48 protein-coding genes and 1 pseudogene (1 of these 49 running past the window's edge) are annotated in these 57671 nt (G+C 63.2%); 21 read left to right on the top strand and 28 right to left on the bottom strand.

Translation table 11 applies throughout. The features are described 5' to 3' along the window. Both mdcA and AC0L20_RS26625 read right to left on the bottom strand, forming a co-directional pair. Positions 1-1614 carry the 5' portion of a malonate decarboxylase subunit alpha gene (gene mdcA / locus AC0L20_RS26630; protein ID WP_473293696.1) on the bottom strand. Its footprint begins 33 nt before the window's first position, so 1614 of the gene's 1647 nt are visible here — the first part of the coding sequence; its start codon is at positions 1612-1614; its stop codon lies beyond the left edge, outside the window. Between the two features lie 162 nt (positions 1615-1776). Next, a complete protein-coding gene (locus AC0L20_RS26625; protein ID WP_456768680.1) occupies positions 1777-2562 on the bottom strand; it encodes an alpha/beta hydrolase in 786 nt (261 codons plus the stop codon). Between the two features lie 303 nt (positions 2563-2865). Here AC0L20_RS26625 and AC0L20_RS26620 point away from each other — a divergent pair, with 303 nt between their 5' ends. The 5 genes from AC0L20_RS26620 to AC0L20_RS26600 all read left to right on the top strand — a co-directional run bounded on the left by AC0L20_RS26620 (position 2866) and on the right by AC0L20_RS26600 (position 9820). Continuing rightward, on the top strand, positions 2866-3207 hold the full coding sequence (locus AC0L20_RS26620; protein ID WP_473293695.1) for a hypothetical protein: 342 nt from the start codon (positions 2866-2868) through the stop codon (positions 3205-3207). 219 nt (positions 3208-3426) lie between these two features. Next, positions 3427-3885: a hypothetical protein gene (locus AC0L20_RS26615; RefSeq protein WP_456768678.1), complete on the top strand. Its 459-nt coding sequence runs from the start codon at positions 3427-3429 to the stop codon at positions 3883-3885. A gap of 20 nt (positions 3886-3905) precedes the next feature. Beyond that, on the top strand, positions 3906-5078 hold the full coding sequence (locus tag AC0L20_RS26610; protein WP_473293694.1) for an efflux RND transporter periplasmic adaptor subunit: 1173 nt from the start codon (positions 3906-3908) through the stop codon (positions 5076-5078). Continuing rightward, positions 5075-8218, top strand: coding sequence for an efflux RND transporter permease subunit (locus AC0L20_RS26605; protein ID WP_473293693.1), 3144 nt, complete (start codon positions 5075-5077; stop codon positions 8216-8218). The genes AC0L20_RS26610 and AC0L20_RS26605 overlap by 4 nt, the downstream gene beginning before the upstream one ends. A 105-nt stretch (positions 8219-8323) precedes the next feature. Continuing rightward, positions 8324-9820, top strand: coding sequence for a sensor histidine kinase (locus tag AC0L20_RS26600; protein ID WP_473293692.1), 1497 nt, complete (start codon positions 8324-8326; stop codon positions 9818-9820). Between the two features lie 22 nt (positions 9821-9842). Here AC0L20_RS26600 and AC0L20_RS26595 read toward each other — a convergent pair whose 3' ends face one another. Beyond that, positions 9843-12134, bottom strand: coding sequence for an FdhF/YdeP family oxidoreductase (locus AC0L20_RS26595; protein ID WP_473293691.1), 2292 nt, complete (start codon positions 12132-12134; stop codon positions 9843-9845). 249 nt (positions 12135-12383) lie between these two features. Between AC0L20_RS26595 and AC0L20_RS26590 the strand changes: the two genes are divergently transcribed. Then, complete coding sequence (locus tag AC0L20_RS26590; RefSeq protein ID WP_473293690.1) at positions 12384-13631, top strand: oxalate decarboxylase family bicupin; 1248 nt, start codon at positions 12384-12386, stop codon at positions 13629-13631. Positions 13632-13714: 83 nt separating this feature from the next. Here the strand turns inward: AC0L20_RS26590 and cydB are convergent, their stop codons facing one another. The 9 genes and pseudogenes from cydB to AC0L20_RS26545 all read right to left on the bottom strand — a co-directional run bounded on the left by cydB (position 13715) and on the right by AC0L20_RS26545 (position 20898). Then, positions 13715-14701 carry a cytochrome d ubiquinol oxidase subunit II gene (gene cydB / locus AC0L20_RS26585; RefSeq protein WP_473293786.1) on the bottom strand — a complete coding sequence of 329 codons (987 nt, stop codon included), beginning with the start codon at positions 14699-14701 and terminating at the stop codon, positions 13715-13717. Between the two features lie 165 nt (positions 14702-14866). Continuing rightward, positions 14867-16111: pseudogene (locus AC0L20_RS26580) on the bottom strand (cytochrome ubiquinol oxidase subunit I); the annotation flags it as partial. A gap of 198 nt (positions 16112-16309) precedes the next feature. Then, the gene (locus tag AC0L20_RS26575) at positions 16310-17074 is read right to left on the bottom strand and encodes a YoaK family protein (protein ID WP_473293689.1); all 765 of its coding nucleotides are present in this window, start codon (positions 17072-17074) and stop codon (positions 16310-16312) included. Then, positions 16998-17834 carry a formate dehydrogenase accessory sulfurtransferase FdhD gene (gene fdhD / locus AC0L20_RS26570; RefSeq protein WP_473293688.1) on the bottom strand — a complete coding sequence of 279 codons (837 nt, stop codon included), beginning with the start codon at positions 17832-17834 and terminating at the stop codon, positions 16998-17000. Before fdhD ends, AC0L20_RS26575 begins: the two co-directional genes overlap by 77 nt. A gap of 3 nt (positions 17835-17837) precedes the next feature. Further along, complete coding sequence (locus AC0L20_RS26565) at positions 17838-18437, bottom strand: HdeD family acid-resistance protein (RefSeq protein WP_473293687.1); 600 nt, start codon at positions 18435-18437, stop codon at positions 17838-17840. A 72-nt stretch (positions 18438-18509) separates the two neighbouring features. Then, positions 18510-18704, bottom strand: a complete 195-nt coding sequence (locus AC0L20_RS26560; RefSeq protein ID WP_473293686.1) for a hypothetical protein — start codon at positions 18702-18704, stop codon at positions 18510-18512. 14 nt (positions 18705-18718) lie between these two features. Next, entirely contained in the window at positions 18719-19219 is a 501-nt protein-coding gene (locus AC0L20_RS26555) for a Dps family protein (RefSeq protein ID WP_473293685.1), read from the bottom strand. A gap of 63 nt (positions 19220-19282) precedes the next feature. Then, positions 19283-19846, bottom strand: coding sequence for a cytochrome b (locus AC0L20_RS26550; protein ID WP_473293684.1), 564 nt, complete (start codon positions 19844-19846; stop codon positions 19283-19285). Continuing rightward, on the bottom strand, positions 19843-20898 hold the full coding sequence (locus AC0L20_RS26545) for a catalase family peroxidase (protein ID WP_473293683.1): 1056 nt from the start codon (positions 20896-20898) through the stop codon (positions 19843-19845). Before AC0L20_RS26545 ends, AC0L20_RS26550 begins: the two co-directional genes overlap by 4 nt. A gap of 341 nt (positions 20899-21239) precedes the next feature. Between AC0L20_RS26545 and AC0L20_RS26540 the strand changes: the two genes are divergently transcribed. Beyond that, entirely contained in the window at positions 21240-22133 is an 894-nt protein-coding gene (locus AC0L20_RS26540) for an SDR family NAD(P)-dependent oxidoreductase (RefSeq protein WP_473293682.1), read from the top strand. A 172-nt stretch (positions 22134-22305) separates the two neighbouring features. Further along, positions 22306-25206 (top strand): ATP-binding protein, encoded by a 2901-nt coding sequence (locus AC0L20_RS26535; protein ID WP_473293681.1) that lies wholly within the window; start codon positions 22306-22308, stop codon positions 25204-25206. A gap of 4 nt (positions 25207-25210) precedes the next feature. Here AC0L20_RS26535 and AC0L20_RS26530 read toward each other — a convergent pair whose 3' ends face one another. Together AC0L20_RS26530 and AC0L20_RS26525 are read right to left on the bottom strand one after the other, a co-directional pair. Then, a complete protein-coding gene (locus AC0L20_RS26530) occupies positions 25211-27931 on the bottom strand; it encodes an ATP-binding protein (protein WP_473293680.1) in 2721 nt (906 codons plus the stop codon). A 245-nt stretch (positions 27932-28176) separates the two neighbouring features. Next, positions 28177-28458 carry a hypothetical protein gene (locus AC0L20_RS26525; protein ID WP_473293679.1) on the bottom strand — a complete coding sequence of 94 codons (282 nt, stop codon included), beginning with the start codon at positions 28456-28458 and terminating at the stop codon, positions 28177-28179. A gap of 254 nt (positions 28459-28712) precedes the next feature. Here AC0L20_RS26525 and AC0L20_RS26520 point away from each other — a divergent pair, with 254 nt between their 5' ends. From AC0L20_RS26520 to AC0L20_RS26505, 4 genes are all read left to right on the top strand, one after another. Next, positions 28713-28955 carry a hypothetical protein gene (locus AC0L20_RS26520; protein WP_473293678.1) on the top strand — a complete coding sequence of 81 codons (243 nt, stop codon included), beginning with the start codon at positions 28713-28715 and terminating at the stop codon, positions 28953-28955. A 307-nt stretch (positions 28956-29262) separates the two neighbouring features. Beyond that, positions 29263-29490 (top strand): hypothetical protein, encoded by a 228-nt coding sequence (locus AC0L20_RS26515; protein ID WP_473293677.1) that lies wholly within the window; start codon positions 29263-29265, stop codon positions 29488-29490. Positions 29491-29971: 481 nt separating this feature from the next. Next, a complete protein-coding gene (locus AC0L20_RS26510) occupies positions 29972-32869 on the top strand; it encodes an ATP-binding protein (RefSeq protein ID WP_473293676.1) in 2898 nt (965 codons plus the stop codon). Positions 32870-32925: 56 nt separating this feature from the next. Continuing rightward, entirely contained in the window at positions 32926-34134 is a 1209-nt protein-coding gene (locus tag AC0L20_RS26505) for an ABC transporter substrate-binding protein (protein ID WP_473293675.1), read from the top strand. Between the two features lie 48 nt (positions 34135-34182). On the opposite strand, the gene AC0L20_RS26500 is transcribed toward AC0L20_RS26505, so the two are convergent. The 6 genes from AC0L20_RS26500 to AC0L20_RS26475 form a co-directional block, all read right to left on the bottom strand. Further along, entirely contained in the window at positions 34183-34884 is a 702-nt protein-coding gene (locus tag AC0L20_RS26500; protein WP_473293674.1) for a hypothetical protein, read from the bottom strand. An 11-nt stretch (positions 34885-34895) separates the two neighbouring features. Then, positions 34896-36167 carry an efflux RND transporter periplasmic adaptor subunit gene (locus tag AC0L20_RS26495; RefSeq protein WP_473293673.1) on the bottom strand — a complete coding sequence of 424 codons (1272 nt, stop codon included), beginning with the start codon at positions 36165-36167 and terminating at the stop codon, positions 34896-34898. Further along, the gene (locus tag AC0L20_RS26490) at positions 36164-39346 is read right to left on the bottom strand and encodes an efflux RND transporter permease subunit (protein WP_473293672.1); all 3183 of its coding nucleotides are present in this window, start codon (positions 39344-39346) and stop codon (positions 36164-36166) included. Before AC0L20_RS26490 ends, AC0L20_RS26495 begins: the two co-directional genes overlap by 4 nt. A 79-nt stretch (positions 39347-39425) precedes the next feature. Next, positions 39426-40343, bottom strand: a complete 918-nt coding sequence (gene rpoH, locus AC0L20_RS26485; protein WP_473293671.1) for an RNA polymerase sigma factor RpoH — start codon at positions 40341-40343, stop codon at positions 39426-39428. A gap of 60 nt (positions 40344-40403) precedes the next feature. Next, the gene (locus AC0L20_RS26480) at positions 40404-41828 is read right to left on the bottom strand and encodes a sensor histidine kinase (protein WP_473293670.1); all 1425 of its coding nucleotides are present in this window, start codon (positions 41826-41828) and stop codon (positions 40404-40406) included. A 9-nt stretch (positions 41829-41837) separates the two neighbouring features. Further along, a complete protein-coding gene (locus AC0L20_RS26475; protein WP_473293669.1) occupies positions 41838-42518 on the bottom strand; it encodes a response regulator transcription factor in 681 nt (226 codons plus the stop codon). Between the two features lie 489 nt (positions 42519-43007). Between AC0L20_RS26475 and AC0L20_RS26470 the strand changes: the two genes are divergently transcribed. From AC0L20_RS26470 to AC0L20_RS26460, 3 genes are all read left to right on the top strand, one after another. Next, positions 43008-43256 (top strand): hypothetical protein, encoded by a 249-nt coding sequence (locus tag AC0L20_RS26470; RefSeq protein ID WP_354056949.1) that lies wholly within the window; start codon positions 43008-43010, stop codon positions 43254-43256. 303 nt (positions 43257-43559) lie between these two features. After that, positions 43560-43934, top strand: a complete 375-nt coding sequence (locus AC0L20_RS26465) for a hypothetical protein (protein WP_473293668.1) — start codon at positions 43560-43562, stop codon at positions 43932-43934. A gap of 601 nt (positions 43935-44535) precedes the next feature. Further along, positions 44536-44967 (top strand): carboxymuconolactone decarboxylase family protein, encoded by a 432-nt coding sequence (locus AC0L20_RS26460; protein WP_473293667.1) that lies wholly within the window; start codon positions 44536-44538, stop codon positions 44965-44967. Here the strand turns inward: AC0L20_RS26460 and AC0L20_RS26455 are convergent. Both AC0L20_RS26455 and AC0L20_RS26450 read right to left on the bottom strand, forming a co-directional pair. Further along, on the bottom strand, positions 44904-45812 hold the full coding sequence (locus AC0L20_RS26455) for a sigma-70 family RNA polymerase sigma factor (protein WP_473293666.1): 909 nt from the start codon (positions 45810-45812) through the stop codon (positions 44904-44906). The two genes, AC0L20_RS26460 and AC0L20_RS26455, sit on opposite strands and share 64 nt — an antisense overlap. Before the next feature lie 20 nt (positions 45813-45832). Continuing rightward, positions 45833-46141: a hypothetical protein gene (locus AC0L20_RS26450; RefSeq protein WP_456768647.1), complete on the bottom strand. Its 309-nt coding sequence runs from the start codon at positions 46139-46141 to the stop codon at positions 45833-45835. A gap of 196 nt (positions 46142-46337) precedes the next feature. Between AC0L20_RS26450 and AC0L20_RS26445 the strand changes: the two genes are divergently transcribed. Continuing rightward, entirely contained in the window at positions 46338-47744 is a 1407-nt protein-coding gene (locus AC0L20_RS26445) for a DHA2 family efflux MFS transporter permease subunit (RefSeq protein WP_473293665.1), read from the top strand. Positions 47745-48170: 426 nt separating this feature from the next. Here the strand turns inward: AC0L20_RS26445 and AC0L20_RS26440 are convergent, their stop codons facing one another. The 6 genes from AC0L20_RS26440 to AC0L20_RS26415 all read right to left on the bottom strand — a co-directional run bounded on the left by AC0L20_RS26440 (position 48171) and on the right by AC0L20_RS26415 (position 52994). Further along, positions 48171-48557 carry a RidA family protein gene (locus AC0L20_RS26440; protein ID WP_473293664.1) on the bottom strand — a complete coding sequence of 129 codons (387 nt, stop codon included), beginning with the start codon at positions 48555-48557 and terminating at the stop codon, positions 48171-48173. A gap of 1 nt (position 48558) precedes the next feature. Further along, the gene (locus AC0L20_RS26435) at positions 48559-49611 is read right to left on the bottom strand and encodes a helix-turn-helix domain-containing protein (protein ID WP_473293663.1); all 1053 of its coding nucleotides are present in this window, start codon (positions 49609-49611) and stop codon (positions 48559-48561) included. 4 nt (positions 49612-49615) lie between these two features. Continuing rightward, positions 49616-50227, bottom strand: a complete 612-nt coding sequence (nbaC, locus tag AC0L20_RS26430) for a 3-hydroxyanthranilate 3,4-dioxygenase (RefSeq protein WP_473293662.1) — start codon at positions 50225-50227, stop codon at positions 49616-49618. Further along, a complete protein-coding gene (locus tag AC0L20_RS26425; RefSeq protein WP_473293661.1) occupies positions 50190-50735 on the bottom strand; it encodes a flavin reductase in 546 nt (181 codons plus the stop codon). The genes nbaC and AC0L20_RS26425 overlap by 38 nt, the downstream gene beginning before the upstream one ends. A 4-nt stretch (positions 50736-50739) precedes the next feature. Beyond that, a complete protein-coding gene (locus tag AC0L20_RS26420; protein WP_473293785.1) occupies positions 50740-52305 on the bottom strand; it encodes a 4-hydroxyphenylacetate 3-hydroxylase N-terminal domain-containing protein in 1566 nt (521 codons plus the stop codon). Positions 52306-52850: 545 nt separating this feature from the next. Continuing rightward, the gene (locus AC0L20_RS26415; RefSeq protein WP_473293660.1) at positions 52851-52994 is read right to left on the bottom strand and encodes a hypothetical protein; all 144 of its coding nucleotides are present in this window, start codon (positions 52992-52994) and stop codon (positions 52851-52853) included. Here AC0L20_RS26415 and AC0L20_RS26410 point away from each other — a divergent pair. The 5 genes from AC0L20_RS26410 to AC0L20_RS26390 all read left to right on the top strand — a co-directional run. Then, positions 52977-53276: an FCD domain-containing protein gene (locus AC0L20_RS26410; protein WP_473293659.1), complete on the top strand. Its 300-nt coding sequence runs from the start codon at positions 52977-52979 to the stop codon at positions 53274-53276. The genes AC0L20_RS26415 and AC0L20_RS26410 overlap by 18 nt on opposite strands. A 90-nt stretch (positions 53277-53366) precedes the next feature. Then, positions 53367-53699, top strand: coding sequence for a LysR family transcriptional regulator (locus tag AC0L20_RS26405; RefSeq protein WP_473293658.1), 333 nt, complete (start codon positions 53367-53369; stop codon positions 53697-53699). Between the two features lie 1104 nt (positions 53700-54803). Continuing rightward, a complete protein-coding gene (locus AC0L20_RS26400; RefSeq protein WP_473293657.1) occupies positions 54804-55022 on the top strand; it encodes a hypothetical protein in 219 nt (72 codons plus the stop codon). An 864-nt stretch (positions 55023-55886) separates the two neighbouring features. Further along, on the top strand, positions 55887-57038 hold the full coding sequence (locus tag AC0L20_RS26395; protein WP_473293656.1) for a helix-turn-helix transcriptional regulator: 1152 nt from the start codon (positions 55887-55889) through the stop codon (positions 57036-57038). Positions 57039-57441: 403 nt separating this feature from the next. Beyond that, on the top strand, positions 57442-57671 hold a 230-nt coding region (locus tag AC0L20_RS26390; protein WP_473293655.1), incomplete at its 3' end, for an NYN domain-containing protein.

Genomic DNA, 57671 nt, shown 5'->3' with positions numbered 1-57671 from the left:
GAGTCCGCCCGACCAGCGCACGAGGTCCTTGATCGAGCGCGCCGCCAGCAGGCTGCGGTCCGCGTCGAGCGGATTGACGCCGAGATCTTCCGGCCTGCGGATCACGCCGCGCTCGCGCAGGCGCGAGACCATGTTGCGATCGCGCCTGCGACCGACATCAGTGTAGCCGGCGACGCCGCGGATAGCCTGCTCGCGCTCCTGCGCGGTCCGGCACAGTAGGAGATTCGCCACGCCTTCCTCGGTGACAATGTGCGTGACGTCATCGCCATAGATCATGACCGGCGCGAGTTCGAGATTGAGCTTCTCCGCGAGCTCGATCGCATCGAGCTTCTCGACGAACAGCGGCACGTTCTTGTCGCCGAAAGTCTCGCCGATCTGCACGACCAGCTTGCGGCCGCGCCGTAGCGGCGCCGGACTGTCGGGATCGGCCTCCGCTCCGGCCTTCAGCCAGGGCTCGCTCGGATGACGCCGCCCGCGGGCGTCCGCTCCCATGTTCGGGGCGCCGCCGAAGCCCGCGATGCGCGAGGCGGTGACGGTCGACGAGTTCCCTTGCAGATCGATTTGCAGCGTAGAGCCGATGAACATGTCGCAGGCATAGAGCCCGGCGGTCTGACAGAAGGCGCGGTTGGAGCGCAACGAGCCGTCGGGACCGGTGAAGTAGATGTCGGATCTGGCGCGGATGTAGTCGTCCATGCCGACCTCCGATCCGAACGAGTGAATCTGCCGCACCCAGCCGGACTCGATCGCGGGAATGAGCGCGGGATGGGGATTCAACGCGAAGTGGGTCGCGATCGTCCCCTTCAGCCCCAGCCTCTCGCCGAATGTCGGCAGCAGGAGCTCGATCGCGGCCGTGCTGAAGCCGATGCCGTGATTGAGCCGCTGTACGCCATAGGGCGCATAGATGCCCTTGATCGCGAGCATCGCTGTCAGGATCTGGCCTTCCGTGATCGCGGCCGGATCGCGCGTGAACAGCGGCTCGACGAAGAACGGCTTGTCGGCCTTGACGATGAAATGGACACGGTCCGCCGGGATGTCCACGCGCGGAACGGTGTCGACGATTTCGTTGACCTGTGCGATCACGACGCCGTCCTTGAACGCGGTCGCCTCGACCACGGTCGGGGTGTCCTCGGTATTCGGGCCGGTGTAGAGATTTCCCTCGCGGTCGGCGCTGACGGCGGCGATCAGCGCGACGTGCGGCGTGAGGTCGATGAAATAGCGGGCGAACAGTTCGAGATAGGTATGGACCGCGCCGAGCTCGATCTTGCCGCCGAACAGCATGCGCGCGATCCGCGCCGATTGCGGTCCGGAATAGGCATAGTCGAGCCGCTTCGCGACGCCGCGGTCGAACAGGTCCAGATGTTCGGGCAGAACGACACCCGACTGCACCATGTGCAGATCGTTGACCCTGGACAGATCGACAGCCAGCAGCGCGCGGCTCAGCAGATCCGCCTGCTTCTGGTTATCGCCCTCCAGGCAAACCCGGTCGCCCGGCCGGATCACGGCCTCCAGCAGGCGCGTGACGTCGTGTGCTTCGACGACCTTGCCGCGGGCAAAGCCGGCTCCCGCGGCAATGCGCGCGTCGCGCGCGGCTCGATTGTTCTGCCAGCTTGTCATGACCGTCATTCCCTCAGACAAGTGCCGCACAGAAGCATCAGCGCTTCTTCGCTTCTTCGATTGCATTCGTGAAATTGCGGGACATTCGGGGCGGCGGGAGTGCTGTCACCCCCGCCGTCCTTCCTTCTGCCGGCCGTGCGTCAGGACCGGCAAAAACGGGCGTCAGCGGGTAGCGGGCTGCGGGATGCTGCGCGCGGCGCGGGCGATCACGGCCGCCACTTCCTTCGGATGAGACTCGTAGACCGAGTGGCTGGCGCCTGGGATTACCGTTGTCTGGCTTTTCGCGCGCTCGTAGTACCAGCGCTCGAGATCCGGATTGATGATCTGATCGCTGCCGGCGACGATGCCCCAGCTCGGCTTGGTCTTCCACGCGGCCGCCGTCAGCGGCGTACTGAACACCTGCGTCGCTGCCAGCACCTGGGATCGCGCGACGAACTCGGCGCGCTCACGCGGCAGATCGGGCGCGAACAGCTTCGGGAATTGCACGGGATCGAGATAGGTGAATTTGTCGGGCGTGACCTTGATGACGCCTTCGGTCTTGCCGAGGACGCTCGGTGTCTTCTTGCCGAGCGCCGATTCGTCCTCGCCGACGTCGGGCGCGTGCGCGGCGACGTAGACCAGGCCGACGACATTGGGATGCACACCCGCCTCTGTGATGATCGAGCCGCCATAGCTGTGGCCGACGAGGAGCGTCGGGCCGTCCTGGAGATCGAGGATGCGCTTTGCTGCCGTGACGTCGTCTGCAAATGTCGTCTCGGGCTCCTGCACCATGGTGACGCGGAAACCTTCCTTGGTCAGGATCTCGTAGACCGGCTTCCAGCCGGACGCATCCACCCAGGCGCCGTGCACCAGGACGATATTTTTCAGGGGTTCGGCGCGCGCGGGGGCAACGGTCGCCATCAAGGAGAGCGCAGCGGCAAAGGCGAGACCAGCGTTGAGGTATTTCATGTCAGGATCACTCCGGGTTGGAATGACGTGACACTAATTTCGAGGCTTGCCTGCGTATTTCGGCAAACAACTGTCCTTGCCACTTCGCACGCCGCAGCACGCAAGCTGCGACAATCAGCGCCCGAACATCATCCCGAGATGCAACTCTAACCGAAGGCCCATGTCATGCACACTGACATTCATGACATGATTTCTCGCGAGCGTGAACGGCCGGCGTTCGGACATGAAAGACGATCGATGCGCACTCTGTCATTCACCACAACGTTCATGACGTCACTCCAAATCCGAACATAGGATCGACCAATGACCTCCACCGCAACGTGCCGGGCCGCCCTCTTCGTCCTGCTCAGCGCAACAATGCCGGCTCATGCCGGCACCTGCACGGATGACATCGCGCAAACCCAGGCCCAGCTGGATCTGGCCATCGAGAAGGACGCGGGCTCCCACGGCTGGAAGCCGGAGAGCCTCAACGCGCTGCGCAGCCATCAACCGACGCCCCGCTCGCTCGCCGAAGCCGAAGGGAGCAACGGCGTCGATTTCACTGATGCGCTCGATTCGCTCGAGCGCGCGCGCGCCGCCAATCGCACCGGCGATATCGCCGCGTGCAGCCAGGAGATCGCGCACGCGCGCGCCATCCTGAGATAGCGAAAGCCGTTTTAGGGCCGACGACGCGGCGACGCGCCAAAATGGTCGCGCGAAAGAGAATGAGACGCGCGAAGCACGTGTTACGCCTCGCCGTCGTGCAGCCGGGGAGCAGGACGTGCGTTCTCGAAATACCCGCGCTCCCGCGGCTTCCTATTGTTCGATCGCAGTCAGCCGGAGTTTTCAGCCATGCGACAACGGCATTCAACATATAAGTGTGTGATGCTTGCGATCGCCATGCTGTGGCTGGTCCCGGCTGCGGCCAACGCTCAAACAACGATGCCGGGCATGCAGCCGCCTGCCGGAATGCTTGCGACGTCGCCGCTCAACCCGCAATCCACGCGACCTGTAGGCATCCCGCTGGGATCGACCGAGATCGCAACGCCTGGCATCTCGCCGATCAATCCCGTGCAAAGCACGATGGGCTGTGCCGGGTCCGGCAACGCCGGATCCAGCGGAGCATTGTTCGACGGCGGCGGGCTGTCCGGCACCTCGTCGACCAATTGCGCCGGCAGCAGCGTGGCACCGTCGTCCCTGCCCTCGACATCGACGGTCGGGCGCGTCGGAATTCCGCTGGGCTCCACCGAAATTGGCGGCGCCGGAATTAGTCCGTCCGTGCCGGTGCCCGGCCCCACATCCATGGGCAGCACGACGTCGATCGACGGCTCCGGCAATCCCTGAGATCAAGAAGGACCATCGCCGTGAAACGGACCCTCACCATTGTGATCGTTACTCTCGCCGTGATCCTGGCCGGCGCGGGCTTCTGGTTCTTCGGCACCGACCAGAAGCCGGCCGTAGCCGCCGCACCCGTGCCCACCGCCGTGCCGGTGGTCGCCGCCACCATCACGGGCAAGGACGTGCCGATCTATCTGCGCGGCATCGGCACGGTGATCGCCTACAACACCGACGTCGTGCGCAGCCAGATCCAGGGGCAGATCGTCAAGATCGCCTTCACGGAAGGACAGACCGTCAAGGCCGGCGACCTCCTGGCCCAGATCGATCCGCGTCCTTACGAAGCGCAGATCGAGCAGCTGACGGCCAATCGCGACAGGGACCAGGCGCAACTGACGAATGCCGAGGCCAATCTCTCCCGCTACAATCAGCTCGGCGACAAGGGCTACGCGACGCCGCAACTGATCGAGACGCAGACCGCGCAGGTGGCCCAGCTAAAGGCCGCCGTCAAAGCGGACCAGGCCCAGATCGACGAGGCCAACGTCCAGCTCAGCTACACGCGCCTGACGTCGGCCATTCCCGGCATCACCGGCGTTCGCCAGATCGATGTCGGCAACGTGATTCACCCGACCGACCCCAACGGTCTCGTCGTCGTCACCCAGATCGAGCCGATCTCGCTGCTCTTCACGCTGCCGCAGACCGACCTGCCCGTGATCCAGGAGCACGTCGCAAAGGGTGAGCTGAAGGTCATCGCCTACAGCCAGGACAACAAGACGAAGCTCGACGAAGGCACGCTGCTGCTGGTCAACAACGAGATCGCGGGGACCACCGGCACCGTGCAGCTCAAGGCGGTGTTCCCGAACCATGAGCACCGGCTGTGGCCGGGCCAGCTGGTGAACGCGCGCCTGCTGCTCGAGATCCGGAAGGGCGCGCTCACCGTCGCCGGTTCGGCCGTACAGCAGGGGCCGAACGGCAGCTATGTCTATGTCGTGACCGGCGGCGAGACGGCCGCCTTGCGTTCCGTTCACGTCGCACAAATCAGCGATGGCCAAGCCCTGATCGACCAGGGACTGAAATCCGGCGACGTCGTCGTGATCGACGGCCAGTACCGGCTCGCGGAAGGCAGTCGCGTTCGCGAGCTGCACGGCAAGGCCGCGCGTGAAGCCGACCTGCAAAGCGCCGTGCAGGACGCAATCCCATGAACCTCTCCGCCCCCTTCATCCTGCGGCCGATCGCAACCGCCCTGCTGATGGCGGGCTTGCTGCTGTGCGGGCTTGCCGCCTATCCGCTGCTGCCAGTCGGCGCGCTGCCGAACGTCAACTATCCAACCATCCAGATCTCGGCGCAATTGCCCGGCGCCGACCCCGGAACGATCGCCTCGTCGCTGGCCACGCCGCTCGAGCAGCAGCTCAGCCAGATCCCCGGCGTCACCCAGCTCACCTCGTCCAGCGCGCTTGGCGTGGCCCAGCTCACGGTGCAATTCGAGCTGTCGCGCACGGTGGATGGTGCGGCAGTGGACGTGCTGGCCGCGATCAATGCCGCGAGCCCGTTCCTGCCGCCGAACATCCCCTACCCCCCGACGATCCGGAAGGTGAATCCGGCGGAGACGCCGATCATGCTGATCGCGCTGACGTCGGACTCGCTGCCGCTGACCACGGTCGACGCTTATGCGGAGAACATCCTGCTGCCGAAGATTTCGCAGGTGCCGGGCGTCGGTCTCGTCGGCATCGGCGGCCAGCAGAAGCCCGCGATCCGCGTTCGCGTCAATCCGCAGGCGCTCGCCGCCCGCGGCATCGGCCTCGAAGACGTCCGCACCGTGATCGCCGGCGCTAATGTCGACCTGCCCAAGGGCACGCTCAACAGCCCGCGCGTCACCTATACGCTGAACACCAACGATCAGCTACTCAAGCCCTCCGCCTATGAAGACCTCATCATCGCCTATCGCAACGGCTCGCCGGTGCGGATACGCGACATCGGTACGGCGGTCGACGGGCCCGAGAACGACCTCCTGGCCGGCTGGTACGGCAAGGATCGCGCCATCATCCTGGCCGTCCAGCGCGTTCCCGGCGCCAACGTGATCGAGACCGTCGACCGCATCAAGAAGCTGCTACCGCAACTGCAGGCCTCCGTTCCCCCGGCAATCAAGGTGACGATCGCCGCCGACCGCACCGCCACCATCCGCGCCGCCGTCTCCGACGTTCAATTCACGCTGTTGCTGACGGTCGCGCTCGTGGTGATGGTCATATTCCTGTTTCTGCGGAATCTCTGGGCCACCATCATCCCGGCGATCACGGTTCCCCTGTCGCTGGTCGGCACGTTCGCGGTGCTTTACGTGCTCGGCTACAGCCTGGACAACCTCTCGCTGATGGCGCTCTCGATCGCGGTCGGCTTCGTCGTCGATGATGCCGTCGTCGTCATCGAGAACATCGTGCGCCATCTCGAGCAGGGCATGACGCCGATGCAGGCCGCGCTCAAGGGTTCCAGCGAAATCGGCTTCACGATCGTCTCCATCACGCTGTCGCTGATCGCGGTGTTCATTCCGCTGTTCCTGATGGGCGGTTACGTCGGCAAGCTGTTCCAGGAATTCGCGATCACGATTACCGCCGCGCTGCTGCTGTCGCTCATCATCTCACTGACGCTGACGCCGATGATGTGCGCGCGGCTCCTGAAGGACGACTCGCGGAGGAAGCACGGCCGGTTCTATCTCGCCTTCGAACGCGGTTTCGATGCACTGCTGGCACTCTATGCGAGAGGCCTGCGCGTCGTGCTGCGCCATCGCTTCGCGACGCTGCTCGTGATGCTCTCGACAGTCGCGCTGACCGGCTATCTGTACGTGATCATACCGAAAGGCTTCTTTCCGCAACAGGACACCGGTCAGATCGTCGGCATCACCGAAGCCGCACAGGACATCTCCTTCCCCGCCATGTCCGAGCGCCAGCAGGCGATCGTCGACATCCTCTCGAAGGATCCAGCGGTCCAGTCGGTGGCGAGCTATATCGGCCCGGGCGGTCCGACCGCGACACTCAACCAGGGACGCATCTTCATCGTCCTGAAGCCGAAGCCAGAGCGCAAGGCCAGCGCCGATCAGATCATCGAACGGCTGGGGCCTCGGCTCGCCCATATCCAGGGCATCAGGCTTTACATGCAGGCCGCGCAGGACATCACCATCGGCGCACGCCTGTCGAAGACGCAGTATCAGTACACGCTGACGGACGCCGATTCCAACGAGCTCACCAACTGGTCGGCGATCTTCCTGGGGAAGCTTCGCGCGCTCGATCTCATCACCGACGTCGCGAGCGACCAGGCCAATGCGGGCCCGCGGCTCGAGGTCACCGTCAATCGCGAGGTCGCATCGAGCTTCGGCATCCTGCCGACGACGATCGACAACACGCTCGACGACGCCTTCGGCCAGCGCATCGTCTCCACGATGTTCACCTCGCTGAACCAGTACCATGTCGTGATGGAAGTCGATCCGCGTTTCCAGTACGGCCCCGAAGCGCTGAAGGACATCTACCTGAACTCGGCCACCGGCCAGCAGGTCCCCCTGAGCACGCTGGTTCACAGCGTGATCAAGCCCGCACCGATTCTGATCAATCACCAGAGCCTGTTCCCCTCGGTGACGATCTCGTTCAACCTCAAGCCCGGCGTCGCGCTGGGCGATGCGGTGGCGGCGATCCAGGAGATCGAGAAGAGCACCGGCAAGCCCGCCTCGCTAACGGCTTCGTTCCAGGGCAATGCGCAGGCGTTCCAGTCCTCCCTGTCGGGCACGCCGCTATTGATCGGGGCGGCGCTGATCGTGATCTACATCATCCTCGGCGTGCTCTATGAGAGCCTGATCCACCCCATTACGATTTTGTCGACGCTGCCTTCGGCTGGCATCGGCGCGCTGCTGCTGCTGCTGGCCGTCCACATGGATCTCAGCGTCATCGCCATCATCGGCATCATCCTGCTGATCGGCATCGTCAAGAAGAACGGCATCATGCTGGTCGATTTCGCCCTCGAGGTGGAACGCCAGCACGGGCTCAGTCCGGAGGAGGCAATCTACCAGGCCTGCACGCTACGCTTCCGCCCGATCCTGATGACGACGATGGCGGCGCTGCTGGGCGGCGTGCCGCTGATGATCGGCTCCGGCACCGGCGCCGAGCTGCGTCAGCCGCTCGGCTACACCATCGTCGGCGGTCTGATGTTGTCGCAGATCCTGACGCTCTACACGACGCCCGTCGTCTATCTCTATCTGGATCGGCTCAGCAATTGGCTCACCGGACGCAAGCCGCGGTCGGCCGAGACATCCACTCCAGCCGCGCGCGAAGCGGATACTGGATTGCGCCATAAATCCGCTTGAGCAGTCGCCTGCATAATGCCAGCTCGATCACGCCTTCGTGCGTTTTGACAAAGCGCCGACGAAAACGCAAAAGACCGGCCTCCGGCGGGGCGGTAAACCTTTTGCATGACGCTCGAACGCCTGGATGGCGCTAACTCCCTACAGCCCCAGCGATGGTGGCGCCGTTTGCTGCCGATCCAGACAATACAGGATCGGATTCTGCTGTGGGCCTGGGGCAGCCTGGTTTTGACCCTGCTGTCCTTCGCCTGTTCACTGCTTGGAGACAATTTTACCGCGATCGCTTTCGCTGCTTTCCTAGCCGCTTCGCTGACGCTCGTCGGCGCGATCATGGATATCACCGCCCAGAAGAAGGCCCATATCGAGCTGGAGCGGAGCGAGCAGCGCTACCGCCATTTGTTCAGCCGCATGCCGATCGCATTCCGGCAGCTCGATGCCAGCAGGCTGGTCGTGCTGTTCCGGAAATTGCGCGCCGAAGGCGTCAAGGACCTCGGCGCGTATTTCGACAGCCATCCCGAGTTCCTCCGGACCTGCATGGACGCGCTCTCGTTTCAGGAGGCCAACGAACGGGCCATCCAGATGTTCGGCGGCGGCGTCGATGGCCATGTCGGACGTTCCATGGCCGTGACCTGGAAGGAGCGTCCCGATACGTTCCGGCGGGCCATGGAGTCCCGTTATCGCGGTGAGACGAACTTCGAGGAAGAGACCCAGATGGTCACGTGGGACGGCCGCGTCGTCGACGTTCTCTTCACGACGGCCCGGGTCGGTCCGATCAACGATCTCGAAGTCAGCCTGGTCGGCACCATCGACATCTCACAGCGTGTTCGCGCCCAGCAGAAGCTCCAGCAGGTCCAGGCCGAATTCGCGCATGCCGCGCGCGTCTCGATGCTCGGCGAGTTCACTGCGTCGATCGCGCACGAGGTCAATCAGCCGCTGGCCGCCATCGCCACCAACGGCGCCGCCGGCCTACGGTGGCTGAACAGGCCCACGCCCGATATCGTCGAGATCCGCAAGACCATCGAGAACATCGTCGTGGATACCCAGCGCGCCGCGAACATCGTGGCGCGCGTTCACGGGATGGCCTCCCGGAAAGCCCCCGAGCAGGCATCCCTGTCGTTCGACGAGATCATTCGCGAAGCGCTTCTCTTCCTTCGACACGAGATGGAATCCCGCAACGTGACGATCCTGCACCGGCCCGATCCGGGCACGCCGCTGGTGCTCGGTGACCGCACCCAGCTCCAGCAGGTGATCGTCAATCTGGCCATCAATGCGGTGCAGGCGATGACACAAGCGGGATATGATGATCGGAAGATCATCATCAGCACGGTCACGCAGGACGCGGCGAAATTGTGCTGCTCCGTGGAGGACAACGGTCCTGGCATCGCCGCCGAACATGTCGATCGGCTGTTTGAAAGCTTTTTCACGACCAAGGACAGCGGGATGGGCATGGGACTGCCGATCTGCCGGTCGATCGTCGAAGCGCATGGAGGCCGGATCGGCGCCGAAGCCCACGGCGCGAATGGCGGCGCCCGGTTCTGGTTCACGCTGCCGATAGCCGTTTCGCCGGCGGATTCGCCGCGCCGCGATCGCCACGCCGAGATGTGACGGGACGTCTCCGGCGCAGTCGCTATTCTCTGGTCGCGGCCGCACGCACCAGGCGGATCGGCACGCCCTTGTATGACGGCGTGAAGCTCAGGGGATCACGGGCATAGAGCGGCACCAGCGGATTGGCTTCCGGATAATACGCCGCGCAACAGCCGGTCGGAAAGGCATAGGCCACCACGCGTAAGTTGCGCACGATCCGTTCTGCGCCATCGGTCGAGGCGGTTATCAGATCGACGCGGTCGCCGTCGGCAAGCCCGCGCTTCTTCAACTCGTATTCGTTGAGGAAGACTACGTCGCGCTGGCCGAACACGCCGCGATAGCGGTCGGACATCGAGTAGAGCGTCGTGTTGTACTGATCGTGGCTGCGTATTGTGGTGAGCCACAAGAAATCGGGATCGCTCTGCGGCGGGTCCTCGCCGCAACCCGGGAAGACCAAAAAGTTCGCCTTGCCCGACGGCGTCGCCCAGATGCGCTCGCGCGCCGTCGAGATAAGATGGAAGCCGCCGGGGACGCGGATGCGGGCGTTGTAGCCCTGGAAGATCGGGAACACCGCCTCGATCGCATCGCGAATCCGGTCGTAATCAGCCACGAAGCCGTCCCAGTCGACCACCGTGCGCTCGCCCAGCGTCGCCTTGGCGACGCCGGCGACGATCGCGATCTCGCTGAGGAGATGCTCCGATGCCGGTTTGTTGCGGCCGGCGGACGCATGCACCATCGACATCGAATCTTCCACCGTGACCGACTGCGGCCCCGATTGCTGCACATCGATCTCGGTGCGGCCGAGGCACGGCAGGATCAGGGCGGCACGGCCATGGATCAGATGGCTGCGGTTGAGCTTGGTCGAGACGTGGACGGTCAGAGCGAGTTTGCCAAGCGCGGTCTGGGTCGCCTGCCAGTCCGGAATGGCTGCGGCGAAATTGCCGCCCATCGCGAAGAAGGCCCTCACCTCGCCGCGGATCATGGCCTCGAGCGCGGTCACCACTATGTGTCCCGGTGCGGCCGGAGGCTTGAAGCCGAAGCGTTGCTCCAGGCGCTCAAGGAAGTCCGCCTTGGGGACTTCCGTGATTCCCACGGTCCGATCGCCCTGCACATTGGAATGACCGCGAACCGGGCAGACGCCCGCGCCATCGCGCCCGACATTGCCGCGCAACAGGGCGAGGTTGGCAATCTGCTGGACGTTGTTCGCACCGCGCCAGTGCTGGGTGATGCCCATTCCGTACACGAGGATGGCGCGCTCGGCCTTCATATAGGCGCCCGCCGCATATTCCATGTCCTCGCGCGTCAGGCCAGACTGACGTTCGATCTCCGGCCATTGCGTGCGTTTGAGATCGTCGATCAGCGCCTCAACTCCGGCGGTGTGGCCACGAATGAAATCCCAGTCCAGGATCTCCGGCTGCTCGGCGGCACGGGCGGCCTCGTCGGCCTCCACCAGGATCTTCATGATCCCCTTGAGGACGGCGACGTCGCCGCCGACCCGCACCTGGAACAGTCTTGAGCTGATCGTCGTCGACGACAGCGTGATCATCTCGACCGGGCTCTGCGGCGCCTGGAAACGTTCCAGGGCCCGCTCACGGAACGGGTTGAACGAGATGATGGAGGCGCCGCGGCGTGCCGCATTGCGCAGGCTGGTCATCATCCGCGGACTGTTGGTGCCCGGATTCTGGCCGAAGATGAAGATGCAATCGGCCTTGTCGAAATCCTCCAGCAGCACGGTGCCCTTGCCGACGCCGAGCGAGTACGGCAGACCAACGCTGGTCGCCTCGTGGCACATGTTCGAGCAGTCGGGAAAGTTGTTGGTGCCGTATTCGCGCACGAAGAGCTGATAGAGGAAGGCGGCTTCGTTCGAAGTCCGCCCCGACGTGTAGAACTCCGCCATGTTCGGATCCGGCAAGGCCCGGAGCTCGCGACCGATCATATCGAATGCATCGCTCCATTTCACCGGAAGATAGCGGTCGGATACGGCGTCGTAGGCCATCGGATGAGTGAGCCGCCCGACCATTTCGAGATCGTAATCGTTCCAGCCAGCGAGCTCGGTGACGGTATGCTCGGCGAAGAATTCCGGCGTGCAGCGCTTCGATGTTGTCTCCCAAGCGATTGCCTTGCCGCCGTTCTCGCAGAATTCGAATGATGAGGTATGCTTCGGATCGGGCCAGGCACAGCCGGGGCAATCGAAGCCCTCTGGTTGATTCATCCGGCTGAGCGTCGCTGCACCTTTCAGCGGCGCCCGCTGCACCAGAAGCGCCTCGCTGAGCGCCTTCAGTGCGCCCCAGCCGCCGGCTGGTTCGCGATGGGGACGGACCGACTTCGTGGTCATCTCGATATCTCTCGATGTGGCAATTCTCCGGTTCAGTTAAGGATCGCGCAGGCAGAGCCGTCTTTTCAGAACGAAGCCGAATTTCGCAATTGCACACGTTCGATCCCGGGCGGCGGGCCGAAGCAGCCATGCATTCCAGCAAAAACAGCGCCGTTCGCGGAAGCAGAAGCGGCAGCCGGAAACTAGGTTGGTCGGCCGGAGCCCCGTCGCTACGGGAGGGCTTTCGACAGTTTTCAGGAGCGACCCAAGATGTTTTCACGACGTGATTTGCTGGCCATGTCCGCGGCAGGCGCCGCCATGGTCGGTTCCAGTGCGCAGGCCGCAACCTTCGGCAATCCGGACGAGCCGCCGCAAGGCGCCGTCAACGCCAAGAGTCCCGGAAGCCTGACCGATCCCGGTCCGCAGGATCCCGAACTGGGCAAGCAATTCCCCTCCGCACAAACTCCGCCGGCGACCGACGTCGGTGGCTTGCCGATGGATTGGGCCTCGTTCAACAATGCGCCGAGGCGCATCCAGAATGGCGGCTGGGCACGGCAAGTCACCGTCGCGGACTTCGCCATCTCGAAAGAGATTTCTGGCGTCAACATGCGGCTGTCCGCCGGCGGCATCCGCGAGCTGCATTGGCATCAGGCGGCCGAATGGGCGATCATGACCTACGGCAGCTGCCGCATCACCGTGCTCGACACGCAGGGGCACCCCTATGTCGGCGACCTCAAGGCCGGCGACCTCTGGTATTTCCCACCGGGCGCGCCGCACTCGCTGCAAGGCCTGGGGCCTGATGGTTGCGAATTCGTGATCTGTTTCGACGACGGCCACGCCAATGAGTTCAACACGCTGCTGGTGACGGACTGGCTCGCCCATACGCCGCCCGAGGTGCTCGCGAAGAATTTCGGCGTTCCGGCCGATACCTTCGCGAAGATTCCGCTGCATAATCGCTGGATCTTCCAGGGCACGGTGCCCGGCGATCTCGCCGCCGATCGCGCCGTAATCGCCAAGCATGCCGAGGCACCGCCCTATCCGTTCATCCATTCGCTCGGCAGTTCGGCACCAGTGAAGGAGAGCTCCGCCGGCAGCATGCGCGTCGCCGACAGCAGCAACTTCAAGGTGGCCACGACCGTCGCCGCGGCGCTGGTGACGATGCCGCCGGGAGCGGTCCGGGAGATGCACTGGCATCCGAATGCCGACGAGTGGCAGTACTATATCAAGGGCAAGGCACGGATGACGGTGTTCGACACCGGCCCCAACGCGCTGACGACGGACTTTTCCGCCGGCGACATTGGCTATGTCCGGCGCAATCTCGGCCATTATGTCGAGAACGTCGGCGAAACCGAACTGCAGTTCGTCGGTGTGTTTCGTGCGCCGCGCTACGAAGAGGTGTCGCTCTCCAACTGGCTGACGCACACGCCTCCCAGCCTGGTCGCCCAGCATTTCAACATCGACGAGAAGCTGATCGCCCAGTGGCCGGACAATGGCCCCGGTGTCATGCCCAAATCCTGAAGCAAAGCCACATAGGGACCAGAACGAGAAAGGCGCCGAAACCAGCGCCTTTCTTTTTGTCCGCGTTTCGAACCGTGCAGCGGTCAGTAGTGATCGGCCGCTGGGGCCGCCTTGCCGCGGAAGACGCGATAGCCCACGGCGACATAGAGCAGCATCAGCGGGAATACGAACAGGCCGGCGCCCCAGAACATGAAGGCGAGACTTGCATAAGGCGCCACGGCCTCGTCGATCGTGATGACGAACGGGATCATGTAGGGCCCGAACGACAGAGCGAGCGTGGCGAAAGCCGCCACGAAGATCAGCGCGACCATGTGGAACGGCCAATAATCGTCATGGACCAGGATGCTCTTGGCCAGCATCGCGGCCGCGCCGGCGCCGATCGCGGGAAACACGAGCAGATAGGGCCGGTCGGTCCAGCGCTGCAGAATCGGAAGATGTTCGGCAAGCGCATACGCAAAGACGACGACCAGGAACACCAGGACGCCGGTCGCCAGCGGCGGGATCTGGCTCCGCGCGGCATCCCGAACGGGACCATCACTCTTCCTTACCAGCCAGCAGGCCCCGAGCAGCGAATAGCCGAAGCAGAGTCCGATCCCGCACAGGGCGGAAAAGGCGGTCAGCCAGCCGAGCGTTCCACCGGTATAATCGCCGTTGGAGAACTGAAGTCCTTCGACGAGAGCGCCGACCATCGCGCCCTGCATGAAGCTCGCCGCAAACGAGCCCGCGACGAAACTGACGTCCCAGACCCAGCGCGAACGGAGCGCTTTGCCGCGAAACTCGAAGGCCACGCCGCGCAGGATCAATCCGAGCAGCATCACGACGACCGGGATATAGAACGCCGACATTACCATGGCGTAGACCACGGGAAACGAGCCCCACATGATCACGCCCGCGACGATCAGCCAGGTCTCATTGCCATCCCAGACCGGAGCGACCGTGCTCAGCATGGCATCTCGCTTCGCCTCGCTGCCGGCCAGGCCGAACAGCATGCCGACGCCGAGATCGAACCCGTCGAGGAGGAGATAGATCAGAATGCTGATGGCAAGAAGGGCAACCCAGTACATCACCATGGTTACTCTCCTGCCTCGAGATGCTGCTGGCGGCCGGCACCTGATCGGCGAGCGACATCGGCCGATTGGGCACGGGACGTGGAGCGGCTTGCCGCCGAGTCCCGCCGGGCCGGCACGCAGCAGCCGATAGATGTAATATGTCCCGAACGAGAAGATGAAGGCGTAGACCGCGACAAACAGGATCAGCGAGGTCAACGCAGCCGACGCGGTCAGGAACGGCGTCACGGCGTCCGCAGTGCGCAGCACGCCATAGACCGTCCATGGCTGGCGCCCCACTTCCGCGGTGTACCAGCCGGTGAGGATGGCGATCCACGGCAGCGGGAAGCTGAGGAAGATGCCCCACAGCAGCAGGCGGCTCCGATCCAGCCGATGCTTGAGGCCAAGCCAGGTCCCGAGCCAGGCCAGCCCCAGCATCACGAAACCGCAGCCGACCATGATGCGGAAGGCGAAGAAGGGTATTGTTATCGGCGGCCGGTCCTGCGGCGCAAAGCTGGTCAGGCCGACCTCTTTCGATGTCAGGCTCATGCTGCCGATGATGCTGCCGAGCACGGGAATCGAGATCGCGTATTTGTTCGATTCGGTGCTCGAATCGGGAATTGCGATCAGCACCTCCGAGGCCGGCTGCTCGTCATGCCAGCGTGCCTCGATCGTAGCGAACTTAGCCGGCTGGTAGTCGTGGACGTAGTCACCGACGAGATGCCCGATGAAGAGCTGGACCGGCAGCAGCACCGCCGCGAGCGCAAGGCCCATCCGCAGCATTACATGCGCCTCGGCGCGATAGGTCCGCCGCAGCAGATACCACGCGCCGGTCGCCGCCACGCAGAACGCGCCAGTCAGGTAGGACGCGAGCAGCATATGCGGAAACCGGACCCAGACCACGCGATTGAAGATGATCTGCGCCCAGTCATCAGGCACGAACTGGCCGTTCTGCAGGACGTAGCCGGTCGGCACCTGCATCCAGCTGTTGTTGACCATGATCCAGAACGCCGACAGCGTGGTTCCGAGCGCAACCATCGCGGTCGAGAACAGGTAGAACCACGGCGGCACCCGGGACCGGCCGAAGATGAGGATGCCGAAGAAGCCCGCCTCCAGCATGAAGGCGGTGAATGTTTCGTAGGACAGAAGCGGGCCCTGGATCGGACCCGACATCTTCGAGAGCACGCTCCAGTTCGTTCCGAACTGAAATGCCATCACCACGCCCGATACGACGCCCATGCCGAAGGCCACGCCGAAGATCTTCAGCCAGAACGCGAACAGGGTCCGATAGACGGGCTTGCCACTGTACTGGTGCATCGCTTCGAGCACGGTGAGCCAGGCCGCAAGCCCGATCGTGAATGCCGGGAAGATGATGTGGAACGAGATGGTGAAGGCGAATTGCAGCCGCGACAGGAGGAGTGCCGTCGGATCCATCGGAGAGCCTCCCGTTCGCTCACGCCCGCTTCGCGGTCGCCCGCGCGCGAGCGGCCGATTGCGGAATGTTGTCGACCTTGAGCACCGCGGCCGCACCCCGGAGCTTATCCGCGGAACGGCGCATGCGCTTCCGCGAACGAACGTCCTCTTTCCGAATGGCATGGTGAGCGCCTCTACCTGCAACAAGCGAGCGCGACGTCAGTGCGAATGGCTTCGCCGGCGGCAGAGCCAGAGAACGTATATCGACGATGCAATCGGCAGAGCGAGACTCCAGGTTCCCAACCATTTCGTCACGCAACCGCCGACGGCGGCCCCTAGCAGGAACACCAAACAGAGCGTGAGCATGGTTCCGGCGCCGCGCGCCGCATCGCGATCAGGCGCCGCAACGAACTGATCCATGGCCCGGAGCATGTTGCCGGTGACCGTGACCGAGAGATATTTCCAGTGACCGACCTGTCTGAAGCTTGCCGACTGCAGCGCGACGCCAAAGGAGATGACGAGGATCGTGATCTCATCCGAAACGCGATGAAGCAACAGCATCGTCGCGGCGAGACAGACGATCTCTCCGATGAGGCAACATAACGCCGCCCGGGTGCGAACCGCCACCAACGCTCCCAGGACAAAGGCCACGAGTGGAAGAAGTTGGTGAAGCGCGCGCTGCCATTGCCCTGATAGCGCGTAGATTCCGAGGAAGACGACATTGCCGGTTTGCGAGCTCGCGAAGACGCCGAGTGACAGCCAGGTAAACGCGTCGAGGAAACCGCCCGACATGCTCAGCGCAGAGGCAACCAGCAGCGATCGTTCCGGGGCACAGGCTTCGACGCTTGTCCCGGCCAGGGGCTCCAGTGCTGCAGTTTGCATGGCCATATTCGCGGGTCCGCTGAAGTCAGCAGCCGGCGCGCGGGGCGGCCTCGTCAGGCAGCAGAACACGGCGCGGATGCGTGAACACGCCGTATCCGTCATCGCGGGCGACGGCGAGTAGCGTGATTCCCGCCTCGTTCGCGGTCTGGATCGCGAGCGCGGTCGGCGCGGAAACGGCCACAACGACCGGCGCGCCGATCATCGCGGCCTTCTGCACCATCTCCACCGAAACCCGGCTCGTCAGCAGCACGGCGCTGTCGCAGGCTGACTTGCCGTCGCGGACGATGGCGCCGGCAAGCTTGTCGAGCGCATTGTGCCGGCCGACATCCTCCCTGATCAGAGCAATGCCGGTGCGAGGGCGCCACAAGGCTGCCGCGTGAACGGACCGCGTATGTTGGTTCAATATCTGGAGGGGAGACAGCGCATGCATGGCGTTCAGCAGGTCCCGCGCGTGAAAGGCAATGCCACGCCCTTCAACGCGTGACGGCGCGCGACGCGCCTGTTCGAGGCTTTCGATACCGCATAATCCGCATCCGACCGGACCGCTGATGGCGCGGCGGCGTGTGGCCAGGGTCGTCGCGCGGTCGCTGTCAAGCCACATCCGCACCTCCATGCCGAGTTCGTTCGAGATCAGCTCGATGCTCCTGATCTCGCTTGCGCGGTCGATGATCGCCTCGGTCAGGCTGAAGCCGAGACCAAAATCCTCCAGATCGGCCGGCGTTCCCATCATCACGGCATGGGTCGATCCGTTGTAAGTGAGCGCAATGGCGCTCTCCTCGGCAACCAGCCGCGACGTCGATGTCGTGCGGCCACCGCGCCAGGCGATCTCCCGGTGCCGCCTGAATGTCGAACCTGTCATCATGGCTCAGACCGTCGCCGGCTCGGCCGAATGCCGCGAGGCTCGGCTTCTGAGCGCGAGCCCGAATGCAATAAAGCCCCAACCCTGGAAGACCAGATCCACGACCAGCATCGCACCGAGCAGCCACAGGCCGACGGCAGGCAAGACCGCAATCAGCATCGCGCCGACGCAGAACGTCACAACGCCGGCTGCCACGATCCAGCGCCAGCCCGCGGCCGGCCGCAGATGGAAACCCGTCCAGATCCGTGTCGCACCGGCAACGACCAGGAGAGCACACACAACGAGCGACAGCGTGAACGAAGCCAGCAACGGATCGTAGAGGACGACGGCTCCGGCAGCGGCATAGACGATCCCGGCGAACAGCCAGAACAGGAAGCCGCGCAGGCCGTGCACCGAAAAGGCATGCACGATCTGGAAGATCCCGGCGACTGCCATGCTGACGCCGATGACGAGCACGGAGGCGAGGCTCGCCGCCATCAGATTGACCGATGCAATGCCGCCGAGGATCAGTTCACCGACCCCCAGCGCAACGAACCAGCCCCATTTTCCGCTGATCGCGTGAACGGCCCTTCCGAGCGACGCCTTCGAGTTCGACATATCCGTCATGGCTTGACCCTTGTACGTATGACCGGCGTGCCGGTCGTGGACGAGGTCAAGCCTATCGAGATCCGCGTCCAGTCATCTTTCGAGGATGCAGCGCCATTGTTTCATCTGCACGACGCGGAGCGCTGCTGCGGGATTCACGACCGACGGGTACGTGGCGTGCGCCTGGTCGATCAATGCGAAGACGATCAGCCAGCAGGACGCGGACGCGAGGATCTCCGTCGCTTCCGCGTCGTCGCAGCGCGCGCCCGCTTCGCTTTGCGGCCGCATCCCATGCCAGGTGCTTACGAGCTCGGGCCGCCCCGGCCGGTCTCGTACAGGAACCAGATCCGCCGCTCCGTCTCGTCGATCCAGTTTTCCAGCAGGCTTGCGGTCGCGACGTCGCCGTATTCGTCGCAGAGCTCGTGAACCCGGCGCATTTCCCGCGTCAGTTGCTGATTGTCGCCGCGCAACTCGGCCAGCATGTCCTGCGGGTCGACATAATCGGCGTCGTTGTCGAGAATGCGCTGCTCGCGCGCGATCTGGCCGATCGAGCGCAGCGTCGTTCCGCCGATCTTGCGCGCCCGCTCGGCAATGTCGTCGGTCATGGAAAAGATCTGCTCGGCCTGCTCGTCGAGCATAAGGTGGTAGTCGCGAAAGTGCCTGCCCGACACGTGCCAGTGGAAGTTCTTGGTCTTCAGGTACAGCGCGAAGACATCAGCCAGCAGCGCTCTCAGGGCGGCTGGAACGTCCCGGTTCGCGTTGGCCCCGAGATCCGTTGGGGTTTGGATATCTGCTTTGGTCATTGTCGTCATCCTTGTTGGAGGTTGAAAAATTTGAGCCGCGCATGTCGTCGACGCGCCAAGCGCTCATTCTGCCGGCGTCGTCCTATTCCCGAGTGGAAAGAGTGCGATCGTCCCGAACACGCCGTCGCGGCGAACCATTGCGTGGAACAGCGCTGCCGCCAGATGCAGCAGCACGAGGGCAAAGAACGCGAAGCCCAGATAAAAATGAGCATTCCACAGCAGTGCGTGCGCGCGATCGCTCTGCGGCAGCAACGCCGGAATTTGAATCCCGCCGTACAGGACGACTGGATAAGCCGCGGCCCAGAGCATGCCGAGACCCAGCATCGGCATGATGATCATGAAGCCATAAAGGGCGAGATGCGACAATCTCGCTCCCAGCTTCATCGCCGGCGGAAGATCGGCCGGCAACGGCGGCGCACCGTAATGGACCCGCAGGGCCAGCCTGATCACAACGAGGACCAGGAGCGTAAAGCCGAGCGTCTTGTGGATCTGGATGAGCGGCAGGTATTTCGGCGTTATGGTGGACACCATTCCGACGCCGATGAAGAGCATCGCGACGATACAGGCTGCCATCAGCCAGTGCAGCAGCCGCTGGATCGGGGCAAAACGATGCGGAACGTTGCTCATGGCTGGGCCGCCCCGGTTCGCGGATAGTCGCCGGCTTCGGCCGCACGCAAATCGTAGGACTTGCGGTAGACTGACGAGCGCGCGGCCGGGAAAGGATCGTCTGACACCCGGATTCCCCGCGGCAGCACGGTCGGATCGAAGTTGATGTCGCGGCAGGGTCCATCCCGCTCGGGTTCGATCCGCTGGACGACAAGCGTTCCGACCTGCACCGTACGGCGCCCCTCGGGCCAAGCCTTGCTCGGGTCCGCGGTCGGATCACCGGGATCGGCGATGGTCGTGACCATGGTCCAGCGTTGCGAGCCGGCGGTCCGGACCCGCTCCGCTATCTCCTGCTCGAGAAAATCCGGGCCGCGCTTCTCCAGTTCGGCCTGTGACACCGGAACGACCGTTGCGGTCGGCCGCAGCGACCATCGCACCGCGCGCTCGCCGCCATTCGCATCCGTGAAGATGAAGCTGTTGAGGCCGTTGTAGGCATCCTCCGCATAGCTCGCGGTCCAGGGCGCCGTCTTGGCCCAGGTCGCGAAGGCGGCGAATTCCGGGTTTGCCTGGATGAAACTCTTCATCGCCTCCGGATCCTTCTTGCCGGATGCAATCAACAGATCGTGGAACGCATGCGGCGTCGACACTGCAAAGACCGGCGGGTCGATGAGCGCCATCCGCCACTCTTCGCCGTCCGCCGCTGCGATCTGCAACCCCAAACCGCGCACCCGCACGGTCGCATCCACGGCGTTCGGGTCGGCTGTGCCAAGATTGAAGCGGCCCAGGGCCGGATACGCGCCTCGCTCGAAGACTCTGGCCTTCGAGAGCTCCACGCCGTTTCCGTTGGACTCGAAGACGCCGGTGAAGCAGATTCCCTTGGCATGATTTCGCCGGTGCCCGAGCGGCGCGCCACTCGGAGGCGTCAGCGCCGAAACCATCTGCTCCGGCGTCAGGCGCCCGGGCGAGAGCCACCCCGCCGTGTAGGCGAACGCTGCAGCGCCGCCTCCGACGACGGCCACGATCAGCACGAGCCAGCCAAGCCCCGAACGCGGCGAATTGCCTGACTGATTCATTGCTTCTCCTCGCCAAGCGCAAACCAACCCGCAGACCGGCCACACGGCTCGCTCTGTCGAGCGGTTCGGGTTCTTTGTAACCGCCGGCCAGGATCGCGATCTTCTGAAACCCACCGCCAATTTCGCGAAGGCACGTTCCGGCTGGTCCGATCAGCGGGAAGCTCCACTTTCGGGCTTTCTCGAAATAATTCGTGCGATCTGGAAATCGCCCGCCGGGCTCGAAAGACCCGTCTTGCAACCGGCGGCATTTCAGAGGTTCTTCACGCAAGGCCGGCAGTCGATCGATGAACGTGTCGCGACGCTGGTGCCTTTGCGGATGCCGCAATGCGATTGGGGATCGAATGAGCAAAGTGATCGTCGTCACTGGAGCTGCAAACCGCATCGGACGAAGCACATGCCAGAAACTGGTTCAAGCCGGACATACGGTCTACGTTTCCATGCGGGAAATGGATGGCCAGGATGAGCCCGACGTCGGAGAGGCCGGAGCCGAGGCCGCGACGCGTGGCGCGGAACTCCGAACCATTGCGTTCGACGTCTCCTCGGAAGCCTCCGTAAACGCGGCCATCGATGCCATCGTCGCTGAGAACAACCGCCTCGACGTAATCGTGCACAATGCCCGGCAGGTCCTCTACGGGCCGGCGGAGGCCTTTACACCGGACCAGCTTGCGGAACTCTACGATACCAACGTTCTGAGTGCGCAAAGGCTCAATCGGGCCGCACTGCCGCAGCTGCGCAGGCAGGGCCATGGTCTGCTGATATGGGTCTCGTCGAGCAGCGCGCGTGGCGGCTCGGTTCCTTTCCTGGGAACCTATGCTTCGTCGAAGGCCGCACTGGACGCGCTGGCGCTCGGTTATGCCGGCGAGCTCGCGCGCTGGGGTGTCGAGACGACCATCATCGTCCCAAGTGCGCTCGGACCCAGCCACTACGTTCGCTCCGGCCGTCCGCGCGACACCATCAGGGCCGAGGAATATGCGGATGGTCCGACGGCCGATTTGAGCGAGATCGCAGTATCGGCACTTGCGCAGCTGTCAGCAAAGGAGCGAACTCCGCAAGACGTCGCAGCCGCAATCGCCGATATCGTCGACATGCCATTCGGACAGCGTCCGCTGCGTGTTCATTTCGGCCCGGACGATGATGGAGCTGCAGCCGTCGATGCCGTCGCCGACAGCGTCCGCGCGGAACTGCTCCGCCGGATCGGACTGGAAGACATTCTCAAGCCGGCATCGATCGGATAGGGCGGGCGCGTCGTGGCGTCGCACGTTCAAGCCTCAGACGAAAGTGATTGAGCCCGATGCTTTACCCTGAAACGACCGGATGTTACCGTTTGAGCGCCACTGCGGTCGCACGTCTTGGTGTGCTTCCAAATCACAGAACGTGGCGAGTCGTGCGCCGGGTTGATGTCCCAAAATGGCCTCCCGCTGGCAAAGTAACGACTTGATGGCCCAAGCTGGCCGCCCCGCCGAAGACGAGTCCGCCCGGGAGATTTTTCTCTTCGGGCCGTTTCGCCTCGACCCCTCGCAGAGGCGGATTGAACGAAACGGGAGTCCGCTCCAACTATCGGGTCGCGCATTCGACATCCTGCTCGCGCTGGTCCGGCAGGCCGGCAACGTCGTCAGCAAGACGGATCTGATCGCCAGGACATGGCCTGGCACCGCTGTTGAGGAAAACAGCCTGCGTGTCCATATCGCCGCACTCCGCAAGGCACTCGGAGACGGCAATGCCGGCGCCAGATATCTGAGCACGGTCTCCGGCCAAGGCTACTGCTTCGTCGCGGCGGTCTCGCGCCCGGAACAGAGGCAACGGGCGCCGACCAATCCGACTTACGTCCACAATTTGCCGGCGCATCCCCGGCAGATGGTGGGACGTGAGCGAGCTATCCAGGACATCTCGGACAAGCTGCGAGCCCACCGCTTCGTCACGGTGGTCGGCCCGGGCGGCATCGGCAAGACCACGGTCGTCGTTGCCGCGGGCCATGCCTTGCTCGCGGAATTCGCCGGTCGTGTCCACTTCGTCGGCCTCGGCGAGACCGGCAACGCCGCTCCGGTGCCGGCGATCGTCGCGTCTTCGCTGGGGCTGCTGGTTCGATCGAATGATCCCACGAGCAGCCTCGCGACATTCCTGCGCGACAAGCGCATGCTGCTCATGCTGGACTGCTGCGAGCATGTCATCGAAGCGGCCGCAGCGCTGGCCGAACGGCTCTACCAGGCGGCACCCGAGCTGCACATCCTGGCCACGAGCCGCGAGTTGCTGCGCGTCGAAGGCGAGTTCACATACCGTCTCCCGCCCCTGCCGAGCCCGCCGGAGAAGGCCATTCTGACGGCCGCAAATGCTCTCGCCTACCCTTCGGTAAAACTCTTCGTGGAGCGTGCGACCGCGGGAGGCGGCGAGTTCACGCTGACGGATGCGAACGCCTCCGACGTCGGCAACCTCTGCCATCGGCTCGACGGCATCCCGCTAGCGATCGAGCTCACCGCCGGCCATGTGGCCGCATACGGCGCGAGAGCGATGGTCCAGCTCCTCGACCAGCACCTCAATCTGCTCTGGGAGGGACGACGCACCGCGCTGCCCCGACACCGCACGCTGCGCGCAACCATCGAATGGAGTTACGATCTTCTCTCCGAACCGGAGCGCGTAATCCTCGGCCGGCTGTCGGTGTTTGTCGGCAGCATGACCCTGGAGGCCGCGCGGTCGATTGCCGCGACCGCGGAGAACGACGACGCGATCCTTGCGATCATCGACAGTCTCGTCGCCAAGTCGATGCTTGCACTGAACACCGCCTCGCAACCGACCCGCTACCGCCTCGCGGATTCGACCCGGGCGTACGCGCAAGAGAAACTTGCCGCCAGCGGCGACGCCCGCGCGATCTTGCACTGTCACGCCCGCTACTTTCTCGGTCTCCTTGAAAGGATCGCGGGCAAAGCGGACCGGGACCTTTCGGCGGCGGCCGAGGAATTCGGCAACATACGGGCCGCGCTGACGTGGTGCTTCTCGGATCAGGGAGACCGCACAACCGGCGTGGCCCTCGTCGCGGCATCGATACCGCTCTTCTTCAAGCTGTCGCTCCTGCCGGAATCCGAACTCTGGGTGACCCGCGCCATCGAAGCACTGGACGAAACCGATGCAAGCAGCAGGCACGGTCTCATCCTTCATACTGCGCTTGGAGCCGCCCGCATGCTCACGGGACAGCTGGATGAGCTTGGCGCAAATCACCTCCGCCGCGCGCTCGCTCTGACCGAAAAGTTCGGTGACATACCAGAGCAGATCCGTTTGATCGACCAGTTGCATCTGCTGCAATTGTTCGTCGGAAAATATGATGAGGCATTGGCTACCGCCAAACGCGGCGAAACCATTGCGCTGACCAGCAACGATTCCAATGCCGTCGCGCGCATGCGCGTGTTGCTCAGCATCTCCTGCCAGTATCTCGGCAGGTTCATTGACTCTCGCTCATACATCGAAGCGGCGTTGCGTCATTCGGGCCTGGATGGGGACGTCCTTAGCGGCCTCACACTCGAATATCCCAAACGCGCTCAAATCACCCTTGCGCGCGTCCTCTGGCTTCAAGGACATCCCGATCAGGCGACGCAACTGGTGCGCCGGGCCATCTCGGACGTTATCGCAACGAATCATCCGGTCATGTTCTGCCGAGCGTTGCCATGGGCATTCGGCGTCTTCTTCTGGAATGGCGACACGGAGGATTGTGAGGAACATGTCGACAGGTTCATCGTGGAGGCCCGAAGGCACAACCTCGCCATCCTCCAGATGGTCGGCGAGGCCATGAAGGCGATTACGCTGCTGGCCCGCAGCGAGACCGGCATCGGGCTCGCGATGCTGAAAGGTTCGATCGAGAAGCTGCAGAGCCGGAATTTCGGTGCAGTGGCAGGGCTTCGCATGCCCCTCGCCGAAGCCCTGGCGGCGACAGGTCATGGCGACGAAGCCCTGGACACCATTGATCGGGCGATTGCCCAGGCCCGGCGCTGCAACTTCATGATGGACATGCCCGACATGTTGCGCGTCAGAGCGGAAGCGCTGATGCGCAAGAGAAGTCCGGATTTTCCGCAAGCGGAGCTGAGCCTCGTGCAGGCGCTCGACGTCGCCCGCCATCAGGGAGCGCTAGGCTATGAGCTTCGCGCGGCGATCGCGCTTGCGAGGCTATGGCAGCGAGGCGGGCGCCGCCACGAGGCACACGATATGCTTGCGTCCGTCTATCGGCAGTTTACCGAGGGATTCCACACGCGCAGCCTCGAGACGGCGAGGGAATTGCTGGCTGAGCTGAGCCCGCCGCGCTCGTGCTCGTTTGCGGCCAAGTGATCGCCTACGATCCCAACTTCGACATCATTGCGCGCGCATCACGGAGGTCGGCCGTCTCGAAACCCTCGGTGAACTTGCCGTATACGAATGCGAGAACACGGCGTGCATCGGCCGGTTGCCCCTCACTCGCGCTCAATCGTGCCACGCTGATCGCCGTTCGCAGCTCCCAGGCCAAGGCGCCCTGGGTCCGCGCCACCTCGAACGCCCTCTCGAACACCTGCTTGGCGGCGCTCGTCGAGCGGTGCTCGCCCGGAAGCAGCAGCAATTCGCCCTTGATGCGCCAGAGTTCGGCGACATACCACCCCTCGTCCCTCGCCTCGCATCGCGCGAGCGCCTCGTCGGCGGTCGCGAGCCCCTGCGATACCTCGCCGGCCTCTCCGAGACATACCGCGAGTTCGCCGAGGGGAAGCAGAAACCGCGGCAGGTGCCGCGCCTCGCCCGCAAGTTCGAGCGCCTTGCGCAGCAGCGGCAATCCGGTCGCGAGGTCGCCCCGGCGCGAGATCAAGAGGCCCCTGAAGGCGCGCGCCCACAGATTCCACAAGCGGATCGGATGACGCTCAGTGTGTTCGAGCAGCATCGTACAATAGCGCTCGGCCGCGTCGAGATCGCCGGCCAGGAACGCAATCGGGCAGGCGCCCTGGCCAAGGACACTGCAGAATGTGAGTGCGTGCCCGCTGGTCCAGCCTTCCTCGACGTTGTGCTCGACGACGCTCAGGGCCTGATCCGCGAGCCCGAGCAACCACAGGATCCGCGCCTGGAAATAGCGCGTCGAGACCCGCAGGTCGAACCGGAAACGAATGACCTGCGGCTTTGCCGCAAGTTCCGAGAGCCGCGACAGGGTTCGCCCGATATGATGATGAGCGAGCCGCTGGTCGCCGCGATAATGCAGCGTGGTTGCGAGAAGCCGATCGGCCATCATGCGGTCGACGGGATTTCCGGAGTCGACCACGACCTCCGCGAAGCGATTCGCAAATTCAAGTGCCCTACGGAATTCGCCGTTGTTGAACTGATCGATGCAGAGCCCCCACAGCGCGCGCAACAGGTAATCCCTGTCACCGAGCTGCTCGGCTAGCTGCAGGGTCGCAGCCCAGGCGGGACCAGCCTCCCGGGCCCTGCCAACACCGTACATCAGCGACCAGCCGCGCGCGGCCGACAGCTGCATGCGGAGCCGCGGTGCGTTCGCAGCCGTCGGATCGAGCCGTGCCAGGGCGAGTTCGGTCCGCTCGCGGCATTCACTGAGGAGCGACAACTGCACCCATAGCGGGACCGCAGCCGCCGTCAACGCCGCACCGATTTGCGGGTCTCCGCCGGAGGAGAAGGCCCAATCGAGGCTCGTTCGCACGTTATCGATGTGACGGCCATAGATCGTGAGCCACTCCGCCTGCGGCTTCACTTCGCTGTCGGCTTCGGCGCGGGCAAAGAATCCGGAATAGTATTTGGCCTGGCGGCGGGCGGCGTCGGGAAATTCTCCGGCGGCCTGCAGCTTCTCCAATGCATAAGCGCGCGTGGTATCCAGCAGGCGATAATGAGGCCTGTCGCCGCGAATATCGGCGAGAACAAGCGACTTCGCCACCAGCCTCGCGAGCTGTCCGGTCACGTCGCCGATACACTCGCCGGCAAGCGCGATCACTGCATCGAGCTGGAACTCGCCAGCGAATATGCCGAGCTGCCGGAGCAGCCACGCCTCGTCGTCCGGCAAGAGGTCGTAGCTCCAGTCGAGCGTTGCGCGCAACGTTTGCTGCCGCGGCAACGCCGTGCGTCGGCCGGTCGTCAAGAATTTGAACCTGTCGTCGAGAAGTGCCGCGATCTTTGGTGGGCTGAGCATGACCGCGCGCGCCGCCGCAAACTCGATCGCAAGTGGAATGCCGTCCAGCCGCCGGCAGATCGCCGCGATGGCGCCGATGTTCTCCTCGTCGGGCGCGAAGTTTGAACCCAGCGCCTTGGCCCTGCTCGTGAACAATTCCACTGCGCTATACGCAGAAGCGCCGCCGGGTTCGAGCCGGGCTTCAGGCGGCACGCCGAGCGGAGGCACGCGGTAGACATGCTCCCCCTCGATGCGTAGCGCCTCCCGGCTCGTCGCTACAATAATCGTCCCAGAACAGTGGCTGACGACAAGTTCAGCCACCTGCGCCACGGCATCGATGACATGTTCGCAATTGTCGAGAACGAGCAACAATGGTCGAGAGCCGATCGCACGCGCGATGGCGTGCGGCGAAATCTCCTCGCCCTCGAGCTTGGTGCCAAGCACGCCGGCGATGACCGAACAGACGAGCCTGGGGTCGGATAGCGAGGCCAGTTCGACGAGCAACCGATCACCCGCAAAGCCGGGCGGCGGCGTTCTTGCGGCCTCCAGCGCCAGCGCCGTCTTTCCGATGCCGCCGGGCCCGACCAGGCTCACCACGCGATAGGCCGACAGAAGCCGCCACACATGTGCGATCGCGGCAGCCCGGCCAATGAGATTAAACGATGCGCTGGGAATGTTGATCGACGGCAGCACGCCGGTTGCGACAGATTGTAGCGGGGTCTCCATATGCCGGATCCGCCACGCTCCCCGCAAACGATAGCCGCGCCCAACGGTGGTCGAGAGCATGTCGCGGTCGGGACCAAGCGCCTTTCGGATCGCCGCGATATGCACCCGAAGCGCACTCTCCTCGACAAAGACGCCCCGCCAGACCCGCTCCGTCAGGTCGTTCCTGGTGACGAGCTGGCCCTGCGCTTGAACCAATTCCGCAAGAATCTCAAAGGCTCGTCCGCCTAAAGGAACAAGCTCTCCGGCCGAGCGCAATTCGCGTCTGACAAGATCGATCTTCCATTCCGCGCAAATGTAGACGGGGCGCTGGCCTGGCTCAGCCATCATTGGGACAGCCCAAGCGGTTTCATCATCTTCGGTCCAGCTTACCATCAACCCTTTCGAAAGACACAAGTTGCCGGACGGCGCAGCCGCTAGCCCCCGCCTCGCAATGGCGCTGTTCAGCAGCCGCGGCAGATTGATCCTTCCAGCATCTTCTGGAGCCGGATGTCATCCTTGGCGATGGTCTGGTCCGTGCCGAGCAATGGCCCCTTCATCGCGTGACCACCGCCGTCGGACGATGGAAGCGCGGTGCCCAGCGAGTTCGTGCCCGGCGCGGCGGCGCTCGTACCGAGCGCACCGCCGCTCCCCATCGACACATGCGATCCCATGCCGCCGCGGGCCAACGCAGTGCCCGAAAGCGCAACACTAGCGACGACGCAGATAGCAGTAAATAATCTCATGGGTCACAACTCCAGACGTTCAAACGACCTGCTTCAAAGAGACGTGCACAGGACGCGTTTGACCACGCACATTCGCGCGAGGATTTTGACAAGCGTGACAGACTTCTCCCGCAAGAGTGATGCACCTCCGCGGGGGTTTTCCACCAAGACAACCTACATCATCATCATCAAGAATAATTTTCGGAAACGCCACCAGCCGAGCAGCGATCGTCGCCAAGCGCCTCTCCGCACACAGCAAACAATGGAGAATCGCTATGAGTGCATTCAAGATCCTGATCGCCGCGGCGCTGATCTCAACCGCAACGATATCATCCGCGTCCGCAGCCTGGTCCTTCGCCAATCAGGAGCCGGCAGCCTTTGCATCGATGTACCCCGATCGCGACGTGCTGAATGGCGGCGCGCTGACACCTGCTGGACGAATGGGCCTCGAGCGTCCCGGTGGCGCGGCGCCCGTCTTCGCCATGGACCAGCTTCACAACCGGCACTGGCGTCATTGAGGAGATATCGCAAGCGAGCATCATGCGCCCTGCCAATTGCAGGTGAGAGTACCTACGACCAGGAGCGCGACCGCGCCACGCAACGCGCCCCTCGGACCTCACAGCCAGTGGGAAACGTCCTCACCTGATTAGGGCGCGAAGCTCCTGATCGGATGAGTCGTCGATGTCTGAAGTCAACGCGCTTCGACGACTCCGTGCAAAGACGAAAATGTTCGTTCGATCAACGCTGTGGATCCGACGCGCGAACGCACATGTCTCACTTGCGGGCCGGGGCGTTCCCGGCGTCGCTTTCTCAAGGAGATGTTCGATGACGACACTGAAGCTCTTGTCGGCCGGATTCGTGGTCGCAGCCATGATTGCCTCCCCCGCGATGGCTCGCGAAGGCAACGCGAAGCGCACCAATGTCGACGCCTATGCGTCGGCTCAGCGCGTCCCGGTCACCTCCAAGCGTGGCTGCGTCCGTGCTCCCGACGTCGGCGCGTACGCAACCGCTCCCTGGCGCCGGCCGCCGTGCGAGCCCACCTCGGGCTATTGAGTTCGCGAACCGGAACAAGTCCGGTCGACGCCGGCTGGAAGTTGATGGTCTCAACGTTCCGGATTCAACCTCTCGGCGGAGGAAGGGCGGCGGCTCACGATCGGGCCGCCGTTCTTGCGACCGGTGCGCGTCTCCGGCACGCATTTGTACTCCGGAATCCTTGCCCAACGATTTTCGGCGATGTGAGCAATGACGCTTCCATTGATGGCATCAGGCTCCTTCCGACCGACTCTCCCATTGTGACGCACACCCGGTTGCTGTCACGAATTCGTGTCTCGAACACGAACGCGTCGGGTGTCAGCATCGACGATGAACGAAGCCGCCGGCGACCGGGCGGGCCTTCTTGACACGCCGATAATCTCCCCTGTACGACAGCCCAAGCGCATTCGCGCTTTCAAATTCTTGCCAAGGGTCGGTGATCTCAAGGACGGGCTCGTGATTCCCCGGGATCATGGTAGCGAAGTTGATGCACGGACCCGTCATGTCATCGCCGGTTGACCGCACCTACTCTTTCGGAAATTGGCTGATCGATTGCCAACGCCGAGAACTGAGATACGACAACGACATCGTGCCGATCGGCAGCCGCGCGTTCGAGATACTCGAGAAGCTGGTCGGCTCGGCGGGTCTTCTCGTCACCAAGGATGATTTGATCGGAAGCGTCTGGTCGGGCCTGACCGTCGAAGACAACACGCTTCAGGTTCATATCTCGGCCGTTCGCAAGGCGCTCGGCGAGGATCGCAATCTCCTCAAGACGGTTTCGGGCCGCGGATATATGCTCGCTGGAACCTGGCGAAGCGGGCATCTGGATCACCCTGCCGCCGCACCGATAACGATTCCCGCCGACGCGCCCTTTTCCAGCAACCTGCCGAGCATCCGTGCGCCGCTTATCGGTCGCGAGGATTGCATGAGCCAATTGGTCGATGTGCTTTCGGCCTATCGGGCCATTACTCTCGTCGGACCCGGCGGCATCGGAAAGACCAAGCTGGCAATCGAGCTGGCGCGCAGCGTCGCGCCTGCCTTCAACGATTCCGTGGCGCTGGTCGAGCTCGCGACTCTGCAGGATGCGGCACTTGTGGCATCCGCATGCGCACGCGCACTCAAGCTCGCCTCGAATGACAAGGAAGTCTCGGCCGCGAGCATTGCCCAGGCCATCGGGACCCGCCGTCTGCTTCTCGTCCTGGACAATTGCGAGCATGTGATCGAAGTGGCGGCGCAAATCGCCAGTGCCGTGCTTCGCTATTGCCCGAACGTCACCGTTCTCGCGACCAGCCGCGAAGGTCTCCGCATCGACGGCGAATATGTTGCAGCCATCCCAGCGCTGTCGGTTCCTGATCCCGACATGCACGATCCCGATCTGCTGCTGCGGGAAAGCGCGGTGCAGTTGTTCGTCGCACGGACGCAAGCCCTGCGTGCCAGCTTCGTCGCAGGCACGGAAGAGCTCCGGAAGATTGCCGCCATCTGTCGCCGCCTCGACGGCATTCCGCTCGCATTGGAATTTGCCGCGGCCCGGGCCGCCAATCTCGGCGTGGACACCGTACTGCTCCGTCTCGACAAGCGCTTCGAGCTCCTGAACGGCGGCCGCCGTGACCAGTTGCCGCGCCACCAGACCCTCCGGGCGACACTGGACTGGAGCTATGACCTTTTGCCCCCGGCAGAGCAGGATCTACTGTGCCGTCTCGCGGTGTTTCCGGCCGGCTTCGCCCTCGACGCGGCCATCGCGATGATGGACGACATTTTGTCGCGGTCGGACGTCATTGAAACCCTGTTCAATCTGGTCGGGAAATCGCTGGTGTCGCTAGACCCCTCATTCGAGGGGCGATGGCGTCTCCTGGAGAGCACCCGCGCTTATGCGCTGGAGAAGCTCGCGGACGCAGGCCGCGTCGAACAGGCTGCCAGGCGGCAGGCCGGCTTTCTCAGGCAGATCATAGCGCCACTCGGCGATGCCTCTCCCGCTCCCGAGGACATCTCCCGTTTCGCCCAGGAGATCGGCAACGTGCATGCAGCGCTCGACTGGGCGTTCTCGCCCGGTGGCGATACCGAGCTTGGCATCGAGCTGACGGCCGGCTTCGTTCCGGTATGGATGCAGTTGCTGTCCTTCGTGGAATGCTCGACGCGGATCGAGCACGCTCTTGCGCATTTCAGTCCCGGGTTCACCTGCGTTCCGAAGCTCAAGGCGCAGCTCTATGTCGCGTTGGGTTTCGCGCTTCTCAACACGGCGGGAACAGCGGACCGCATGAAGGCGGCGCTGAGCATCGGTCTCGCGCTCGCCGAGGAACTGTCCGACCTCGAGCTTCAGCTCAGGGCGGTCTGGACGCTGTGGAGCTATAACCTCAACTCGGGTCAATATGCCGCGGCCAAGGAGGTCGGCGAACGCTACCTCGACATCGCGCTGCGCACCGGGAGCCCCGCCAACGAGGCGGTCGGCCGTCGCCTGATCGGCGCCGCCACGCATTTTTTCGGAATGCAGGAGGATGCACGACGCGAGCTGACGTTGTCGCTGGATCATTCGGCTCACGGATTGAACGGCAGTGCGAACCAGATGTGGTTTCTGCTGAACCAGAGTGTGCTTGCCAAAGCGATGTTGGCGCGCGTCCTGCTGCTGCAGGGCAAGATCGCCCAGAGCCGATCTCTGGCCGCCGAGTGCCTCGAGGAGGCCCAGCGTGAGAAGGACAAGCTTGCGATCGCCTACGCACTCCGCAACGCCGTCTGCCCGATCGCGCTGATGACGCATGATCTTGCCGCCGCGGATCAGGCGATATCCTCCCTTCTCGAGCTCGTCACGCGCGAGGGAATAGCTTTCTGGACCAGCTGGACGTCCTGCCTGAAGGGACAATTGCTGGTTCTGCAAGGCAAGCATCACGACGGAATAGCGCTGCTGCGCAGTGGCCTGAAGGCTCGGACCGAGAACGGCTGGCTGATGCGCAATCCCGAGTTTCTCGGATCGCTTGCCGAAGGCCTGCTCGCAAGCGGCGAGGCTGCGCAGGCCCTGACCGCGGTGGAAGAGGCCTTGTCGATGTCGCGGCGGGGCCGGCAATTGTGGTGCCTTGCCGATCTCTTGAGGATCAAGGCTGAAATTCTCCTGGACAACGATCCATCCGATCTGTCTCGATCCGAATTGCTGTTCGGCGAAGGACTTTCCGTGGCCAGGGACCAGCAATGCCCCTTTTACGAGCTGAAGGTTGCCGCGGCATGGGCAGGGATCATGGCGGGATCGAACCGTCAGCAGAGGGCGCTCGATCTCGTCGGTCCGGTCAGCGCTCTGTTCGATCAGGAGGTCGATCTTCCAGCCCTCGCCTTTGCCCGTACTCTGGCTGAAATATCGGGCATCTCGCTTTCGACATGCGACGACGACCGGCCCCCAACCTGCACCTGCCATTAGGTTGCGATGCCTTTCGGCCGTCACTGCCCTTCACTCCATCTTCCGGACCTTGCGTGATGAACATCTCTCGACGACAGATTTTGGGCGGCATCGGCGCGTCGGTATTTTCGCCCGGCATCATCCGTGCGCAGGGCACGCGCCCGATCAGGATCGGCGAGATCAACTCCTATAGCAGCGCGCCCGCGTTCACCCTGCCCTATCGTCGCGGCTGGCAGTTGGCGGTCGAGCAGGTCAACGCCAAAGGCGGCCTTCTCGGGCGCGAGCTGCAGGTCATCAGCCGGGACGACGAAGGCAAACCCGGCGCCGCGATCCGCGCGGCAGAGGAGCTCGTGCGCAGGAACGAGGTCGATCTGCTGGCAGGCGCATATCTGTCGAATGTCGGCCTCGCCATTAGCGACTTCGCCCGGCAAAACCGAATCTTGTTCGTGGCAAGCGAGCCGCTCACGGACGCCCTCGTCTGGGAGAGCGGGCATCGCTATTGCTACCGGCTCCGCCCCTCGACATACATGCTGGCAGCGATGCTGGTGGAAGAGGCTGCGCAACTCAAGGCGTCGCGATGGGCGACGATCGCTCCGAATTACGAGTACGGGCAGTCGGCCGCAAGGTGGTTCACGCAGCTTCTGCGCCAACGTCGTCCCGATGTCGCGTTCGTCGGCAGTCAGTGGCCGCCGCTGGGCGCCATCGATGCCGGCGTCGTCGTGAACGCGCTTGCCCAGCAGAACCCCGGAGCGATTCTCAACATCACCTTCGGGCCCGACCTCACCAGATTCGTCCGGCAGGGACATGATCGCGGCCTGTTCGAAGGGCGAGACGTCGTGTCGTTCACAACAGGCGAACCCGAATATCTCCATCCGTTCGGAAAGGACGCGCCGACAGGATGGATCGTGACCGGCTATCCCGTGACCGATATCCTGGACCAGGCCAACTGCTCGTTCGCGTCGGCCTATTCCGCGCGCTACGGCGAGGCTCCCACCATGGGCTCCGTGGTCGGTCACGCCATGATCAGCTCCATCGTGGCTCCGATCGAACGACTCGGAAGCGTCGAGACCGAAACGATGGCCGATGGCTTTGGCAATGTCGGCTTCGATACGCCGTTTGGGCCGGCAATCTGGCGTTCGATCGACCATCAGAGCACGATGGGAACGTTCGTCGGCCGCACCGCGGTCAGAGGCAACAAGGCTGTCATGGTGGACTGGAAATACCGGGATGGCGGAACGACGCTTCCACCGGACGCCGAAGTCCGCAAGCTCCGCCCGGCCACATGACCGGCAATGCGCTGTGATGCGGTGATACGAAAGCCTTGCAAGGCCACCTCAGCATCCCGGCGGCAGGATCGGCGACACGCCCGGCGTCGGCGCCGCGCCTGAGGCGTTGGCCGGCAACATCGTCGCGGGCTGCGCCAGAGTCATCGAGACTCCTTCCGCGCACGCCGAGCTGTTGGGGCTGGGCACGACGGCGGCATTCGGGTCAATCCCCGTGCCGCCGGCGCCGTTGGTGTCCGCCAGGATCGTGCCGGGCGCGGGGCTTGCGGGCACTTGCGAAATCGAAAGCGGCAGGGACGCAGCGCTCGTCACCTGTCCTCCCGGCGTTGAGCTGCATGCCACTGTCGCAGCCGTTCCCGCCGGCGCAGCTGCGCCGATCGTCCCGGTCGAGCTGCTGTTCTGTCCCGTGACCGGCAGGATCGGGCCCGCGATACCCGATGTTGGGAGGCCGATGGGCGATACCGTCGGCGTCGCCGGCACCGGCATTGGCGATGACGACGGCGGGGTGCAGACGACCACCGTCCCCGGCGTGGTCGGATCCGACGCGAGCGGAACGGGCGCCAACGTCGTATCCGGCGCACCCGGTACGGTCGTTGCGGAAAACGGCCCCGGACTATTGAGCGGCGAGATCACGATCGCGCCCGGCACCGTCGGCAGATCCATTGCGGTGCTGCCGGTCGTTGCGATTTGTGCCTGGCCCGGAGAGAAGCCGAGCAGGCAAGCGACCATCATTGCAAACGCGAACCGTATCATCTTTCGTGTCCCTAGCTCGTCTCAAGCTTGCGAACGGTGACCTTGCTGCCTTCTGCCAGAGTGACCGCAGGATTGAGCACGACCTGATCGCCGGGCTGCACGCCGTCGCGCACTTCCACCGTGGTGCCGAAATCCCTGGAGATCGAGACCTGCTGCAAATGGACCGTGCCGTTCCGCACGACCGCGACGTGGAGGCCGTTCTGATCGAACACGAGTGCGTCGGATGGGATCATCATCGACGGCGTCCGGCGCGGGATCGATAATTCGACCGTGCAATAGATGCCGGGACTGAGCAGGCCATCGGGATTCGGCACGTCGATCTCGGTCAGCAGCGTCCGGCTCCCCGGCTGCAGCGCGGTCGCGATCCGCGTGACCTTGCCGGCAAACGTCCGCCCCGGAATCTCGGGGACGCGGATGTTGGCATCGACGCCCGGGGCAACTCCGAAAGCCTCGTCCTGCGGTACGAAGACCTGGGTTCGGATCACGTCGGAATGCATCATCGTGAACATGAAGGTGGAGCCGGCTTGCACCAGGCTGCCATTGTCCACGTTCCGCTGCGTGACCACACCGTCGAACGGCGCCACCACACGCTGGTAAGACTTCTCCTGCTGGAGCACGCGAATCTGCGCTTCCTGCGCCGTGATGTTCGACTGCGCAACGCCAACAGCCCCCTGCTGCGCGCGGAGGGTGAGGCGGTCATTGTCGCCCTGCTGTGCCGTCAACCAGCCTTGCTTGACGAGATTGCTGTCCCGCGAGTTGGTGACGTCCGCCAGCTCCCGGCTCGCCTGCGCCTGTTGAAGCGCAGCCTGGTTCTGGGCGAGCGTCGCCTGCGCCTGTGCGATCTGCTGATCCAGTTCGGGAGCGGTGATTTCCGCGAGGAGATCGCCCTTCTTGACCCGATCGCCGATATCGACGTGGCGCTTCTCGATGTAGCCGCTGGTCCGCGCGAAGATATTGGCCGCCTCGAATGCAGTCGTCGTCGCCGGCAGGCTCACCTTCATGATGTCGCCGCTGGGCTTGACTGTCGCCACCCGAACTTCCGGAACGCTGGTCCGAACCTGCTCCGCCACGGCGGCAACCTCACGCGCAGCCTCATAGTGCCGCCAGCCGCCGATGCCCAGACCGCCCGCAAGCAGCAGGAGCACGCCTCCGCCGAGCAACGCACCGCCGTAACGACGTCCAGATCGTGCGCCCTTGCCCGGCAGTTCCACGACCCGGAGGCTCTCCGCCCCCGGGCGATCTCTCGCCCCGTCGTCATCCGTCTTTGCGCGAACGTCACTCATTCCGGTTGCTCCTCGAATACACCGTGGCGCGGCTTGCCGTCATTGCCCTTGCGCAGCATGGCGAAGAGATAAGGCACGATCAGCAAGGTGGTCGGGGTCGCGAACAGCAGGCCGCCGATGACCGCTCGCGCGAGCGCGGCATTCTGCTCCTCGCCCGGCCCGCCGATCGCCATCGGGATCATGCCCACGATCATCGCCGCCGCGGTCATCAGCACCGGCCGGATCCTCGTTCGGCCCGCGCTCAGCGCCGCCTGGAACGCGGAATGTCCCTTCAATTGCTCGTCACGCGCGAAGGTCACGAGCAGGATGGAATTCGCCGAGGCAACACCGATCGCCATGATGGCTCCCATCAGCGACGGCACGTTCAGCGTCGTCCCGGTGATGAACAGCATCGTCACGATACCGCAGAATGTCGCCGGCAGCGCCAGGATGACGACGAAGGGATCGCCAAAGTTCTGATAGTTCACGACCATCAGCAGGTAGACCAGGATGGCCGCGAACAGCAGCCCGATTCCAAGATCGCGGAACGACTGATGCATGCTCTGGATCTGTCCCAGGACCCGGATCGAATTGCCCGGCTGAAGCTGCTTCTGCAGGGTCGACGTCACCTTCTCGATGTCGGCCGCGACGCTGCCGAGATCGCGCCCCTGGACGCTCGCATAGACGTCGAACACCGGCTGGACGTTGGCCTGGTTCGAATTGGTGGGAACGGTCCCCCGCTTGAACGTCGCGACGTTGCTGAGCAGGCCGGGCACGGTCTGGCCGCTTGCGGCAGCCGACGCCGACACCGGCGTGTTGCCCAGGGCGTTCAGCGAGTTGGCCCTGTATTCGGGAGTCTGCACCGCCAGGTAATAGGGGATGCCTGAGGTCGGGTCCGTCCAGAAATTCGGCGAGACCTGCGCGGACGAGCTGAGGCTCACATTGATATTGGTCGCCACCGTGCTCGCATTGAGGCCCAGCTGCGCTGCGCGGGTGCGGTCGATGTCGGCGTAGAACGCGGGAGCATCGACCTCCTGCTGCAAGTGCGCATCGACCACGCCGGGGATCGCCGCGAGGCTCTTCTGCAGCTCCTTGGCCACGGCCAGATTGTTGCTGCCGTAGCCGACCGTGCGGACATCGATCTGCGCCGGAAGACCGAAGTTCAGGATTTGCGTGACGATGTCGGCCGCCTGGAAATAGAACGTGTCCTCCGGGAAGGCCGCCGGCAGCACCTGCCGCAGCTTCCTGACGTAATCCGCAGTCGGCTTGTGGCCGTCCTTGAGCGACACCAGAATGGTGCCGTCATTCACCCCGATCGTCGAGCCATCGGTGAATGCGAGATTGTAGGCCCGCGCCGGGAGGCCGATATTGTCGACGATCAACGCACGGTCGCGCTCCGGAATGACCTCGCGGATCTTGTCCTCGACCGCCTGGAAGATCGCTTCCGTACGCTCGATCCGCGTGCCCGCCGGCGCGCGAACATGAAGCTGGATCTGGCCGCCATCGATGACGGGATAGAAATCCCTGCCGACATAGGCGAACATGGTGGCTCCGAGCGCCAGCACCAGCACGGCGACGACCGGCACGACGGCACGACGGCGCAGCAATTCCTGCAGGAGATCGGAATAGCCATCGCGCAGATGCTCGAAACCGCGCTCGAAGGCGGCGGAGGCGCGCGAGAAGATCCCCGACGGGCGCTCGCCTTCGCCATGACGCCGCTCGCCCTTCAGCAAGAGGCCGATAGTGATCGGCGTGAGCGTCCGCGACAGCCCGTATGATGCCAGCATCGCGAACACCACGGCGAGGCCAAGCGGCGTGAACAGGTATTTGGCCGGGCCCTCCAGGAACACGACCGACGTGAACACGCAACTGATCGCGAGCGTCGAGACCAGCGTCGGGATGGCGATTTCAGCGGCTCCGTGCAGGGTCGCCTCCGGCAACGGCAAGCCTTCCTCGGTCCAGAGCCGGTGCGTGTTCTCGATCGTCACCGTCGAATCGTCGACGAGGATACCGACCGCGAGGGCGAGCCCGCCGAGCGTCATCGTGTTGAGGGTCTCGCCGAGGAAATACAACACGATCAGCGAGGACAGCATCGCCAGCGGGATCGAGATCAGGACGACCAGCGTGGACCGCCACGATCCCAGAAACACCAGGATCATCAGCGCGGTCAGGCCGGCCGCGATCGCGCCTTCGCGCAGCACGCCGTCGACCGAATGGGTGACGAATATCGATTGGTCGAACAGCTCATTGATCTTCAGCCCCGCCGGGGCCGCTGCGCGGATCGACGTCAACGCCGCCTTGACGCCGTTGACGACGGCGAGCGTCGAGGCATTTCCGTTCTTGATGATGCTGAGCAGGACGGCGCGATGGCCGTCCTCGCGCACGATGTTCTGCTGCACCTGGGCGCCGTCGCGGACCTGGGCGACGTCCTTCAGGAAGATCGTGGCCCCGTTCGCGAACTTGACCGGGATCATGTTGAGGTCCTGGATCGTGGCCGGCGTCGCGTTGGTGCGAACGGTATACTGGGTATCGCCGATCTTGGTCGTACCGGTCGGCAACGTCAGGTTCTGGGTGTTCACTGCGTTGACGATGTCGAGCGGCGTCAATCCGCGCGACAGCAGCTTGTTCGGATCGATGTCGACCATGATCTGGCGGTATTTGCCGCCGGCAGGCGTGGGCAGGGTCACGCCAGGGACGGGAGCCAGTTGCTGGCGGACCCGGTAGATGCCGAAATCGTAGAGCTGCTGCTCGTTCAGGCTGTTCGACTCGAGGCTGAGCTGGAGCACCGGCACGCTCGAGGCATTGAACTGCACGATGATCGGCGGCTGGATGCCCGGCGGCATCAGGGCGCGGATCGCGTTGGTCGCCGAGACGATCTGCGAGATCGCGAGATCGAGATTGACGTCCGGCTGGAAGTAGACCTTCTGAATCGACAGGCCGTTAAGGGTCTGCGCTTCGATATTCTTGATGCCGCTGACGTTGGCGCTGATCGAATACTGGCTGTAGGTGCTGACGCGCTGCTCCATCTCCGGCGTCGAGAGGCCGGTATAGCTCCAGATCACCGTGACCACGGGGATGCGGATCTCCGGGAAAATATCTGTCGGCATCGACCGGATCGCGATGCCGCCGAGGAACAGGATCAGCGCCGCAAGCACATAGAATGTGTGCGGAAGCCGTAGCGCGAAGCGAACAATTCCCATGGAGGTCTGCCTGGAGCGGGTTACGCGTGATCTTCGGACAGGTGAGAACGGCCGGACCTGCGTTCAAATGAAAACGAATTCAGACGCTGCATGCGGCGCCCCGCTGCGCATCCTGCATGGCAAGCATCACCGCACGCCTGACCTTGGCAAAGGCGCGGATCTCGATCTGCCTGACACGTTCGCTGGATATGGACAGTTCCTGGGCGAGCCGATCGAGCGTGACGGGGCATTCCGTCAGCCGCCGCGCCTCGAAGACGCGACGTTCCCGCGCCGCAAGCCCGCTGAGCGCAACACGCAAGGCGCTGCCACGCCGCTCGGTCTGCTCGTGATCGACCAGCACCGTCTCGGCGTCGACCGCCCCATCGACCAGCAAGGCTTCCAGCTCGGTTCCGCTGTCCTCGCCACCGACGCGCACGTTCAGCGACATGTCGCCATGCAGCCGCGTGTCCATCTCGATCACCTCTCGCGCGGTAACCTCGAGCTTCCCCGCGATCAATTCGGCGACGTCAGGGGTGAGCCCCGACATCGCGCTGCCGGTGGCTTTCCTGATCTCGCCGCGGAGCTTGAAAAACAGCTTCTTCTGCGCGGCCGTCGTCCCGATCTTGACGAGGGACCAGGACCGCAGGATGTACTCGTGAATGGCCGCCTTGATCCACCAGATGGCGTAGGTGGAGAAGCGCGCGCCGCGACCGGGTTCGAAGCGTGACGCTGCGATCACGAGGCCGAGATTCGCCTCGGCGATCAGATCGACCATCGGAAGGCCGTATCCCTTGTAGCCTCGCGCCAGCCTGGCCGCGAGGCGGAGATGACTGGTGACGAGCGCGTCCGCCGCTCGCCGGTCCCGCGTCTGCTGCCAGCGGCGTGCAAGCTGCTGCTCCTGACCGGGCTCAAGGAAGTCGTAGCGCCCGATGGCCGCGGAATACGCGCTGAGGAACGGCACCGGTGCGACCGGCGTAGCAGGGGGATTGGTCCTCGTCAGTTCGTGGCTAGTCTGCATCTGTCGCTCCCACGGTCCAGGCCGGCTGTTCAATCTCGAAAGCATCGCGGATCATTTGGCTCATCCCATCTGGTCTGCGTCGGCGTGCAGCAATGTCCGCCACCGGCGCGCGGCGGCCGTCCCCGCCCGTCCGGTCCAGGCCAGGATCTCGATCCGCCCTCCGGGGGCCGGACGGACGATCAGCCGAAAGCCGTGCAGCTTGACGATGGCGGCGACCAGGCTCAGTCCGAGGCCGACGCCCGGCGTATGGCGCATCTTGTCGGAGCGATAGAACCGACGCAGCACCGCCTCGCGTTCCTGCTCGCTGATGCCGGGCCCGGTATCGCTGACGCACACCAGCGCCGTGTCGTCGTCCCCTTCCAAGGCGAGCTCGACCCGACCGCCTGACGGCGTGAACTTGATAGCATTGTCGACGAGATTGGCGATGGCCTCGAACAGCAGGTCGCGGTCACCCCACACCAGCACATCGCGCTCGATGACGACCGCAAGCGCAATGCGCTTGTCTTCGGCGATGGGTTCGTAGACGTCGCACACCTCGCGCAGGATCTCGTCCAGCGCGACCTCGCCAAAGCCTGCCATGCGGCGGTTGTTCTCGATCTCGGTCAGGCGCAGCAGGGCGGTGATGATCGCGAGCGACTGGTCGATGCCGGCAATGGCCTTGTCGATGGTCTCCTGCAGCTCCTCCAGCGTCGCCGCATGAGTTCGCCCCCGCTCCAGCGCCAGGCGGACGCGCGTGAGCGGCGTCCTGAGATCATGGGCGATGTCGTTGCCGACGCCGGCGAGCGCATTGATCATTGTCTCCATCTCGTCGAGCATTCCGTTGACGATCCCGGCCAGCCGCGCGAACGGATCGTCCGTCCCGTCCTGCGGAAGCCGCTCGCGCAGCTCGCCGGCGACGATGCGCTGGACCCGCTGGTTCACCTCCTCGACGCGCCTCTGGGCGCGGAGGCTGAGCCAGGCACCGGCCAGCAGGCAGAGGCTGAAGGCCGGCAGCAGGCCCAGGGCGAGCGCCTGCCCCACCACACTCGAGATCTCGCGTGTCTCGTCGACATTCCGTCCGACCACCAGGACATCGCCGCCGTCGAGGCGCTTGCCGATCACCCTGACGACGGGATCGTGCACTGCCGTCGACGTGATGAGATCGAGGCGCACGCCCTGCACCGCTCCGTCGAGCCCGAGCTCGCGCGGCACGCGGTCGATGTTGCCGGCAAGGCGGGTGCCCGCAGCATCGAACAGTCCCGCGTATTGCACGCCCCTGGAATCCTGATCGAGATGATCCGCGATCGCGCTGATGCGATGGGCCGGCGACAGGTCTGAGATAAAGTGAATCTGGGTGGTAATCATGCGATCGGATCGCGCGACCAGATAGTTGTCGAGCTTCCAGTAGATGAATGCGAACAGGCCGACGACGAACAGCGCAAAGCCTGCCGCCATGGCCAGGGCCGAAAGGAACGTGCTGGAACGGATCAGCTGGATCTGACGCATCGCCGGCCCCTATTGCCGCGAACGCAGGACGAAGCCGGAGCCTCGGACGTTGTGGATGAGCGGCACCTCTCCGGGGCCGTCGACCTTGTGACGGAGCCGGCCCATATGCACGTCGATCAGGTTCGTGGTTGCCGGAACGAACTTGTAGTTCCAGACCTCTTCGAGCAGCATCGCGCGCGTCAGCAGCTGATCATTCCGGCGCATCATGTATTCGAGCAGGCGGAATTCGCGCGGCAGCAGGTCGAGCTCACGCCCGCCGCGTCGCGCGGTACGCTCGATCAGATCGATCTCGAGCGGCCCGACCTGCAAGGTCGTTTCTCGGCTGTCGATCGGACGGCGCAGCAACGCCTCGATCCGCGCGACAAGCTCGACGAGCGCGAACGGCTTTGTGAGATAATCGTCTCCGCCCATACGCAGCCCGCGCACCCGATCGTCCACCGCGCCGAGCGCACTCAGGACCAGGACGGGTGTCCGGACCTGATCCCTGCGCAGCGCCTCGATGACGGTGAGCCCGTCCATTCCCGGCAGCATGCGATCGACGATCATGGCATCCGGGCTCGACGCACGCGCCCGGTCGAGACCGTCGACGCCGTCGCCGGCCCACTGCACCTCGAAGCCGCGATCGGAAAGCTCGGCGACAATCGCCTCCGCGGTCTCCGCATCGTCCTCGATCAGGAGAATGCGGTTCATGATCCTCGCTCCACGTTCCGCGCGGCGTTCTGGTGCGTGGTGGGTACGCGTAGGCTCGGCGACGCGCTGGGTCATGTTCGATGCCCGCGCTCGTCGAATGCGCGGCCTTGACGCCGCCTTTTGCCGGCCACTCGCTGCGGTACGAGATAGGCTCGCGGCACAGGGGGCACCATTGAATTGCAGTTCATGATCTCGGCCGTGCGCCTGAGGAGCAGCGCCAGTGCAAGGGCGATACGTGTTGCCAATGGCGTGATCATCTTCAGGGCTCCGCTCCGAACTGCGCTGCATCGAACATATGAGCTCGACGCGCTCGCGGTCGTCCGGAGGACAACGAATGTTATGGATTCGCACGATCGTGGTGCGACGTTACATCGGCTCACGGGCCGTTGAATTGTGGTGAGCAATTCGTGCATTTGAATCGTGCCCGGTCGCGCACACCTCGATGAGCAGCCGGCTTGGTCGGCCTGATGTCATCAAAGGAGAGAGCGAATGACCACGTCCAAACTGTTGTCGATGGGACTGATTGCAGCCGCGATGCTCGGCGGTCCCGTGATGGCGCGCGAGCATCACCGCGTCGTGCGACAGCCCGCGATGGAGGCCGACACGGTCGCAACGAGCGCGCCCGTCTATCAGGGCGAACGTGGCTGCGTTCCTGCGCCGCGCGTCGGCGCCTTCGCCACTGCGCCGTGGACCGGCAACAACGTGCCTTGCGAGCCCGGCACCGGCAGCTTCTTCTGATCGCGCCAACGCTTCCTGCCGGGGGACTTCGCCGGCCGGACGCTTATCGAATCACGGGGAGCGGACTGACCTCGTCAGCCCGCTCCCTTGCGTTGCCTCGCGGCCACGCGCGGCGCGATCACCTTCGTGCGCGGCGCGCCCGATGTCTGACCTGAATGTCTGACGTCGAATTCAGTTGGATTGCCGCGCAGCGCTCCTACCTCTCCAGCATCACACGCCCAGCCATCAAGCAGCCTCGCGCGCACCGCGCGACGCGAAAGCGGGCTTCAGGGATGACCGGGCTCAACACGAGAGGAGTTTTCCATGAAACGAGTCATCATGATTCTGGCAACAGCAGCGCTCGCCTCGACGCTCGCGATCGGCACGGCCGACGCGCATGGCGGTGGCGGCGGCGGCGGCCACGGCGGATTTGGCGGCGGCAGCTTTGGCGGCGGACATGCGGGCTTTGGCGGCGGCGCGCATTTCGGCGGCATGGGGCATGAAGGCGGATTCGGCAGCGGCGCCCGGTTCGGCGGCGAGCACCTCGGCTTCGGCGATCATGCCGGCGGCCTCCGCCAGCACGCGTTTCACAGCTACGGTCGCTACCGGCCCGGATATGGATTCTACGGCGCCTATCCGGATTGTTATGATTGGTACGAACTGCATCCCGGCCGGCCGTTGCCGCTGAGCTGCAGCTAGATCCGCGCGTCACGCCGATCGGTCCGGATCGCACAGCGTTACGGTCCGGGCCGATCGCGCTAGCGCAGTATCATGGCGCGTCTGTCGGCATGCATGATGGCGCAACACGCAGTTTCGCATCCTCGCGGCGCTTATCGCCCGAGCTTTGCATGGTCACTCCACCCTCAAATCCAAGAGGGCGAAGGGAAGGCCGGGTGCTGACCTCGCACCCGCGGTCCGCTGCGCGAAACGCACACGCAGGAAGAACCGCACAGCAGCATACAGGTGGTGCCAATCACTCGACCTTCCCTGCGCGATGGTCGGACGGCTTATGCCGCGCTCTCCCGGGAGCCGAACTTTCCTTCTGGCCTCCCTCGCCTCGCGAATTTGGATGATGCTGTCCGCCCGGTTGGGTTCGCACACACCTCCGCGAAAGCTCGACCGCAGTAACGACGGCCAGGACCACACGGTTTTGCCGTACGCGCATTCGCCATTTCGCCGCAGGGTTCGACGGCATCGTGCACGTAGCCATCGAAATACCGACGAGACGAACTTCACAGCGCCGCTCGTCCGCACGTGGCCACGGGCTCACAGGTAGCTCATCAAGACACAGGGAGACCACATGACAACTCGCACCAGCCCTTTCGTCGCTGCGCCGCAACTCGTGCAGCAACTCATGGATTACGGCCGCACGCTCCTCGACAATGGCCTTGAACAGGACCTCGTTCGGCTCGTGGCGATCCGCACATCTCAAATCAACGGCTCTGCAGCCGGCCTTCAACTTTACTATTCGGAAGCCCGTAAGGAGGGACCGCTAGAGCCGCGGCTGGATCTCGCGATCGCTTGGCGTGACACGGATTTATTCACCGCGCGAGAGCGAGCCGCCCTCGGCTGGGCCGAAGCGCTGACCCGCGTTGCCGAAGCGCGAGTTTCGGATGAAGCATATGACTTGTGTCTCAGCCTTGAGAGCGGCAGCTCGATCCGCTCGACTTATCCTGAAGTGAGTTCGTCGAGATCTCTATCCACCACGCACTCCGCACCATCGATAACATAGGCTGCGTGACGAAAATCCCTGATAGTGGCGAGCTTGCCGGCGGACCAGTTCAGCAGCATGAAATATTTCGCACGCCCGGCTGGCTCATTCGGATCGAACACCAGGATCGCGGGACGTCCCTCGACCTGCCCCGTCACCAGGTGCCAGTCGCTGACCTTCGAATAATTGCCGAAGTAGTTCGACACCTCGGCCTTGCCCTTCAGCCTGGTGCGGTTGACGAGCTCGAGCCTGACGTCGTCGGCGATCATGGCGCGGATCGCGTCGAAGTCGCGGGCATTGAAATGGCCGACATAGGCGTTGAGCCGCGTCCGATCGGCTTCCGACAGGCGCGGCTGCGGCACGTCGTCCGGCTCTCCGGCGAACTCACGCAGCTGCGTGCGTCCGCGATGCAGCGCGGCCTTCACCGCCGGCAGGCTGAAATCCATGATGTCGCAAACCTCGGCCAGCGAGCAGCCGAGCACGTCCATCAGGATCACGCTGGAGCGCTGCGTCACCGGCAGCCGCATGAAGGTGCGCAGGCTGGTCGCAGCGATCTGGCGGCTTTCCACATCATCGAGCCGGTCGGCAATCATCTCCACCTCCTCAGCCGAATGCAGCGCCTCCTGCCGGTTGCGGCGACGCAGGAAATCCAGCGCGGTGTTGTGCGCGATGCGGAACAGCCAGCCCTCCATATTGACGGGCGAGACCGATTGCAGCGCTTCCACCGCCTTGATCAGCGCATCCTGCAGCACATCCTCACCGTCGATGACCGAGCCGACAATGCGGGCACAGTAGCGATGCAGTTTCGGCCGCATCCGCGCCAGCAGGGCCTCGACATCGACCGTGGCCAGGGGATCTGGCGCCATTGCTCCTCCGCTAGGCCTGGTCAGGACTCGTCCAGCATACGATAGTTGCCGACGATCCTCACATCACGAACCAGCGGCGGCTCCGCGCAGCGGTCACGGATGCCGTCCTGGAACGCCTGAAACGCCTTGAGCTTCGGGATCGGGCTCGAGCCGTCCTCGGCCGCCGCCTCGACAAGATGGATAAAGGTGTCGTCCTCCAGCCGCAGCGTCAGATAGCGCACGCCGTCCGGCCCGGCCGCCTTCAATTCGGCAAATACGGCCGAAACCAGCTCGGCATTCCGGTCGGCCAGCTCCGGCCTGGCCTTGTATCTGATCAACGTCCTTCTCATCGCGCGCTCCTTGCTCATGTCGCGACCTGGTTCGCTTAAAATCGCGCAAATGGCCGCATCACCCCTGGGACGTTCGCCGGCCGGCGAGGGATGCGGCCCGGAACAAATTATTTTTGGGCGCATCCTTTGCCGCTCAGCCCTCGTCTAGCCCGCAGAACGCGCCGCGACAGGCGGCGCGACACACGGAGACAGGGCGATGCAGACCCCGACCAATCGCGCGGCGCAGAACTGGGTGCTCGGCGTCACCGCGCTGGCATCCTTCATGATGGCGCTGGATGCCATGATCGTCACGACGGCATTCGCGGCCATCCGCGCCGAATTCGGCAGCGCGGTCGAGACGCTGCAATGGACCGTCAACGCCTTCAACCTGACCTTCGCCGTGCTGCTCCTGACCGGCGCCGCGCTCGGCGACCGCTTCGGTCGCCGCCGCATGTTCGCCGCCGGGATCGCCCTGTTCGTCGTTGCATCGGCAGCCTGTGCGCTCGCAGGCAATGCCACCGCGCTGATCGCCGCCCGCGCGCTGCAGGGCGCCGGCGCCGCGCTGGTGATGCCGCTCGCAATGGCGATCCTGAGCGGCACGTTCGGCCGCGAGGAGCGCGCCCGCGCGCTCGGCATTTTCAGCAGCATCACCGGCTGCGCGCTGATCGTCGGCCCCGCCATCGGCGGCTTCATCACCGAACATTTCGGCTGGCGCTGGGTGTTCTGGATCAACCTGCCGATCGGCCTAATCGCGATCGCCCTGGTGCTGGCACGGTTGCGCGAAAGCTTCGGCCCGGCCGCTGCGTTGGACATCCCCGGACTGGCGCTGGTCGCGCTTGCGGCGCTGGCGTGGGTGTGGAGCCTGTTGCGCGGTAACGCTGTCGGGTGGGCGAGCGCCGAAATCATGGCCACGCTGATGTCGGGCCTGGTGTTCGCCGCCGGCTTCGTGCTCTGGGAATTGCGCGCGGCCGCGCCGATGGTGCCGATGCGGCTGTTTGCATCTCGCGCGCTTGCCTCCGGCATGTCCGCAAGCGTCCTGTTCTACGCCGCAATGTATGGGGTCGTGTTCCTGCTGCCGCAGTTCCTGCAGACCGCGCTGGGCTTCGACGCCTTCGGCGCCGGACTTCGCCTGCTGCCCTGGACAGCGACGCTGTTCGTCACCGCCCCGATCGCCGGCGCGGTCGTCAACAGGTTCGGCGAGCGGCCGCTGGTGGTGACGGGATTGCTGATGCAGGCGATCGGCCTTGGCTGGATCGCGGAGATCGTCAGCCCCGCGGTTACCTACTCCGCTCTGGTCGCGCCGTTGGTGCTGGCCGGCGTCGGCGTCTCGATGGCGATGCCGGCAGCACAGAACGCCATCCTGAGCTCGGTCGCGGTGGCCGAAATGGGCAAGGCGTCCGGCATCTTCAACATGGGCCGCTTCCTCGGCGGCATGTTCGGCATCGCCGCGCTGGTGGCGAGCTTCTCGGCCCATGGCGGGGCCTACTCGGCCGGGCATTTCGAGCGCGGATTTGCCGCGGCGATGAGCCTTGCTGCAACGCTGTCGCTGGCCGGCGCGATTGCGGGGTTTTTCCTGCCGGCACGGCGACGGACTGCCGACGCAGCCGCGCCGCAGGATGCGTGACGCGGACAACACTGGAGTTTCGTTATCGGCCTGCGCCTTGTGCCGCCATCCTTCTTTCTGATCATGAAGCGCCGTTCTAAAATGAAAACGACATCTGGTGGAAGACATCGCAGTCCTCTGACATGCATTGCAACCCCGCAGGACACGTTTTCGCGTTCTCGCGGCGAAATTCGCCCGAGCTTTGCCTGGTCACGTCACCCTCAAATCCAAGAGGGCGCAGAGAAGGCCGGGTGCCGGCTGGCACCCGCGGTCCGCTGCGCGAAAAGCACACGCAGGAAAACCGCACAGCAGCATACAGGTGGTGCCAATCACTCGGCCCTCCCTGCGCGATGGTCGGACGGCTTATGCCGTGCAGCATGGTCATGACTTCCTGCTAGGACGCGATGGAGAGACGTTGCAGCGGATCGTTAGTCCCGTAGGAACCGTTCAAATCTCGGCAACGCAATCGATCTCGAGCAGAAAGTCCTTTCGCGGTAGCCGCGCCTCAACCGTGGTGCGGGCCGGCCATCCGGACTGGTCGGAACCAAAGAATTCCTTGTAGATCTCATTCATCTCTTCGAAGTCGGCGCGCCGATCGAGATACACGTTGACCTTGGCGATCTTGTCGACGGAGCTGCCGGCATATTCGAGGGTCGCCTTGATGTGCTGCAGCGCGTAGCGCATCTGTTGAGCGAAGTCGCCCTGCGGGATTTTGACGTTCTCATCGTACCCCGGAAAGCCGGAGACGAAGATCAGATTTCCGACCTTGACCGCGTTCGAGTGCGGCGACTTCGATCTCGGAAGAGCGGGGTTGTTGATGATTGTACGTACCATTCTAGTCTCCTGTTTTTGAAGGTTGCGGGCCGGCGCCGACTGTTGGGCCGGCCGAACTGCATTTCGGCTCTGCAACCTGCTGTCGAAAGATTTCGGGCGTCGTACCCCGATGGTGCTTGAAGAAGCGGACGAAGTGCGACGGATGGGAATATCCGAGACCGTATGCGATCTCCTTGATCGATCGCTTGCTGTAGAGCAGGAGCCTCGTCGCCTGCCCCAGTAGGGCGGTCTGGACGACTTCCCTGGCCGAGCGGCCAAGAGCCCGTCTGCATGCCGCGTTCAGGGCATAGGGCGTCGTCGACAGCCGGGAAGCGAAAGAGTCGACCGTAAGCGGGACAGCAGGGGGATTGCCGGATCTACCGGCGATCTCGAGATCGGTCTCGAGGCATCCCCGGAAGCGGTCGAAGAGCTCGGCCGCATTCGCGGTGGAGCGGTTCTCCTGCTCGAGGCCTGCCGACGCCTGCGCGGTCGCCGCGTCAATTCCGAGAAGGCACGCACCGAAGAGGTGGCGCAGCATCTCGCGACCGTTTCCCCGACTGGTTCCGAAGGACTCGGCGATCAAAGCGACGAGCTTGCGCAGATTCTCGCCGCCCACGTCGTCGTTCAAGGTGACCAGACGCTGCGTGGTCAGCCGCAGCAGCGCGGCCTTTATCGAGCCGTCTTCGAGCGTCAGCCCTGCGAGGAAGTCCGGAGACATGCTGATGACGTAGCCGACGCTATCGGGCTCGTACGTGAATTGATGAACGGCGTTCGCCGGCGTAAAGATGCAGCACGGCCCGGTGGCGGTCCGTTCAACTCCGTCATGCTCGAAGACGCATCCCCCAGCGAACGTGATCGAGAATTGATGGAAGTCGGGATGTCGATGCAGGCCGATCCGCCAATTGTTGGGGATATTCCGGATCGCAAAGGGTTCGATATGAAAAAACCCGAAGCTCTCCGCCGTCCAATCCTCACCGTACAGATAGTAGGCCGGAACTTCGAGAGCCCGTCGGGAGGAACCGCGAGCGTCCGGAAATGCTTTCGAACGTGGTTCTATCATCGCCTCTGCAGCCATGGTGTCAGGCTTTCGCCCCGAGTTCCTTGGCCGGAAGTTTCTCGCCCACACGCCAGATGGTCGGGATCGTCCGGTCTGAATCCTGGACCCATTCTTGCCATGCCGATTGGACTTTGTTGAGATCCGTCTCGATATTGGTGATTAGGAATTCTCCCCGGAATGTCAGGTTTCCCTGCTCATCATACCACTCCAGTGCGTCGACCTCCCCCGGCTGGCGGTAGCGCTCGATCACGAGACCGATGCAGCCTTCCGGCCGCTGGGGCGAATGCCGGACATGGGACGGTAGAAGATACATCTCACCCTCGCGCACCACGACTTCGGAGCGCACGCGCGTGACCGGATCGATCAGCTTGAGCGTCACGTCGCCGCGCAGCTGGATGAAGAGTTCTTCACCCGGATCGTCATGATAATCCGGGCGGTAGTTCGGTCCGCCTACCATCATGACAAGCAGATTCTGCCAGCGCTGCTTCCAGAACTGGAGATTGCCAATCGGCGGCTTGAGGTTATGCCCATTGTCCTCGATCCATCGATCGAGGTTGATAGGCAGATCCTTCAAATTGCTCGGCACGATGTCCTCCCTAATTTCCATCAACGGGCGCGGTGCGGCGGACTCCATCGGCAGATCCGCCCGGCCCGATAGGCTCCAGACCGTGATACTTGCGATTGAAATACATCAACGGCAACTGCTCCGACCTCGACTCCGCCGAATAGACACGCGCGAACATGATGTTGTGCGTGCCGAATTCCTTGATCTCGGCGATGCTACAGTCCAGTGTCGCCACGGCATTGTCAAAGACCGGCGCGCCGGTCTTCCGCGTCGACCAGCTGACCCTTCTGAAACGCGATTCCATGTCCTCGCCTACTTGGCCTGCGAAGGTCGCGGAAAGTTCGCCTTGATCCGCGTTCAGGAGGTTCACACACAGTACCAGGTTGGTTCTGAATGCCAGATTCGATCTGCTGTCCTTGTGCACGCAGACAAGCACGGTCGCAGGCTCGTCGGTGACCGAGCAGACGGCCGTGCAAGTGAACCCGCAACGACCACCTGGCCCGTCGGTCGTGACGACGGAAACCGCGGCGCCGAAGCGCGCCATTGCGGTGCGGAAGGTGTTGCGATCGACGTGCATGACGTCAACCGTTCAGCCGGTCGAGGATGCTGACATCCGAGTTGCTATGGTAGCCCGGAACGACCCAGCCATTCTCGTCGTAATCGTTCATGCAGGCGGTAGCCAGCGCTTCCATTTCGGCCAGCGCGCCAGAGCCCCGCGCCTGCATCAACGCCTGCATGCGGATGGCCTCATGGTTGCCGGCGTAATTCCGCTCGTAAAGTTCATGGCGGGAACCGAATTCGGATCCGACCGCATCCCAGAGCGCCTTCATGATCTTGATGCGCTCCTTATAGTCGATCCCGTTCGACCCGCGCGAGTAGCGGGCGAGATATGCATCGACCTCGGGATTCTTGAAGTCTCGCGGACTGGATGGCAGATAGATCAGGCCCGACGCGACGATCTGCTGGATGATGGAGCGGATCGCCGGATAGGCCTCGGTTGCGAAGATGCGGTAGGCCGAACCTGCCTTGACACTCGGCAAGTACGCGTCGCCATGCCACTTGTCCGGCACCGCCGACATCGCGTCGGTGAGCGACCAGAACAGATTCCGCCAACCGATGATCTCGCCCAGCTGAACCTGGACACCGCGAAATCCATCGGTCCCGCATGCGCGCAGCGCCTTCTGAAGAAGCCCGATGATAAAGTCGAGCTTGACCGACAGGCGCACGCAGCTCTGGAAGGTGAAGCCGTTGAGAAACCCGGACTGAGGGTAGAATTTCCGCAGCATATCGATGTCGCGGTGCACGAATACGTTCTCCCACGGGATGAACGCGTTGTCGAATATGAAGATAGCGTCGTTCTCGTCGAAACGGCTGGTCAGGGGATAGTCGAAGGGCGATCCGGTGGCCGCTGCCGCAAGTTCGTAGGAAGGCCGGCAGATCAACTTGATGCCGGGGGTGTCCATCCGGGCGATGAACATGACGGCGAGACTGTCGTCCGTGATCTCGGCCGCCATGTTCTGCCCGAGGAAATTGTAGTGCGTCAATGCCGAAGACGTAGCGACCACCTTCGCACCCGTTACGTAGATGCCGGCATCGGTCTCCTTCACGATGCGCACATAGACGTCCTTCACGTCGTCGGCCGCCTTGTTGCGGTCTATTGGGGGATTGACGAGCGTGTGGTTGATGAACGGAACGGCCTCCTGGGCGCGCGCATACCAAGCTCGCGCATTATCGGCGAACTTACCGTAGAAGCCGGCATTCGCGCCCAGGGTATTGGTGAAGCTTGCCTTGTAGTCGGGGGTACGCCCCATCCAACCGTAGGTCTGGCGGGACCATGCAGCGATCGCGTCGCGCTGCGCGATGAGATCACTGCTCGAACGGGCGTAGCGGAAGAAGCGATGCGTATATCCGCCCGAGCCCGTGTCGGTTTCTGTCGTGAGCACGGGCCGCGTTTCTGGATTGTGGAGCGCATCGTATAGCTTAGCGATCGAGGCGGCCGAATTACGGAATGCAGGGTGCTTGGTAACGTCCTTCACCCGCTCGCCATAGATATAGATCTCCCGGCCGTCGCGAAGCGATTCCAGGTATTCGGCACCGGTGAACGGCCGCTTCTTGTCGGCGCGGATGTCTTCGGGATTGCTGGTCACGTGCTCTACTCCGGACAGATGGCGCAGCAGAACCGCTGCCTTCCGCTCATCATCCCGAAGGCCCGTCCCCAGGGCGACCGATTCGGATGGCCTTTCTGCGAAGTACGATAACCATCGGTGCGACCTCGCGCCGTCGTTCGAGAACCCAGGATCCCACGTCGGGGTGCAGCTCTTCTCGCGACCATGTCGGTGCCTCTCCATCGGCCTGCGTCGACCAATAGGATAATGGATCAGATGAGCCGCCCCGAGCGGGGCGTAACCTATATCGGAGAAACGATAGCCAATATCCTTTTTTGGCGTATGGGTGCCGTCGTAGAACTTGCTGCACGGCGCCTTCCGACCTACCAGCCGATTCTGTAGCACGATGCAATCGGTGAACGACACCTGAGGCTCGGCCCTGGCGACAACGGCCGCCATGGCAAACGCCGCGCAAAAGCTGGTACTTCTTGACCGCGAACTCCGCGCTAGGCTTCGCACTGGAAAGAGGGAAACCGAGCTGCCTCCGGCCGTGAAGCCGTGTTCGCGGAGTTGCGCGCGGCTAGTACTTATTTGTCGCGATAGCTCGCATCGCGATAAACTTCCCTGCCGCCAACGACGGTCGAAAGCGCCTTTCCCCCGATGACGGCCGCAGCCAGGCGGACGGCGCCGCGGAGGCTGCCGAGGTTCTGGCGATGGAGAAGAGACATCATGATTTTCACCGCGCCTTGATCGCATACTGCAAATCACCGCGCCTGCTTGAGATCGCCGGCCAACTCTATATCGAAACGCAGCGCTATCGGCTCCCGAGCCTAATCGGCCGCGTTGCCGAGAAGCATGCGCGCGACGTACCGAAAGAGCATAAGGAGATAATGGATGCCGCCCTCCGCCGGAGCGAAAGCGCGCTGGATCTCCTAGCCGCACATTATCGCAAGACGTCCGAGATCATTTCGACCTCAGCGGATTGGGGTGACGAAAAAATAATCGAGCGGTAAGACGCCTGCAGTGAGAGCCGCTAGCTGAGAAATTAAGCGTCGGCGCGCATGTCGGACCATTAGATCAAATCATCGACAACCTCCAAAGATATGGCTGCCTCTGCTCGGTCAGCCCACATCGGTCTGCATCACTTGCGATTGGCTGTCGCAGCTGCGGACTGTGGGAGCTTTCGGCAAGCAGCGGAATTGCTTTGTATGCGTCATTCTATGTTGAGCCGCTCAATCAGCCAGCTTGAACACCTAATCGGAGCGATATTGTTTGAGCGGTCAAGCGGAGGCGTTGTGCCTACAACTGCCGGAAGAAGCATCCTGCGAATATCGCGAATGATCCTCGAACAGGTCGACATGCTGGTCGCGACGGGACGGTCCAGCGGTCGCGGCGAAGCCGGACGACTCTCGATAGCAATGAAACAGCGCTCTTAAGCCAACATGATCCAGAAACGGACATAGAGGATATCTTGGCCGCCAAATTGGCATTGAGACAGCATGGCGTCTAAAGCCTTGCGCCGCGCTGATGTTCGTCAACGGCGCCGGCGAACTCGACCAAAAGCACGACCAAGACCTACGTGATACCTGCGTCATGCTTCTCGATCGGGCTGGCTGCGACTAGCTGACGATCTGCGACATCACTGGACATTCATACCGAAGCGCGCAGACCATCGTGAAGCACTACCGCGCCCGCAATGCGACTCGCGCCGATTCCAGTATCGACAGGCTTGAATTGCAAGTGCGGAAGGAAGGCATGAAGAGCTGAAACGCAGACCGGTGGGTCTCGTGCCAAACTGTGGATGAGCTTCGGTCCCAATTATCCGACTCGTCGCACGGCGTGCGACGTACGACCATTAAAAGCGTCGCACGGAGACCCGGTTTGTTCTGCCTGGGAATTTAAAAAAGCCCTCGCGGGCCAATATCTTAGGGTGGTGGGCGCACCAGGGCTCGAACCTGGGACCCGCTGATTAAGAGTCTCATGTTCTACGAACACAAACAGGTACTTAGCTGTAAAAGAACCATTCGATAGGCCTATATAGATCAATAGGTTACACCTGCATTGTAAATCGCATGCGCAACCCGCGACCCCTACGTTCCTAACGTAAGTAGGAAGCGAAAAGACCGACAATAACAATGAAGTTCGCTCGCGATTGACCATCTTTATCGCTGTTTGTTCACGCGGTTTCGGTGGTCAATCAATTGGTGGTCAAGGTCACAGAGCCTGTTCTTGTCTTGCTCTCTCCCTGAGGTGCCGCCGGAATGAAAACTACATTGCGATCCAATTTTTGGCCGATGATGGTGCAGATCCCTATAGATCGAGCCGGCAATGCGAGAGTTTGCGCACGATCTCAACGCCCCTGTTTTGATCGTCGTTCTTGCGCAGGCACTTGAGTCGCTTGGAATCGCGCAACAGGGCGACACCGCCGGCGGGAGCGATAGCCTTCGCACCTGCAGCAACGATCCTCGTTGCTTAAAATCGGTCTGCCGATAAGCTTTCCATATTGTCGCCAGTTCATTTAAGCACCTTTGGAGATTGCTTTGACGAACGACACAGCCGTTTACGTCGTCGGTCGCGTCGATCCAACTCCCCGCAGCAAGGAGTGGGCCGGCCGCATGGGCACGCGACGCACCATCGCCAGAGATGGGCTTACCATCGATCCTGCATCCCTCGCCTATTGCCGGCACGAATGGCTGAACGGAAGCGGTTACGTCGATATCGAGCGGGTACGAGAATTCCCGTCGATGTTCACGCTCTGAGCATCAAGATGAACCGGCAGCCTCCTCCGGAAGAGACAGTCCGCCGACTGCTAGGCCGCCTCGCAAGACGAGGTCGGCCCGCTCGAGTGCTTTCGACAACGCCTCACGCGACCGACAGCAACCCAAACCGCGAATTCGCGAAAACCGATCAGTCAGTGGTTTGGTTCTTCGTCTTCTTACCGATCTTCGTGCTGCTCTACGCGATAGTCGAGAAAATGCACGTTAGATAACGCACTCGGCGGCCGCGCGTCGATCTCAAGTCGCAAACGTCCTTAGTCGCATCGCTTGAAGATGCCCTGCTCTAAACTAAATCCCGATCACACTGGTGATCCCTGAGTGCATTCCGCTGGGCAACTCGTATCAGGTCGACCGTTGAAGCAATGGGGGTACTTTCTCTTATCGCGTTAACGTGTGAAAGTGAACTAACTAGGTCTGCCGGCGCGTAAAGCTTCTTTGACTGCTTTCTGATAGGGCGAGGAAGCCAATAGCTGAAACAGCGCTCGTGCCGCCCTATATCTCGCCTCGGCCCGACTGCGCTCTCGGCCTTCTACTAAGCTTTCGCCCGAGCTTGTCCGAATGAACCAGCCCCAACGTCGTCCCCTGCGTTGAACATCGATGTCAAAGGTTGGCAGATCACTGGTTCTATTCCGACAGAAGTTGCGGTCGTAGCTGTTCATGAAGACGGGCTCAAGCAGGGCGAAACTCGTGAACAGCGGACCGGCCCGCATTGCCCAAGAGGGCGGTCGCTACGAGCCCCTGTAGGACTGTGGCCAACTTCCATGATGGTCATTTTGCTCTCGCCTTGCCGAAGTGGGTCTCGCGGGGCTACCCAACCCCTTGATAAGGCGAATATCCTGAGGCAGCATGGCCCAATTGGGCTATGCCTTTAGAGGTGCTGCGGCACATTCGACGACGTCGGAATGGTGGATGGAACCCTTTGATCTGCAGCGACTTAGCCGCGTGTTGGCCGCCGCCGCGATCGATCCCTCTCTCTGGACAGAGGCATTGCAGACGGCGGCGGAATGCACCGGGTCGTATGGCGCGGTCCTGTTACCAGTTGTCGGAGCATTGCCTATCGTTGCTGCTACTCCTTCCATGGATCGCAGCGCAAATATTTACGTCAGTGACGGATGGCAAGGCCGCGACGAGCGCTACCGGGGGAAGGCCGCCTTCTTGGCCAATGGAGTGGCGACAGACGACGACTGCATGCCATTAGACGCACGCAAGCGTTCGCCTTTTTATCAAGAGTTCCTTCGGAACTGTAATCTTAGCGGTTGGGCAGGCGTCCGGATCGGCCGGGGAGATTTAGTTTGGAATTTGAGCCTACAAAGGACGCCAGACCAAGGTTCTTATTCCGCGAGAGAGTTGCGAGCTCTTTCCGAGCTGTCCAACAGTTTGGATTCGGTCGTTCAGACTTGCGCAGCGCTCGGCCTGGCGAAAGGGGAATCAGCACTAAGTGCCTTCGATTTCTCAAAGCGCGCGGCACTTCTGCTTGACCGGTCGGGCCACGTCGTTCGCGTCAATCCGGCGGCGGAGCGACTAATCGGACTTGATCTGCAGATTTCGGCAGGACGCATTCGCTGCCAAGATCCGAAATCAAATGAGCTCCTGCACAACGCGATCAGAGCTCTGTTCTGGAGCGTTGAAGCCTTCACTATCGCGCCCATAGTTCTGCAAAAGGTTTCAGGCGGCCGACTTGTCATCTACCCGATGCGGCTTACTGGTCTAACCGACTCTCCCCTTTCCCTCTTCCACGCAATACTAGTTATCTCCGACACCGACCTAACGCAGTCAGCAGGTATGATGACTCTGCGCGAGGCCTTTGAGCTGACGGCCGCAGAATCCCGGCTTGCATGGGCTCTTGCGAGCGGCAAGGATTTGGAAAGTTTTGCGGCAGAGCGAGGGCTTTCTAAGCAGACCCTGCGCAATCAATTGAAGTCTGTTTTTATGAAGACGGGGACAAACCGCCAGGCTCAGTTGGTGATGATGCTGTCGAACCTCGTTCCGGAGAAGTGATGACTCCAGCTTAGCGACGCCATCTATCACACTTAAGAACGATTGAACGATTGAACGATTGACGTCAATCTTCGAGCGCCATGGTGCCGCAGGCCGGCAACGCTCACTTCCGTCATTTGCGCGATTCCGGACTTATCCGAGACGATGCTAAGTGCGGCCACGCGCCCTGTAGTACTGCCCCGACGACGTCGGCAAAACCAGCCCCGAAACGGTACGGCAAAAGCGCAAATCTGACCGCCTGCAACCTGAAGTCACAAGGGCGCAATCGAGAATCCCCTTTACAACCGCCTAGCGCGCATCGTCCATGGCAACTATGCTAAATAAGTGTCCGCCTTTCATCTTCAGTCTTCAGCGAAGCATTCCATCTCTCATTTCCTGATGAAGTACCTCCGCGAAAGTAAAAATGGCCTCCACTATTAACAAGATCGCGCTCTTCATCGATGGAGCCAATCTCTACGCGACGGCGAAAACTCTGGGCTTCGACATCGATTACAAGCGCCTGCTGAAGGAGTTTCAGAGCCGCGGGACGCTGCTGAGGGCGTTCTACTACACCGCGATCATCGAGGATCAGGAGTACTCCTCGATCCGGCCGCTGATCGACTGGCTCGACTACAACGGCTACACCGTCGTCAC

It is taken from the genome of Bradyrhizobium sp. Kon58 (genome assembly GCF_055807455.1).
The sequence above is the reverse complement of the archived record's forward strand: the minus strand, read 5'-3'. Positions and strand labels throughout refer to the sequence as shown.

Coding starts and splice junctions, on each gene's coding strand:
- AC0L20_RS26555 (WP_473293685.1), bottom strand. CDS start 19,219: ATGACCAAAGCAGATATCCAAACCCCAACGGATCTCGGGGCCAACGCG.
- AC0L20_RS26605 (WP_473293693.1), top strand. CDS start 5,075: ATGAACCTCTCCGCCCCCTTCATCCTGCGGCCGATCGCAACCGCCCTG.
- AC0L20_RS26415 (WP_473293660.1), bottom strand. CDS start 52,994: ATGATGTCTCTTCTCCATCGCCAGAACCTCGGCAGCCTCCGCGGCGCC.
- AC0L20_RS26520 (WP_473293678.1), top strand. CDS start 28,713: ATGAGTGCATTCAAGATCCTGATCGCCGCGGCGCTGATCTCAACCGCA.
- AC0L20_RS26560 (WP_473293686.1), bottom strand. CDS start 18,704: ATGCGGCCGCAAAGCGAAGCGGGCGCGCGCTGCGACGACGCGGAAGCG.
- AC0L20_RS26455 (WP_473293666.1), bottom strand. CDS start 45,812: ATGGCGCCAGATCCCCTGGCCACGGTCGATGTCGAGGCCCTGCTGGCG.
- AC0L20_RS26600 (WP_473293692.1), top strand. CDS start 8,324: ATGACGCTCGAACGCCTGGATGGCGCTAACTCCCTACAGCCCCAGCGA.
- AC0L20_RS26470 (WP_354056949.1), top strand. CDS start 43,008: ATGACCACGTCCAAACTGTTGTCGATGGGACTGATTGCAGCCGCGATG.
- AC0L20_RS26525 (WP_473293679.1), bottom strand. CDS start 28,458: ATGAGATTATTTACTGCTATCTGCGTCGTCGCTAGTGTTGCGCTTTCG.
- AC0L20_RS26565 (WP_473293687.1), bottom strand. CDS start 18,437: ATGACGGATATGTCGAACTCGAAGGCGTCGCTCGGAAGGGCCGTTCAC.
- AC0L20_RS26545 (WP_473293683.1), bottom strand. CDS start 20,898: ATGAATCAGTCAGGCAATTCGCCGCGTTCGGGGCTTGGCTGGCTCGTG.
- AC0L20_RS26480 (WP_473293670.1), bottom strand. CDS start 41,828: ATGCGTCAGATCCAGCTGATCCGTTCCAGCACGTTCCTTTCGGCCCTG.
- AC0L20_RS26625 (WP_456768680.1), bottom strand. CDS start 2,562: ATGAAATACCTCAACGCTGGTCTCGCCTTTGCCGCTGCGCTCTCCTTG.
- AC0L20_RS26495 (WP_473293673.1), bottom strand. CDS start 36,167: ATGAGTGACGTTCGCGCAAAGACGGATGACGACGGGGCGAGAGATCGC.
- AC0L20_RS26445 (WP_473293665.1), top strand. CDS start 46,338: ATGCAGACCCCGACCAATCGCGCGGCGCAGAACTGGGTGCTCGGCGTC.
- AC0L20_RS26500 (WP_473293674.1), bottom strand. CDS start 34,884: ATGATACGGTTCGCGTTTGCAATGATGGTCGCTTGCCTGCTCGGCTTC.
- AC0L20_RS26540 (WP_473293682.1), top strand. CDS start 21,240: ATGAGCAAAGTGATCGTCGTCACTGGAGCTGCAAACCGCATCGGACGA.
- AC0L20_RS26505 (WP_473293675.1), top strand. CDS start 32,926: ATGAACATCTCTCGACGACAGATTTTGGGCGGCATCGGCGCGTCGGTA.
- AC0L20_RS26575 (WP_473293689.1), bottom strand. CDS start 17,074: ATGACGGATACGGCGTGTTCACGCATCCGCGCCGTGTTCTGCTGCCTG.
- AC0L20_RS26590 (WP_473293690.1), top strand. CDS start 12,384: ATGTTTTCACGACGTGATTTGCTGGCCATGTCCGCGGCAGGCGCCGCC.
- AC0L20_RS26490 (WP_473293672.1), bottom strand. CDS start 39,346: ATGGGAATTGTTCGCTTCGCGCTACGGCTTCCGCACACATTCTATGTG.
- AC0L20_RS26435 (WP_473293663.1), bottom strand. CDS start 49,611: ATGGCTGCAGAGGCGATGATAGAACCACGTTCGAAAGCATTTCCGGAC.
- AC0L20_RS26395 (WP_473293656.1), top strand. CDS start 55,887: ATGGCCCAATTGGGCTATGCCTTTAGAGGTGCTGCGGCACATTCGACG.
- AC0L20_RS26425 (WP_473293661.1), bottom strand. CDS start 50,735: ATGCACGTCGATCGCAACACCTTCCGCACCGCAATGGCGCGCTTCGGC.
- AC0L20_RS26465 (WP_473293668.1), top strand. CDS start 43,560: ATGAAACGAGTCATCATGATTCTGGCAACAGCAGCGCTCGCCTCGACG.
- AC0L20_RS26460 (WP_473293667.1), top strand. CDS start 44,536: ATGACAACTCGCACCAGCCCTTTCGTCGCTGCGCCGCAACTCGTGCAG.
- fdhD (WP_473293688.1), bottom strand. CDS start 17,834: ATGATGACAGGTTCGACATTCAGGCGGCACCGGGAGATCGCCTGGCGC.
- AC0L20_RS26510 (WP_473293676.1), top strand. CDS start 29,972: ATGTCATCGCCGGTTGACCGCACCTACTCTTTCGGAAATTGGCTGATC.
- AC0L20_RS26450 (WP_456768647.1), bottom strand. CDS start 46,141: ATGAGAAGGACGTTGATCAGATACAAGGCCAGGCCGGAGCTGGCCGAC.
- AC0L20_RS26595 (WP_473293691.1), bottom strand. CDS start 12,134: ATGACCACGAAGTCGGTCCGTCCCCATCGCGAACCAGCCGGCGGCTGG.
- AC0L20_RS26405 (WP_473293658.1), top strand. CDS start 53,367: ATGGCTGCCTCTGCTCGGTCAGCCCACATCGGTCTGCATCACTTGCGA.
- rpoH (WP_473293671.1), bottom strand. CDS start 40,343: ATGCAGACTAGCCACGAACTGACGAGGACCAATCCCCCTGCTACGCCG.
- AC0L20_RS26515 (WP_473293677.1), top strand. CDS start 29,263: ATGACGACACTGAAGCTCTTGTCGGCCGGATTCGTGGTCGCAGCCATG.
- AC0L20_RS26440 (WP_473293664.1), bottom strand. CDS start 48,557: ATGGTACGTACAATCATCAACAACCCCGCTCTTCCGAGATCGAAGTCG.
- AC0L20_RS26550 (WP_473293684.1), bottom strand. CDS start 19,846: ATGAGCAACGTTCCGCATCGTTTTGCCCCGATCCAGCGGCTGCTGCAC.
- AC0L20_RS26615 (WP_456768678.1), top strand. CDS start 3,427: ATGCTTGCGATCGCCATGCTGTGGCTGGTCCCGGCTGCGGCCAACGCT.
- AC0L20_RS26620 (WP_473293695.1), top strand. CDS start 2,866: ATGACCTCCACCGCAACGTGCCGGGCCGCCCTCTTCGTCCTGCTCAGC.
- AC0L20_RS26475 (WP_473293669.1), bottom strand. CDS start 42,518: ATGAACCGCATTCTCCTGATCGAGGACGATGCGGAGACCGCGGAGGCG.
- AC0L20_RS26535 (WP_473293681.1), top strand. CDS start 22,306: ATGGCCTCCCGCTGGCAAAGTAACGACTTGATGGCCCAAGCTGGCCGC.
- nbaC (WP_473293662.1), bottom strand. CDS start 50,227: ATGGAGTCCGCCGCACCGCGCCCGTTGATGGAAATTAGGGAGGACATC.
- cydB (WP_473293786.1), bottom strand. CDS start 14,701: ATGGTGATGTACTGGGTTGCCCTTCTTGCCATCAGCATTCTGATCTAT.
- AC0L20_RS26410 (WP_473293659.1), top strand. CDS start 52,977: ATGGAGAAGAGACATCATGATTTTCACCGCGCCTTGATCGCATACTGC.